This is a genomic window from Staphylococcus sp. HMSC65H10 (assembly GCF_001839185.1).
GTDB lineage: Bacteria > Bacillota > Bacilli > Staphylococcales > Staphylococcaceae > Staphylococcus > Staphylococcus simulans.
The window spans coordinates 1-53,958 of the sequence record NZ_KV840328.1 but is presented as its reverse complement, the minus strand read 5'-3'; the positions used below and the strand labels follow the sequence as shown (position 1 = coordinate 53,958).

At 35.5% G+C, this 53,958-nt stretch carries 45 protein-coding genes and 2 riboswitches; of the genes, 16 read left to right on the top strand and 29 right to left on the bottom strand.

Annotated features, from left to right (window positions below):
• Positions 1-199: 199 nt before the first annotated feature.
• The 9 genes from lysA to HMPREF3270_RS04535 all read right to left on the bottom strand — a co-directional run bounded on the left by lysA (position 200) and on the right by HMPREF3270_RS04535 (position 10,571).
• Positions 200-1,468 carry a diaminopimelate decarboxylase gene (gene lysA / locus HMPREF3270_RS04575; RefSeq protein WP_070848967.1) on the bottom strand — a complete coding sequence of 423 codons (1,269 nt, stop codon included), beginning with the start codon at positions 1,466-1,468 and terminating at the stop codon, positions 200-202.
• Between the two features lies 1 nt (position 1,469).
• A complete protein-coding gene (locus HMPREF3270_RS04570; RefSeq protein ID WP_070848965.1) occupies positions 1,470-2,546 on the bottom strand; it encodes an alanine racemase in 1,077 nt (358 codons plus the stop codon).
• A complete protein-coding gene (locus tag HMPREF3270_RS04565) occupies positions 2,543-3,706 on the bottom strand; it encodes a M20 metallopeptidase family protein (RefSeq protein WP_060804279.1) in 1,164 nt (387 codons plus the stop codon). Before HMPREF3270_RS04565 ends, HMPREF3270_RS04570 begins: the two co-directional genes overlap by 4 nt.
• A 119-nt stretch (positions 3,707-3,825) precedes the next feature.
• Positions 3,826-4,545, bottom strand: a complete 720-nt coding sequence (gene dapD / locus HMPREF3270_RS04560) for a 2,3,4,5-tetrahydropyridine-2,6-dicarboxylate N-acetyltransferase (RefSeq protein ID WP_002480910.1) — start codon at positions 4,543-4,545, stop codon at positions 3,826-3,828.
• Between the two features lie 24 nt (positions 4,546-4,569).
• Positions 4,570-5,295, bottom strand: a complete 726-nt coding sequence (dapB, locus tag HMPREF3270_RS04555; RefSeq protein ID WP_070848963.1) for a 4-hydroxy-tetrahydrodipicolinate reductase — start codon at positions 5,293-5,295, stop codon at positions 4,570-4,572.
• Positions 5,295-6,179, bottom strand: a complete 885-nt coding sequence (dapA, locus tag HMPREF3270_RS04550) for a 4-hydroxy-tetrahydrodipicolinate synthase (protein WP_070848961.1) — start codon at positions 6,177-6,179, stop codon at positions 5,295-5,297. The genes dapB and dapA overlap by 1 nt, the downstream gene beginning before the upstream one ends.
• Before the next feature lies 1 nt (position 6,180).
• On the bottom strand, positions 6,181-7,170 hold the full coding sequence (locus HMPREF3270_RS04545) for an aspartate-semialdehyde dehydrogenase (RefSeq protein WP_023015223.1): 990 nt from the start codon (positions 7,168-7,170) through the stop codon (positions 6,181-6,183).
• Positions 7,171-7,249: 79 nt separating this feature from the next.
• On the bottom strand, positions 7,250-8,452 hold the full coding sequence (locus HMPREF3270_RS04540) for an aspartate kinase (protein WP_002480906.1): 1,203 nt from the start codon (positions 8,450-8,452) through the stop codon (positions 7,250-7,252).
• Positions 8,453-8,539: 87 nt separating this feature from the next.
• Positions 8,540-8,716, bottom strand: a riboswitch (Lysine riboswitch).
• Positions 8,717-8,969: 253 nt separating this feature from the next.
• Positions 8,970-10,571, bottom strand: a complete 1,602-nt coding sequence (locus tag HMPREF3270_RS04535) for an ABC-F family ATP-binding cassette domain-containing protein (protein WP_002480905.1) — start codon at positions 10,569-10,571, stop codon at positions 8,970-8,972.
• Between the two features lie 185 nt (positions 10,572-10,756).
• On the opposite strand from HMPREF3270_RS04535, the gene cvfB reads away from it, so the two are divergent.
• The 6 genes from cvfB (at position 10,757) to phoU (ending at position 16,662) form a co-directional block, all read left to right on the top strand.
• Entirely contained in the window at positions 10,757-11,668 is a 912-nt protein-coding gene (gene cvfB / locus HMPREF3270_RS04530; protein ID WP_023015224.1) for an RNA-binding virulence regulatory protein CvfB, read from the top strand.
• A 420-nt stretch (positions 11,669-12,088) separates the two neighbouring features.
• Positions 12,089-13,033, top strand: coding sequence for a phosphate ABC transporter substrate-binding protein PstS family protein (locus HMPREF3270_RS04525; protein WP_002480903.1), 945 nt, complete (start codon positions 12,089-12,091; stop codon positions 13,031-13,033).
• Between the two features lie 176 nt (positions 13,034-13,209).
• Positions 13,210-14,136, top strand: a complete 927-nt coding sequence (gene pstC, locus HMPREF3270_RS04520) for a phosphate ABC transporter permease subunit PstC (RefSeq protein ID WP_002480902.1) — start codon at positions 13,210-13,212, stop codon at positions 14,134-14,136.
• Position 14,137: 1 nt separating this feature from the next.
• Positions 14,138-15,070 (top strand): phosphate ABC transporter permease PstA, encoded by a 933-nt coding sequence (gene pstA / locus HMPREF3270_RS04515; RefSeq protein WP_070848668.1) that lies wholly within the window; start codon positions 14,138-14,140, stop codon positions 15,068-15,070.
• 51 nt (positions 15,071-15,121) lie between these two features.
• A complete protein-coding gene (gene pstB / locus HMPREF3270_RS04510) occupies positions 15,122-16,015 on the top strand; it encodes a phosphate ABC transporter ATP-binding protein PstB (RefSeq protein WP_070626743.1) in 894 nt (297 codons plus the stop codon).
• The gene (gene phoU, locus HMPREF3270_RS04505; protein ID WP_002480899.1) at positions 16,015-16,662 is read left to right on the top strand and encodes a phosphate signaling complex protein PhoU; all 648 of its coding nucleotides are present in this window, start codon (positions 16,015-16,017) and stop codon (positions 16,660-16,662) included. The genes pstB and phoU overlap by 1 nt, the downstream gene beginning before the upstream one ends.
• 92 nt (positions 16,663-16,754) lie before the next feature.
• Here phoU and pepF read toward each other — a convergent pair whose 3' ends face one another.
• Positions 16,755-18,566 carry an oligoendopeptidase F gene (gene pepF / locus HMPREF3270_RS04500; protein ID WP_002480898.1) on the bottom strand — a complete coding sequence of 604 codons (1,812 nt, stop codon included), beginning with the start codon at positions 18,564-18,566 and terminating at the stop codon, positions 16,755-16,757.
• A 169-nt stretch (positions 18,567-18,735) separates the two neighbouring features.
• Here pepF and HMPREF3270_RS04495 point away from each other — a divergent pair, with 169 nt between their 5' ends.
• From HMPREF3270_RS04495 to HMPREF3270_RS04465, 7 genes are all read left to right on the top strand, one after another.
• Positions 18,736-19,083, top strand: a complete 348-nt coding sequence (locus tag HMPREF3270_RS04495; RefSeq protein ID WP_002480897.1) for a hypothetical protein — start codon at positions 18,736-18,738, stop codon at positions 19,081-19,083.
• 203 nt (positions 19,084-19,286) lie between these two features.
• Positions 19,287-20,768, top strand: coding sequence for a nickel ABC transporter substrate-binding protein (nikA, locus tag HMPREF3270_RS04490; RefSeq protein WP_070848666.1), 1,482 nt, complete (start codon positions 19,287-19,289; stop codon positions 20,766-20,768).
• On the top strand, positions 20,768-21,751 hold the full coding sequence (gene nikB / locus HMPREF3270_RS04485) for a nickel ABC transporter permease (protein WP_371106798.1): 984 nt from the start codon (positions 20,768-20,770) through the stop codon (positions 21,749-21,751). The genes nikA and nikB overlap by 1 nt, the downstream gene beginning before the upstream one ends.
• A complete protein-coding gene (gene nikC / locus HMPREF3270_RS04480) occupies positions 21,748-22,566 on the top strand; it encodes a nickel transporter permease (protein WP_070848665.1) in 819 nt (272 codons plus the stop codon). Before nikB ends, nikC begins: the two co-directional genes overlap by 4 nt.
• On the top strand, positions 22,559-23,344 hold the full coding sequence (locus tag HMPREF3270_RS04475; RefSeq protein WP_070848664.1) for an ATP-binding cassette domain-containing protein: 786 nt from the start codon (positions 22,559-22,561) through the stop codon (positions 23,342-23,344). Before nikC ends, HMPREF3270_RS04475 begins: the two co-directional genes overlap by 8 nt.
• Entirely contained in the window at positions 23,337-24,032 is a 696-nt protein-coding gene (locus tag HMPREF3270_RS04470) for an ABC transporter ATP-binding protein (RefSeq protein ID WP_070848663.1), read from the top strand. Before HMPREF3270_RS04475 ends, HMPREF3270_RS04470 begins: the two co-directional genes overlap by 8 nt.
• A 1,573-nt stretch (positions 24,033-25,605) precedes the next feature.
• Positions 25,606-26,127: an HdeD family acid-resistance protein gene (locus tag HMPREF3270_RS04465; RefSeq protein WP_023015231.1), complete on the top strand. Its 522-nt coding sequence runs from the start codon at positions 25,606-25,608 to the stop codon at positions 26,125-26,127.
• An 83-nt stretch (positions 26,128-26,210) separates the two neighbouring features.
• Here HMPREF3270_RS04465 and HMPREF3270_RS04460 read toward each other — a convergent pair whose 3' ends face one another.
• The 10 genes from HMPREF3270_RS04460 to HMPREF3270_RS04415 form a co-directional block, all read right to left on the bottom strand.
• On the bottom strand, positions 26,211-27,470 hold the full coding sequence (locus HMPREF3270_RS04460) for an aminoacyltransferase (protein WP_002480890.1): 1,260 nt from the start codon (positions 27,468-27,470) through the stop codon (positions 26,211-26,213).
• Positions 27,471-27,496: 26 nt separating this feature from the next.
• Positions 27,497-28,753, bottom strand: a complete 1,257-nt coding sequence (locus HMPREF3270_RS04455; protein WP_023015233.1) for an aminoacyltransferase — start codon at positions 28,751-28,753, stop codon at positions 27,497-27,499.
• Positions 28,754-29,062: 309 nt separating this feature from the next.
• A complete protein-coding gene (trpA, locus tag HMPREF3270_RS04450; RefSeq protein ID WP_070848662.1) occupies positions 29,063-29,815 on the bottom strand; it encodes a tryptophan synthase subunit alpha in 753 nt (250 codons plus the stop codon).
• Positions 29,808-31,037 (bottom strand): tryptophan synthase subunit beta, encoded by a 1,230-nt coding sequence (trpB, locus tag HMPREF3270_RS04445; protein WP_023015235.1) that lies wholly within the window; start codon positions 31,035-31,037, stop codon positions 29,808-29,810. Before trpB ends, trpA begins: the two co-directional genes overlap by 8 nt.
• Positions 31,003-31,662, bottom strand: coding sequence for a phosphoribosylanthranilate isomerase (locus HMPREF3270_RS04440; RefSeq protein WP_070848661.1), 660 nt, complete (start codon positions 31,660-31,662; stop codon positions 31,003-31,005). Before HMPREF3270_RS04440 ends, trpB begins: the two co-directional genes overlap by 35 nt.
• A 1-nt stretch (position 31,663) precedes the next feature.
• On the bottom strand, positions 31,664-32,443 hold the full coding sequence (gene trpC, locus HMPREF3270_RS04435) for an indole-3-glycerol phosphate synthase TrpC (RefSeq protein WP_070848660.1): 780 nt from the start codon (positions 32,441-32,443) through the stop codon (positions 31,664-31,666).
• Positions 32,427-33,443 (bottom strand): anthranilate phosphoribosyltransferase, encoded by a 1,017-nt coding sequence (gene trpD / locus HMPREF3270_RS04430; RefSeq protein WP_070848659.1) that lies wholly within the window; start codon positions 33,441-33,443, stop codon positions 32,427-32,429. The genes trpC and trpD overlap by 17 nt, the downstream gene beginning before the upstream one ends.
• Positions 33,388-34,011, bottom strand: coding sequence for an anthranilate synthase component II (locus HMPREF3270_RS04425; protein ID WP_070848658.1), 624 nt, complete (start codon positions 34,009-34,011; stop codon positions 33,388-33,390). The genes trpD and HMPREF3270_RS04425 overlap by 56 nt, the downstream gene beginning before the upstream one ends.
• On the bottom strand, positions 34,008-35,417 hold the full coding sequence (locus HMPREF3270_RS04420; protein ID WP_070848657.1) for an anthranilate synthase component I: 1,410 nt from the start codon (positions 35,415-35,417) through the stop codon (positions 34,008-34,010). Before HMPREF3270_RS04420 ends, HMPREF3270_RS04425 begins: the two co-directional genes overlap by 4 nt.
• 543 nt (positions 35,418-35,960) lie before the next feature.
• On the bottom strand, positions 35,961-37,001 hold the full coding sequence (locus tag HMPREF3270_RS04415) for a M42 family metallopeptidase (RefSeq protein ID WP_070848656.1): 1,041 nt from the start codon (positions 36,999-37,001) through the stop codon (positions 35,961-35,963).
• Between the two features lie 138 nt (positions 37,002-37,139).
• On the opposite strand from HMPREF3270_RS04415, the gene HMPREF3270_RS04410 reads away from it, so the two are divergent.
• The gene (locus HMPREF3270_RS04410) at positions 37,140-38,234 is read left to right on the top strand and encodes a prephenate dehydrogenase (RefSeq protein WP_070848655.1); all 1,095 of its coding nucleotides are present in this window, start codon (positions 37,140-37,142) and stop codon (positions 38,232-38,234) included.
• Positions 38,235-38,286: 52 nt separating this feature from the next.
• On the opposite strand, the gene HMPREF3270_RS04405 is transcribed toward HMPREF3270_RS04410, so the two are convergent.
• Positions 38,287-39,549 carry a Y-family DNA polymerase gene (locus HMPREF3270_RS04405; protein WP_002480878.1) on the bottom strand — a complete coding sequence of 421 codons (1,263 nt, stop codon included), beginning with the start codon at positions 39,547-39,549 and terminating at the stop codon, positions 38,287-38,289.
• 159 nt (positions 39,550-39,708) lie between these two features.
• Here HMPREF3270_RS04405 and HMPREF3270_RS04400 point away from each other — a divergent pair, with 159 nt between their 5' ends.
• Positions 39,709-39,894 (top strand): 2-hydroxymuconate tautomerase, encoded by a 186-nt coding sequence (locus HMPREF3270_RS04400; protein WP_002480877.1) that lies wholly within the window; start codon positions 39,709-39,711, stop codon positions 39,892-39,894.
• Positions 39,895-40,178: 284 nt separating this feature from the next.
• Here HMPREF3270_RS04400 and HMPREF3270_RS04395 read toward each other — a convergent pair whose 3' ends face one another.
• A complete protein-coding gene (locus tag HMPREF3270_RS04395) occupies positions 40,179-41,195 on the bottom strand; it encodes an LCP family protein (RefSeq protein ID WP_002480876.1) in 1,017 nt (338 codons plus the stop codon).
• Positions 41,196-41,335: 140 nt separating this feature from the next.
• On the opposite strand from HMPREF3270_RS04395, the gene msrA reads away from it, so the two are divergent.
• Positions 41,336-41,854, top strand: coding sequence for a peptide-methionine (S)-S-oxide reductase MsrA (gene msrA / locus HMPREF3270_RS04390; RefSeq protein ID WP_002480875.1), 519 nt, complete (start codon positions 41,336-41,338; stop codon positions 41,852-41,854).
• A 65-nt stretch (positions 41,855-41,919) separates the two neighbouring features.
• On the opposite strand, the gene HMPREF3270_RS04385 is transcribed toward msrA, so the two are convergent.
• The 7 genes from HMPREF3270_RS04385 to glcT all read right to left on the bottom strand — a co-directional run bounded on the left by HMPREF3270_RS04385 (position 41,920) and on the right by glcT (position 53,743).
• A complete protein-coding gene (locus HMPREF3270_RS04385) occupies positions 41,920-42,834 on the bottom strand; it encodes a homoserine O-acetyltransferase/O-succinyltransferase family protein (RefSeq protein WP_070848654.1) in 915 nt (304 codons plus the stop codon).
• A 1-nt stretch (position 42,835) separates the two neighbouring features.
• A complete protein-coding gene (locus HMPREF3270_RS04380; protein ID WP_070848653.1) occupies positions 42,836-44,116 on the bottom strand; it encodes an O-acetylhomoserine aminocarboxypropyltransferase/cysteine synthase family protein in 1,281 nt (426 codons plus the stop codon).
• Between the two features lie 59 nt (positions 44,117-44,175).
• Positions 44,176-44,273, bottom strand: a riboswitch (SAM riboswitch).
• A gap of 197 nt (positions 44,274-44,470) precedes the next feature.
• Positions 44,471-46,996: a bifunctional lysylphosphatidylglycerol flippase/synthetase MprF gene (gene mprF / locus HMPREF3270_RS04375; protein ID WP_070848652.1), complete on the bottom strand. Its 2,526-nt coding sequence runs from the start codon at positions 46,994-46,996 to the stop codon at positions 44,471-44,473.
• Between the two features lie 144 nt (positions 46,997-47,140).
• A complete protein-coding gene (locus HMPREF3270_RS04370; protein WP_031262556.1) occupies positions 47,141-48,367 on the bottom strand; it encodes an AI-2E family transporter in 1,227 nt (408 codons plus the stop codon).
• Between the two features lie 163 nt (positions 48,368-48,530).
• A complete protein-coding gene (gene ptsG / locus HMPREF3270_RS04365) occupies positions 48,531-50,609 on the bottom strand; it encodes a glucose-specific PTS transporter subunit IIBC (protein ID WP_070848651.1) in 2,079 nt (692 codons plus the stop codon).
• Between the two features lie 121 nt (positions 50,610-50,730).
• Positions 50,731-52,755: a glucose-specific PTS transporter subunit IIBC gene (gene ptsG, locus HMPREF3270_RS04360; protein WP_023015247.1), complete on the bottom strand. Its 2,025-nt coding sequence runs from the start codon at positions 52,753-52,755 to the stop codon at positions 50,731-50,733.
• 127 nt (positions 52,756-52,882) lie between these two features.
• Positions 52,883-53,743, bottom strand: coding sequence for a glucose PTS transporter transcription antiterminator GlcT (gene glcT / locus HMPREF3270_RS04355; RefSeq protein ID WP_037556387.1), 861 nt, complete (start codon positions 53,741-53,743; stop codon positions 52,883-52,885).
• Positions 53,744-53,958 lie beyond the last annotated feature (215 nt).

Here is a 53,958-nt window from a genome sequence, read left to right as displayed (position 1 = left end):
GTTATCTCATCAACCGAATTTATTATAGAGCCTTCCTTTTTTGGCTTTATCCCCAATATAAAATAGAAGGGAAAATTAAGATAATGATACATTGTTGTTTCTTGGAAAAGAGTGATTTTTCTTCTGTTAATTTAGTAAATCTCGTATAATACAAAAAAACGAACTGATCTTATCTCAGTTCGTTTTTTACATTTATGATTTATTTTACTTTTGTATCATTAATAATTAATTGACGTAGTGATTCACGTTTGATAACTTCTCTTGCTTTACCATCTTTCACAAATAACACTGCAGGTTTCTGCATTTGGTTATAGTTAGATGACATAGAGTAGTGATATGCACCTGTTGATAATATCGCAAGGTAATCGCCACGATGAACAGATGAAGGTAATTTCACATCTCGCGCAATAATATCGCCAGACTCACATAATTTACCAGAGATAGTGACTGTATCGTCCGCTTCTTCATCACGATTAACTAATAAGGCATCATACTTCGCACCATATAATGCTGTACGGATGTGATCGCTCATACCACCATCAATAGATACATATTTGTTAATACCAGGAATTTCTTTAATTGTACCGACTTCATAAAGCGTTACACCAGCTTCTCCCACAATAGAACGTCCTGGTTCAATACCAATTGTTGGTAGTGGATAATCTGCTTCTTTCGCAATATCTTTTAAAGCATCTGTAATTTCTTTGATACCTGACTCGATAGGGAAGCTGACATCACCTTCAACATAACGGATACCGAAGCCGCCACCAATATTTAGTAAATCCACTTCTAAATTCAAATCTTTTAACCATTTAATCACAATTTTAGCTGTTTCAATCATTGCTTCTGTGCCTTCAATTTGAGAACCAATATGGAAATGGATACCTTTTAAGTTTAATTTATCGCTATTTTGAATTTTTTCAATCGCTTGATCTGCTAAACCATAGCGAATAGATAAACCAAATTTACTATCTTCTTGGCCCGTTTGAATAAATTCATGGGTATGTGCTTCTACACCAGGATTTACACGTAGTACAACATCAGCTGTTTCTGATGCATATCTATTAATTAATTCGATTTCATCTAAAGAATCAATCACGAAATAACCGATTTTACTTTCTAATGCATAACGAATTTCGTGTTTTGTTTTGTTATTACCATGGAAGTGGATGTTTGCTGGGTCGTAACCGGCTTCTAAAGCAGTATAAAGTTCACCTTCAGATACAACATCTAAGCTTAATCCTTCTTCTTGTACAAGCTTAACCATTTGTAGGCAAGTAAATGCTTTTGATGCATATGAAATATTATAATCAAGGCCGCTAGCTTCAAATGCTTCTTTATATCTGCGCATTTGATTACGGATTTGGTCCTCATCATAAACAATCAGTGGGGTACCGAAGCTTTGAGCAATCATTTCTAAACTTGTGCCACCCATTGTTAATTTACCATTTTTATATTCTACAACCATTTTATCGAATCTCCTTTATCAAAGAATCATGGTTTAGCGCACTTAATTGTTCAGAGTTAGCGCCGACACCTTTAAACGTATATTCATCAATACGCATATCTTCATTATATAGTATCACTTCATCTTGTGCAGTAACGGTTTCATCAACCGCAACGAACATATGACTCATCATCAAAGCTTTGATAGGGTAACGTTTACCATTAATAATGGCTTCGTGTTTAGCTCTGGTTCTTAAAATACCGTCACCGTAACCCATATCAACAACCGCAAGTTTTGTATGATCTTGTTCGACTTCATACGCAAAGCTATAGCCGCAATAGTCACCTTTATTTACATCTCTGACTTGAATCACATTACCTTTAACAGTAAGTGATTGACTGATAACGTCTTCTGATAAGCTGCTGTAAGGTCTTGATCCATATAAAGCAATACCGACACGTGCATGCGTGTGATGCGGTAAAAGTTGTTGTTCTTCTCGATAAAATGAAGCACTGTTTTGTGCATGAATTAAATCAAAATGATATCCCTCAGAAAGTAATGCATCGACAACGTCAACCCACGCTTGTTTTTCAATACCATATTCAGGAACATCAAATTCATCTGCGTAACCAAAATGTGTCCATAAACCACTGATAATCATCTTATCTTCATTTTGGTTATTCGCATGATCTTCAAGTACTTCTTTAATTTCTTGTATGGTTTTAAGCCCAGAACGATGAAGTAAGTTCTCAAATTCTAAGTGAACATGGATACCTTGTAACTCTTCTTTATATTGATAGTAATAAGTTAAAGAGGGCAGGGTCATGTGAATTTGATTATCTCTTACCGCATCAAAATCATAAACAGCGTTCATTAAAAAAATCGTCGCATTTGGTGCAATTTTTCTGACACGAATAGCTTCAGCAAGTGAAGTTGTGCTGAATGTATCAATGCCAGCTTCTAAAAAGGCTTCTACAGAAAATTCTAACCCATAGTTATAAGCATTGTTCTTCACAACGGCCATTAAATTTTGGTTATGACGTACTTTTTTCGCATTATCTATAAATTGTTGACGGTTTACCGACCAAATCGCTGTCATGAAGAAACCTCCTTGCCATATTGGAATAATAGATTTTCATAATAATCCGCAATACGGATTAATTGTGCTTCGTCGAAGTTAAGTTTCGGTGTATGCAAACCATGTACCCAGTCATTTGCTTCATTACGAATACCGACAAAAGCAAAGTAACTTGGCGCAATTTGGCTATAGAAACTGAAATCTTCACCAAATAAATAAGGTTTTTCTAATTCTACTACATTAAAGTCCGCATCTTTTAAAGCTTTAACGACACCATCATGTAAAGTAGGGTCATTATAAGTAGGTGGGTAACCTTCTTCAAACTTCACTTCGCAATTAACACCAAATAATAACTGTACACTTTGCGCAATTTTAGACATTTGGTCTTTTACTGCTTGTAGATCGTTTGTGTCATACGTACGAATTGTACCTTCTAAGTAACCTTGACTAGGGACTGTGTTAATCGCTTCACCAGCATTAAAACGACCAATATGAACTATATTTCTTTGTAAACCATTCAAATGATATTGTTGAATTTGACTCACTTGGTTTAATACATGGATTAAACCTTCACCACATGAGCGTCCTTGTTCTTTATTCGCAACGTGGCTAGATTGTCCTTTTAAGAAGAATCGATATTCTGTAGCACTCGCAGTAATTTCTTCATTCATAATTGTTACAGTGCCTTCATCATTAAACGGCATAACATGGATACCAAAAACCGCTTCGATTGGATGATGATCAAATGCACCAGCTTTGATCAAACGGTTAGCACCTGCGCCTGTTTCTTCAGCAGGTTGGAAAATAAACACTACATTTTGCGGTAATTCGCCTTTGTCAAATAAAGCTTTGCATCGTCTGACAAATAAGAGTAGGGCAGTTGTATGACCATCATGTCCACACGCATGCATCACATTTGCTTTTGAACTTTTAAAGTCGATGTCATTTTCTTCATCAATCGGTAAAGCATCAATATCAGCTCTAAACGCAATTGTATGATTACCGTTACCTTTTAAGTGTGCAACGACACCTGTTTCTAAAGGACGTTCATAAGGTACGCCGATAGATTCTAAAAAAGCAATGATATGATTCGTTGTTTCGTATTCTTCCAAACTTAGTTCTGGGTTTTGATGTAAATGGCGACGATGTTGTGTTACAAATTCTAATTCAGTTTGTGTCATAATATCCTTCCTTTTGTCTTACTTAATAATATGTATAAAAGGCGTATGTGAGGCTCTGCAAAACGCACACGATACGCCTTTTTTGATTTATTTAATAGTTGTTAACGTCTGGTTTTTGATTAGTCATTTAATTTACGTAAAGCAGATACGATTTCGCGTTTAGAATCTTCAACTTCAGAAGTTTGTTTGATTACTTTCGCTGGTGTACCTGCAACTACAGTACCGGCTGGAACGTCTTGTGTCACAATTGCACCTGCAGCAACAATTGCACCTTTACCAACACGAACACCTTCTAAGATAACTGCATTGGCACCGATTAATACATCATCTTCAATTACAACAGGGGATGCACTTGGTGGTTCGATAACACCTGCTAATACAGCACCTGCACCGACGTGTACATTTTTACCTGTTGTTGCACGACCACCTAATGTCGCACCCATGTCGATCATTGTACCTTCGCCGACTACCGCACCGATGTTGATTGTTGCGCCCATCATCACAACTGCACCATCTTCGATAATCGCTTGTTCACGAATGAATGAACCTGGTTCAATACGCGCGTTTGTATGACGTAAATCTTTTAGTGGAATCGCAGAGTTGCGACGATCCATTTCAATTTCTACATCTTCAATGTAGTTTTGATATTCGTCATAGAATTTATCCCAGTCATCTGCTTCACAGAAAATCACTTTAGAATCTTCTCCGCCGAATACTTTAAATGATTCAGGGAATTCTACGTTTTTGAACGCTCCGTTAATATAAACTTTTAGTGGTGTTGATTTTTTCGCATCACTAATATATTGAATAATCTCCTCAGCTGTTAAATCTTTTGCCATGGTAAAAACCTCTCCTTTGTTTAATTAATTATTTAAATTATCAAATGTATAATACCCATTTGGTTTAGAAACCAATCGCTCAGCGGCTGTAATTGCACCGTTCGCAAAGATATCTTTTGATTGTGCCCGATGTGTTAATTCAATCGTTTCATCGACACCAGCAAACAATACTTCATGTTCACCAACAATTGTACCGCCACGAACAGCACTAATTCCGATATCTTCAGGTTTTCTACGTTCAGTTGTTTGTGAGCGATCATAGACAGGGTTTACTTCTTTAATATCTTTGATAACATCTAACAATTTAATCAATGTACCACTTGGTGCATCTACTTTTTTATTATGATGTGCTTCGATTAATTCGATATCGTAACCTTGTAAAAGTGGTACGGCAACTTCTAATAATTTTGTCATGACATGGATACCATAACTCATATTTGCACTAAAGAAGACTGGCATGTCTTTACTTAATGCTTGTAGTTTTTCTTGAATTTTTTCTTTTTCACCCGTTGTAGCTACAACAACTGGTAATTTGAAATCTTGGTCTAATAACGGTAATAATAATTCCGGATTAGAGAAATCAATCGCTACTTCAGCATCTTTTGCTTCACTGATTTGTGAATAAGTAGGGTAGGGATAGTTATTTTCAGGATCTGGAACGATAACACCTACAATTTCATGTCCTTGCTCTTCAGCCAAACGTGCCACACGTTTGTTCATTGCACCATATCCGATTAACAAAATTTTCATTAAAGTTCACCTGCTTTATATTTGGCATATGCTTCTTCAAGTTGTTTACGGTCTGATTCTTCTAAAGTCACTAACGGTAAACGTACTTCGTAGTTACCGAATCCTTCAACAGCAGTAAGTGCTTTGATTGGGATAGGGTTAACATCTACTGATAACGCATTTAACAAACGGTTAATTGGTTCGAAATCTTTATCAATAGATTCGCCACGTTTTGCTTTTTCATAAAGTGCTTGGAAATCACCAGGAATCGCGTTTGCGACAACTGAAATTACACCATGGCCGCCTTCAGCGTAATAACGTACAACATTATCATCGTTACCGCTATATAATGAGAACTCAGATAAGTCTAAGCGTTCTTTTAACGCACGGTGATGTTCAAAATCATTAGTCGCATCTTTCAATGCTACAATATAAGGATTTTTCGCTAACTCAACCATTGTTTCTACATCAATTCTCATATTTGTTCTTGATGGTACATCATATAAAACAACAGGTAGTTCTACTGCATCTGCCACTGTAGTGAAGTGGGCGATTAAACCACGTTGGCTTGTTTTATTGTAGTAAGGTGTAATTAGCATAATTGCATCTGCACCTAATTCTTTAGCACGTAATGAAGCATCTAAAGATTTTTTAGTTGAGTTTGTACCTGTACCAGCAATAACAGTTGCTCTGCCATTCACTTGTTTAATAACTGCTTCTAATACTTTTTCTTTTTCACCTTCAGTTAAAGTAGGGTTCTCTGCAGTTGTACCATTTACAATAATCGCTTGGATATTATTGTCTAATAAATAATTAACATGTTTCTCTAATGCTTGATAATCGACTTCATTATTTGTGAATGGGGTCGTAAGAGCTACCCCAACTCCTTCAAATAAACGACTCATATTAAGAAACTCCTTTCATTGATAAAACTTGTTCTAAAATTTGGACTGTATTCAATGCTGCGCCTTTAAGTAAGTTATCTGATGTTACCCAAATATGGAATGTATTATCTAATGAATCGTCTTTACGGATACGACCGACAAAGACTTCATCTTTACCAGTAGAATAAACAGCCAATGGATATTCATTATTTTCTGGATTGTCTACTAAGACAACACGATCATCATTTTCAAATAGTTCTTGAATTTCTTTTACTGTCGCTGGTTTATCTAAAGTAACGTCCATTTCAACACTGTGGCTGTCTTGTACAGGGACACGCACACAAGTTGCTGTTACTTTTAAGTCTGGTAAGTTTAAAATTTTACGTGTCTCATCAATCATTTTTTGTTCTTCTTTTGTATAACCATTTTCTAAGAAGACATCAATGTGAGGTAACACGTTGTTATAAATAGGATGAGGATAAGTTTTTGGTTCTTCTCCTTTTTCTCCATTTAATAAATCTTCACGGCCAGCGTAACCTGAACCTGATACTGCTTGATATGTTGTATAAGCAACACGTTTTAAACCATATTTATCTTGTAATGGTTTTAAAGGTACCACTGATTGGATTGTTGAACAGTTAGGGTTTGCGATGATACCTCTTGTAAATTTAGGTTCATTGACTTCTGGTACGACTAAATCGATATCATCATGCATTCTCCATTGACTTGAGTTGTCGATAACAATGGCTCCCGCTTCTTCAAAAATAGGTGAGAAGTGTTCACTTGTAGCGCCCCCAGCACTCATCAATACATAATCAAAATGTTCGCTTGCAGCGTCTTCTGTTAGTTCTTGAACTGTATATGTTTTACCTTGAAACTCAATTTCTTTTCCTGCTGATCTTGCTGAAGAAAATAATACAAGCTCATCAAATGGAATATTTTTACGATCGATTGTCTCTAACATTTTGCTTCCTACTAAACCTGTTGCACCTGCGATTGCTAATTTTGTCATATTCAATTCACTCCATATTATTATTTAAGAAAGTCGTTAATTCTTTCTTGAGTTTCTGATTCTTGCTGCTTTCCAACTTTTAAATATCAAATGTTTCATAAAGTTGTTTGACTGCACGTTCTCCGTTATCAGCATCGATAACATAAGAGATACTGATTTCAGATGTCGTTGTTTGATAGAACGGAATACCTGCATTAATTAAACTGATGAAAGCTTTCGATGCGACACCTGACATATCTCTCATACCTGATCCAATCAAGGAAATCTTTGCGTAGGCATCATTTAAATTATAATCTAAAGCTTGATAACTTTCTGACAATTTATTAAAAATACCTTTGATTTGCGTCAAATCAGTATCTTTAATTGTAAATGAGAGCTGTAACCCTTCAAGGTTGACGATTTGAGAAATCATATCAACATTGACTTGTCCTTCTTCAAGTAAAGTAAATAAATCTGTTAAGAGTTTATTATCAGATAGGGGATAGCTGATAGTGACATGCATCATTTTGCTATCTAAAGCTACGCCCGTTACTGCTTTTTTCTCTAGTATTTCTGTTTGTGACATAATCCACGTTCCTTCCACATTTGATAATGTTCTTCCTAAATACAATGGAATGTTATAGTTATTTGCGAGTTCGACACTGCGTGTTTCTAAAACCCCAGCACCCAGTGCGCTCATTTCCATCATTTCTTCGTAAGAAACTACACTTAAACGTTTGGCATCTTTATAAATACGAGGGTCAGTCGCATAGACACCGTCAACGTCTGTATAAATTTCACATGGTGTTTGATTGGCTGCTGCTAATGCAACTGCTGTCGTATCCGAACCACCTCGGCCAAGCGTAGTCAATTCAAGTTCATCATTGATACCTTGGAACCCGGCTACAACAAGTACATCATGCGTTTCAAATGCTTTATCAAAAGTATCAGGGTTGATTTCTGCAATCCTGCTTTTGAGATGATGTCCAACTGTTTTAATTCCGGCTTGATATCCTGTCATGGCTCTTGCTTGAACGCCTATATCGTTTAGCACCATAGACAAGTAGGAAACAGTTTGCTGTTCACCAGTTGTTAATAAGAGGGCAAGCTCTTGTTGTTTTGGTTCGCTGGTCAGCGCAGCTACATTTTCCATTAATTGGTCAGTTGTTTTTCCCATTGCACTGACCACGACAATAAGTTGTTCGTCATTTTCAATTCTATTTTTCAGCATTTCAGCAATATTCCTAATTTTCGTAAAATCGCTGACAGACGAACCGCCGAATTTTAAAACACTTCTCTTCATTGCTTTACATATCCTCCTCGATAGTAGGGGAGAATCACATATATAAAAAGAGCAAGTCCGGAATGCGAACTTGCTCGTAAATTTATATACAAGTGATGCACTCCATTATTTGATAATAATGACAGACCCTTAGCTCTTAACCTGAAAGTCCAACAATCATAACTCTGCATTTATGATTATTTCGGCATCTCACCCTTTCCTTACCAACTGCAACAGACAGTAGGCGTGGCAAGTACTTATGATTGATGCGCCTCATCAAAAAAACTATTCAATTAATTAGTATGTATCACATTATACATAGTTACCATTGAGATGTAAACCAGAAATATATGATTTTTGGAAATTTACTGAAAAAAGCCTAAATTCCGAAAGTATTTACTAATTAAGTGTAATTTATACTTTGTTTTTTTCATCGTCTATTATCAATTTTTTAGCTATATACTCTATATAGACTGAACTGTAGGGATTAAACATAGAAAAAGAGGTTAGGATTTTTCACCTAACCTCTGCATAATTTCTAGCTTAATACACCAGTTTCTTTTAGGTACTCTTCGTAACTGATTTCTTTAGAAAGGGCACCTTGTGGGTTTAAGTCGATCACACGGTTTGCGATTGTGTTAATAAACTCAAAGTCATGTGATGTGAAGATGATTGAACCTTTGAATGATTTCAACCCATCGTTGACTGCAGTAATACTTTCTAAGTCTAAGTGGTTTGTTGGTTCATCCATTAAGAGAACATTCGCACTTGAAAGCATCATTTTACTTAACATGCAACGTACTTTCTCTCCACCTGAAAGGACACTTGCTTTCTTCTTCACTTCTTCACCGCTGAATAACATACGACCTAGGAAACCACGTAAGAATGTCTCAGTTTGTTCATCTTCAGGTGCATATTGTCTTAACCAGTCGACTAATGTCATATTCACACCATCGAAGAATTCTGAGTTATCTTTAGGGAAGTACGTACGTGAAGTTGTCACACCCCATTTAACTGTACCTTCATCTGGTTCCATTTCTCCAGCTAAAATTTTAAGTAATGTTGTTTTCGCAATTTCGCTATCTCCAACAAGTACAGCTTTATCGTTAGGGAACATTGTAAATGAAATGTTATCTAAAACTTTTTCACCATCAATTGTTTTTGATACGTTTTCTACAAATAATAAGTCATTACCGATTTCACGTTCTGGTGAAAACTTCACGAAAGGATAACGACGAGATGATGGTTGAATATCATCTAACTCGATTTTTTCCAATTGTTTCTTACGGCTTGTTGCTTGTTTAGATTTAGAAGCATTCGCAGAGAAACGTGCAATGAAGTCTTGTAATTCTTTAATTTTTTCTTCTTTTTTCTTGTTTTGTTCTTGCGCCATTTTTTGAGCAAGTTGACTTGATTGATACCAGAAGTCATAGTTTCCGACATACACTTTGATTTTACCGAAGTCTAAATCAGCAATATGTGTACATACGTTATTTAAGAAGTGACGGTCATGGGAAACTACAATAACTGTATTTTCAAAGTTGATTAAGAAATCTTCTAACCAGCTGATTGCAGGGATATCTAAACCGTTGGTAGGCTCATCAAGTAAAAGAACATCAGGTTCACCGAATAAACTTTGAGCTAATAATACTTTTACTTTTTGGTTGTTTTCTAATTCAGACATCTTTTTATCATGTAAATCAGCAGGGATGCCTAGACCTGATAATAATGTTGCTGCATCTGCTTCAGCATTCCAACCATTCATTTCTGCGAATTCGCCTTCTAATTCTGCAGCACGAATACCATCTTCATCACTGAAGTCTGGTTTCATATAGATTTCGTCTTTTTCTTTCATCACTTCATATAAACGCTCATGACCTTGAATCACAACATCTAATACGCGCTCGTCTTCATAAGCAAAGTGATCCTGTTTTAAAATCGCAAGTCTTTCGTTTTTACCCATTGAAACATGACCTGTTTGTGAATCTAATTCACCAGAAAGTATTTTTAAGAAAGTAGATTTACCTGCACCGTTTGCGCCAATCAAACCATAGCAATTACCTTCTGTAAATTTGATATTTACATCTTCAAACAATTTGCGATCGCCAAATCGCAAACTTACATCAGTAACTTGTAACATGAATTTCCTCCATTAATTGATATTTCTAACGCATGAATTATACCACACAAATACGTTTCTTTCGATATATGGCGGTTAAACAAACATAATTCACCTATATTATAGAAAGAATCAATAGAAGTTCTGTCTATAAAAATGATAACCGTGTTATAATATGCATAATACAGAAAGTGGAAGGAGTTATTATGGCTTTAAAAGATAACGATATTATCGGTACAATTGAATTTCTCAAAGTAGTCGGTTTGAATGGTTCAACATACCAATTAGCAGGCCCAAATGGCGAAGAAGTGAAACTCAATCAATCAGAAGTAAATGAAGAGGATGACCTGGAAATAGGTGAAGAATATAGTTTCTTTATTTACCCAAACCGTTCTGGCGAATTATTTGCGACTCAAAACATGCCAGACATCACAACAACCAAATATGACTATGTTAAAGTACTAAAAACAGATCGCGATGGTGCGAAAGTAGATGCAGGACTTCCTCGTGAAGTTTTAATCCCATGGGAAGATTTACCAAAAGTTAAATCATTATGGCCGCAAAACGGCGATGAAGTGCTTGCGACATTAAGAATCGATAGTGAGAGACAAATGTTTGCGCGTCTCGCTTCAGAAACGATCGTCAGTCAAATGTACACACCTGTACATGATGATTCACTTCAAAACAATATTATCGAAGCGCGTGCCTATCGTGTATTAAAGATTGGAAGTTTCTTACTATCTAAAGATGGTTATAAAATCTTTGTACATGAAAGTGAAAGAAAATCAGAACCTAGATTAGGGGAAGCAGTCAATGTAAGAATTATTGGTCATAATGAAAAAGGCGAGTTGAATGGTTCATTCTTACCATTGGCTCATGAACGTCTTGATGATGATGGCCAAGTGATTTTTGATTTACTTGTAGAATATGATGGAGAACTGCCGTTTTGGGATAAATCAAGTCCAGAAGCAATCAAAGAAGTGTTCAATATGAGTAAAGGGTCATTCAAACGTGCAATCGGTCATTTATATAAGAAGAAAATCATTAACATTGAAACAGGCAAAATCAGCTTAACCAAAAAAGGGGAAGCGATTGCTGAATCAGAAAACCAATCTTAATAATATGAAAAACATTGAAACTAGGGTGCACTGCATCCTAGTTTTTTCTATTTTTTGTAATCTCACTGTAAAATAAGCACCTAAAAGAGCGATTTTTACATTCAAAATCAAAGCCACGCAATTTATTTCTCCTTTTTTCAAATTTTTTTACAGAAATTTTCAATCTAATTTCCATTGAGCAATTATGAAGGTCATATTAACACAATATTAAAACGTTGATATGACGCGGTTTATTGTGCGTTTGTAAACTTTGTAAAGATTGTAAATTTAATCTGATTTCTCATTCACTGTATATTTACAATTCCTCTATTTGTAATTAACAATCCGTCTGTAATATAGGTGTTGAAAGTAATTACATACAGCTTGAGCAAACAAAAAAATCATAACGCTCAAATGTTTATTTTAGGAGGATTTCTTATCATGAAAAAATGGCAAGTTTTAGGAACTACAGTAATTGGTGCTTCATTATTATTAGGCGCATGTGGAAACAGCGGCGGCGGTAGCAGCGACAGCGGAGATAGCAAGGATAAAGAAGTCAAAGGCGAAGTTAAAGGTGACGGTTCTTCAACTGTAGGACCAATTATTGAAATTTTAAATGAGAAATTTGCTCAAAAATATCCGAACGTTACGGTTTCATCAGGTACTTCTGGTACAGGTGGCGGTTTTGAAAAATTCATCAATAACGAAACTGATTTCTCAAACGCTTCACGTCCAATCAAAGATGAAGAGAAAAAGAAATTAGAAGAAAAAGGCATCAAATACTCTGAATGGAAGATCGCTAAAGACGGTGTAACAATCGCAGTCAACAAAGACAACGATTTCGTTAAAGAGTTAACAGTTGATGAGTTGAAAAAAATCTACTCTGGTCAAGCTAAAACTTGGAAAGATGTTAACCCTAAATTCCCAGCTAAAGAAATCAAAGCATTCTCACCAGACCAATCACATGGTACTTACGATTTCTTCAGTGAAGAAGTTATGAACAAAGAAGATATCAAAGCTGAGAAAAACGCAGATACAAACGTTATCGTACAATCAGTTAAAAATAACAAAAACGGTGTAGGTTACTTTGGTTACAACTTCTACGAGCAAAACAAAGATTCATTAAAAGAAGTTAAAATCAAAGGTAAAGACGGTAAAGCAATCGAACCAACTAAGAAATCTATCCAAGATGGTTCTTACGCATTAAGCCGTGACTTATATGTATACACTAACGACAAAAAACTTAAAGACAATAAAGGTCTTAACACATTCATCAAATTTATCTTAGAAGATAAAGGTAAATCAGCAGAAAAAGCTGGCTATGTAGCATTACCTGAAAAAGACTACAAAGATCAACTTAAAAAACTAGAAGATTCAACTAAATAATCACAGCAGTACTCAAGTTAAACTTCCATTAGCAGTGAAACTTTCAACTTAAGTTTCGCATCTCATAAGCACTTGTCCACCCGAGCTGTGTCTCGGGTGCGCTTGTTTTAAGACTTATTCACACAATCAAATTGTTTAACACTTATTATTTTTCCAAGGGAAGGAAGAAGGGAATTATGAAATCTCAACACAACGTTAGAGAAATGATTGCTCATAACCAAAGAAACAAAAAAGGTGTCAGTGACAAACTTGTTCCTATTGTTTTAGCGGTTATCGCAGTGATATCGATTCTTACAACAATTGGTATCTTATTTACTCTATTAACAGAAACTATTACATTCTTCACACGTGTATCTATCGTAGAATTCTTGTTTACAAGAGAGTGGAACCCATTCTCTAGCGACCCGAAATACGGTATTTGGGCATTAATATTTGGTACGTTGAAAGTTACTGTCATTGCGACACTCTTTGCGGTACCTATCGGATTAGGCGCAGCGATTTATTTGAGCGAATATGCATCAGACAGAATGCGTAAAATTATTAAACCTGTACTTGAAATTTTAGCAGGGATCCCAACAATTGTGTTTGGTTTCTTCGCATTAACATTCGTAACACCAATGTTACGTAGTATCTTCCCTGAATTAGGAAGCTTCAACTCAATTTCACCAGGTTTAGTCGTAGGGGTTATGATCATCCCATTAATCACAAGTTTAAGTGAAGATGCGATGGCATCAGTACCGAACAAAATTCGTGAAGGTGCATTAGGATTAGGCGCAACAAAATTTGAAGTTGCGACAAAAGTTGTTTTACCAGCAGCCATTTCAGGGATTGTCGCTTCAATTGTTTTAGCAATCTCAAGAGCCATCGGTGAAACAATGATTGTATCTTTAGCAGCAGGTAGTACACCAGATGCAACATTTAATTTAACTGGTTCAATTCAGACTATGACAGGTTATATCGTACAAGTTGCAACAGGTGATGCAACATTCGGATCTGATACGTATTACAGTATTTACGCTGTAGGATTTACGCTTTTCCTTTTCACACTTGTAATGAATTTAATCTCTCAATGGATTGCAAAACGTTTCAGAGAGGAGTATTAAGATGGCGACTACAACAACTACAAACCAAAGTGGCAGCAGCAGAGCGCTGGTTAACCAACAACAAGTTGAAAAGAAATTATCATCTCGTTTAACTAAAAACAAAGTGTTGAAGTGGGTATTCTTCGCTTGTACTTTAATCGGACTTATTGTGCTAGCAGCATTATTAATCGATACATTAATCAAAGGGGTTCCTTATTTAAAACCATCATTCTTTACGAACTTCTCATCTTCAATGTCTTCAATGGCAGGGATTAAAGGTGCATTAGTTGGTACATTATGGTTAATGATTACAATCATTCCTATCTCAATCATTTTAGGTGTAGGTACAGCGATTTATCTTGAAGAATATGCGAAAGATAATGCATTCACAAGTTTCGTTAAAATCAGTATTTCAAACTTAGCTGGTGTACCTTCAGTTGTATTCGGTTTATTAGGACTTACGATTTTCGTTCGTGGTATGGGAATTGAATCTTTATCACTAGGTAAATCAGTCATTGCAGCCGCTTTAACAATGTCATTACTGATTTTGCCAGTAATCATTGTATCAAGCCAAGAAGCAATTCGTGCTGTACCTAAATCAGTACGAGAAGCAAGTTATGGATTAGGCGGCAACAAATGGCAAACAATTTACAAAATTGTTTTACCAGCTGCATTACCTGGTATCTTAACAGGATTCATCTTATCATTATCACGTGCATTAGGTGAAACAGCACCATTAATCTTAATCGGTATCCCAACAATCTTATTACGCTTACCAACTGGTATCTTCGATATGTTCCAAGCAATGCCGATTCAAATTTACAACTGGGCAAAAATGCCGCAAGAAGCATTCCAACATGTCGCATCAGCCGGCATCATCGTTTTACTTGTATTGTTACTAGCGATGAATGGTTTAGCGATATTCTTAAGAAATAAATTCAGTAAAAAATACTAATTGATAAATTGAAGCTCACGAATAATAATTGATCAAAGGAGTTTTGACAGAATGGAAAAAGTTCAAGACAGAAAACAAGGACAAGACAAGGCAAAGCTAAATGAAGAGTTACAAAGCCACGCGTCAGAACGTACAATTAAAGTAGAATCATACTCTAATGAATCGTCTAAAATTAAAACAGATACAAACAAAGAAATTGTTTACTCAACTCAAAATTTAGACTTATGGTACGGTGAAAACCACGCATTAAAAAATATTAACTTAGATATTTTAGAAAACAATGTCACAGCGATTATCGGACCTTCAGGTTGCGGTAAATCAACGTATATCAAAACATTAAACAGAATGGTAGAACTTGTACCAAGTGTTAAAACAGCAGGTAAAATTCTTTACCGCGGCAACGATATTTTCAGCAATAAACAATCTGTTGAAAAATTACGTACAAACGTAGGTATGGTGTTCCAACAACCGAACCCATTCCCAAAATCAATTTATGATAACATCACATATGGCCCAAAAATCCACGGCATCAAAGACAAGAAAGTCTTAGATGAAATCGTTGAAAAATCATTACGCGGCGCAGCAATCTGGGATGAATTAAAAGACAGATTAAACCAAAACGCATATGGTTTATCAGGTGGACAGCAACAGCGTGTATGTATCGCTAGATGTTTAGCAATCGAACCTGATGTAATCTTAATGGATGAACCTACATCAGCACTTGACCCGATTTCAACATTAAAAGTTGAAGAATTGGTTCAAGAATTAAAACAAAAATATTCTATCATCATGGTAACGCATAACATGCAACAGGCAGCACGTATTTCAGACAAAACAGCATTCTTCTTAAATGGTTACGTAAACGAGTACGATGATACTGATAAGCTCTTCTCTAATCCTTCTGACAAACAAACAGAAGACTACATTTCAGGACGTTTCGGTTAATGACTGTTATCCGTCAGCATTATGAAGAGCAACTAAAAGACTTAATCAAAGATTTACGTGCTTTGGGAATTAAAGTCTACTTCAGTATCGAAAAAGCGGTTCAATCTTTAAATAAAGAAGATCGAAATTTCGCTCGCCAAATCATTAAAGGTGATTTGGATATTAACCAATTAGAAGATGAAATCAATGAAAAAGTTGTGATGTTAATCACAAAACAACAACCGATTGCGACAGATTTACGTATGATGATTGCTGCATTAAAAATCGCATCAGAATTTGAACGAATCGGTGATAATGCCGCAAGCATTGCGAAAATCCGTAAACGTGTAAAAATCACTGATCATTACATTTTAACGCGTTTAAAAACAATGGGTGATTTAGGGTTGCTTATGCTGAAAGATTTAGATACAGCATTTAAAAATAAAGACGTAACTTTAATTCTTGAAATTATCGAACGAGATAAAGATATTGACGATTTATATAAAGACATCGTAAATACAACTTATTTAATCGATAATGATCCATTTGTGGCAGGGCAAGCCCATTTAGCCGCAAGACATTTAGAACGTATGGGAGACCATATCGCAAATATCGCTGAAAATATTTACTACTATATTACTGGCGAAGCTTACGAATCAATGGTCTAAAAATATAAAAACAGGGAGAACACTCAATGCGAGCGTTCTCCCTGTTTTATTTGTGTAACTCAACAATATATAAAGCTTGATATGAACTTTTCTTATGATTGTTGGTTAATTTCTTCTGTTAATTCTTCAAGTTCATCTACAAGACTGCTGATATAACTGATTGTCTCACGCAGTGGGGCATCTGTTGTAATATCAATACCTGCTGTTTTTGCTAAGTCTACAGGTGATAAACTGCCGCCAGCTTTCAAGGTATTCAACCAATCTTCTACTGCAGGTTGTCCTTCGTTTTTAATACGTTGTGACATCACTGTACCTATTGTTAAACCAGCAGAATACGTATAAGAATAGAGTCCCATATAGTAGTGTGGTTGACGCATCCAAGTCAACTCTGCTCCTTCAGAAATTTCAACTGCATCACCAAAGAAGTCTTGATAAACTTTGCGTGTAATATCGTTAAGTGTAGAGGCTGTTAATGTTTCACCTGCATCTACTAAGCGATAAACTTCTCTTTGATACGTTGCTTCTAATAAGTGGGTCACCATATTGTGATAGTATGTTCTTGAAATAATAGAACCGATTACCCAACGTTTAAATTTAGGGTCATTACTACTTTCAAAGAGATAGTTCGACATTAACATTTCATTGGTAGTAGATGGTGCTTCTACAAAGTACATAGACGCTTCTGATTCTAAGAAGTTTTGATGACTTTGTGCAAGATTGAAATGACCTGCATGTCCTAATTCATGTGCTAATACAAAGGCTTCATTCATTTTACCAGTCCATGAGATAAAGACATAGCTGTGAGAAGCATATGGACTTGCGCAATAAGCACCTGTTTCTTTACCTTTATTTTGCGCAAAATCAATCCAACGATCATCATAAGCAGCTTGTACCATGTTTAAGTAGTCATCGCCTAAAATACCTAATGCATTATAGATATAGTTTTTAGAATCTTCAATTGAGATTTCTGGATCATATGATGGATCAATAGAGACTTTCAAGTCTTCAAATTTCATATGGTCAAAACCATGTACTTTTTGAAGTAATTTCGCATATCGTTGCATGACAGGTGCTAATTCACTCATTATGACATCAATTTGACGGTCATACATTTCTCTTGTCACTTCTTGTTCTTCCAACAAGTAGTCAATGACTGAATCATAGCCTCTTAAATCCGCTTCAATCTTCTCTTGTTGTACATGCGTATTATAAATCGCAGCTGTCGTATGTTGATATTTACGTAAAGCTTCACTGAAATGTTTAAAGCTTTTTCGTCTGAATGTTGTATCAGGATTATCTTCATATTCATTTTCGAAAGTAGGGTAGTCTAATGGATATGTTTTACCATCTACTTCAAATGGCTCAAAATGAATATCCAACATTTTAGTGATACCGTACATATCATAAGCTGCACTGAATGTCGGTGATAAAGCTGCTAATGTTTTTTCCACCTCGAATGACAATTGGTGTGGTTTACGACGTTTCAATTGTTTTAAATAATGTGGATAAGGTGTATCAGCAATCAATTCGTCGATTTGCGCATCAGATAATGCGAGAATTTCTGACTCAACAAAAGCAAGTTGACTCGCAATTTTTCCGTATGATGTACTAAGTTTAGCACTCAATTTTTGACGGTTCGGATCAGTAGTATCTACACTGTGATACATTTCCGCGTAATTACCTAAACGATCAATTTGAACTAATAAATCTACAAATCGAGGTAATGCTGCTTTCACTTGTTCTACTGAATCTAAATGATTTTCAAACGTCTTATTGAACGCAAGTGTATCACTTAATACTTCTTCTAATGTTTGATAAAATGCTTCATCACTTTCAAATAAATCCGATAAGTCCCATTTCTCTTGCTTAGGAATATCTTTTCTTAATGGTAATCCTTGGCTCATATAGAATTCCTCCTGCAATCTTAATAATTGTTATGAGTAAATTATACATCAAGCGATTCATGAAAGCATCTAGCACAAGCTTTGATTTATTTCATGTTTTAATCACTTTACTGTACAATATGTATAAAGCAAACGATTAAATTCTCATAGAAATGAGAGGAGTAAGTATATGACGATTTTTGATATGCCGAATTATTTATGGATTACGATTGTAGCAGTATTAATCGTAACTGTCTTTTTCGGACTCGCTTTAAGTAAATGGGTAGCACCTGCAGTATTAACATTTGTAGTACTAGGCGTGCTTGCATTCTTCTTGCCAAACTTTTTTGATATCACCTATCAGCCATTATTAGGGTATGCTGCGTTTATGGCAATTATCAGTTTAATTGAAAGTTTCTTAGTCTGGTATTTCACACGCGACTTCAGACGTCGTCGTTTAGAAAAACGTCTTCAAAAAGAGCTGCATGAACATGAAGGCAGACGTTCACGCATACATGGTTTCCGCAGAAATAAATAAATATATTTATAACAAACAAGGCTGTTTTCTAAGCAGTCTTGTTTTATTTTGTTTATACTATAGCGCCAACGCACTCTTCTTTTAAAATGAATATTTACGTATTATAATTAAACAATAATGCCTATAGATAGAAAGGAAGTGAACAGCATCTCAAAAGATGATGTTTAAACTTACATAACATAACTTTAACTGAGATGTCTTTCATGAAACGATTACTTACATCACTTGCTGCAGGTGCAGTCATACTTGCTGGATGCAGTAATAGCGGAGGTTCCTCATCAGCTGATGATCAATTAAAAGTCGAACTCCCTCTAAAAACGACAACACTTGCACCGTATGATACAGATGTTCCTGTTACAATTGGAGCGGCTGAAACATTATTTAAAACAACAACGAAAGGTGAAATTAAACCACACCTCGTTAAATCATACGACCAACCATCTGATGATACATTAACTTTCACCTTAAAAGATGGCATTAAATTCCAAAATGGACATGCCTTAACAGGACAAGCTGTCAAAGATAGCTTAGAGCAAGGTTTGAAAAAAAGCGACCTGCTGAAAGCAACATTACCTATTGAATCTATTAAAGCTGAAGGCCAAAAAGTAACGATTAAGACTAAAGGTGCGTATCCAGAATTGATTTCTGAACTTGCGAGTCCTTTTACCGCTATTTATGATACAAAATCCAAAACAGATATCAAACAAACACCTGTCGGCACAGGCCCATATGCTATTAAAGATTTCAAACGAACACAACAAATCAATTTAAGTCAAAATAAAGATTATTGGCATGGTAAACCAGAATTAAAATCTATGAAAGTTACCTTTAATGAAGATGGCAGTTCAAGAACAGAACATGTACTCTCTGGCCGTACGGATGTCACTACTAATGTACCTGTAGATAAAATCAACAGCGTCAAAAAATCAGATAAAGCAAAACTAGAAAATACTTCAGGTTTCAGAACATCACTATTACTTTACAACCACACTAGTCCTAAAATGACTAAAAACGTGCGAGAAGCATTAGATGCTGTGATTAATCGCCAACAAATCAGTGATAAAGTCGCTGATCGTTATGCAGCACCAGCTAATGGTCCGTTCAATACAAAACTAGACTTTATTAAAGATAAAGCCATTCCGAAACAAGATATCTCTAAAGCCAAAGCACTAATGGAAAAAGCAGGCTATTCAGAGAAACATCCATTAAAATTGAATGTTTCATCTTATTCAGGCAGACCTGAACTGACTAAAATCTTACAAGTCATTCAATCTGATGCGAAAAAAGCACATATTCAAATTAAAATTCAAAACGTAGATGATATTGAAGGCTTCTTGAAAAACAAAAAAGATTGGGATGCCTCTATGTATAGTTTCGGTACGATTCCTAGAGGAGATACAGGTTACTTCTTTAATATGGCATATAAAAAAGATGGTGCAGTGAATAAGGGCGCTTATCATAATCACAAAGTAGATCAATTGATTGAACAATTGAATCATACTGTAGATAAAAATGAGCGTCATCACTTAACAAATGAAATATTAGAAGTATCAAAGCAAGATATTCCAAATAGTTATATCCTTTATAATGACCAAATCAATGCGATGAACCAAAAAGTCGAAAATGTTCAAACGACACCAGAAGGTATTTACCTGATTGATGAAAAGGTAGATAAACGAAAATGATAATTAAACACTTACTCTCTAGAATAGGACAAATGATCTTAGTATTATTTGTCCTTTCTACTATTACATTTATATTGATGAAACTTTCGCCTGGTGATCCAGTCAATAAAATGCTGCATTTAGATGTTGCAAATGTATCTCATGACAAAATTGAACAAGCCAGAGCACAATTAGGATTAAATCAACCGATAATTGTGCAGTGGTGGGAGTGGTTTACACATATGTTACGTTTGGACTTCGGCACGAGTATTCAAACACAAGAGCCAGTACTGAATGAACTATTATTCTTCACACCACCCACACTCACTATCGCATTTGGTACATTACTGATTACGTTGTTATTATCTTTAACACTTGGAACGTTAGCTGCTGTTTATTATCACACTTGGATTGATCGTACCATTCGTGTGTTAACTTCAGCTTTTGTTTCAATTCCTTCATTCTTTTTAGGAATGTTACTGATTTATTTCGTAGCACAAAAATTAGAGCTATTACCAGCAGCTGGTATTGATACGCCTGCTGGTTATATTTTGCCTATTATCGCGTTAAGTATCGGTTTAAGTGCGTATCACATTCGCTTAATGCGTTCGACTTTAATCGATTTATATCGAAGCAGGGAAGTGAAAGCGTCACGTGCACGTGGCATGTCAGAAAGTTATATTCTATTTAAAGACATCTTCAAACCTGCTTTGATACCCGTGATTTCTATTATCGGTATGTCTATTGGCGGTTTAATCGGAAGTACTGTTGTAATCGAGAATTTATTCGATATACCGGGTATCGGTTATTTCTTAGTTGAAAGCATTCGTTCGAGAGATTATCCTGTCGTTCAAGGCGCTGTATTAATGATAGGCGCCTTTGTGGTGATTGGAAATGCGATTGCGGATATCATTATCTTATTCTTAGACCCGACACAACGCTATAAACATTTGAAACCTAAATCTTTATGGTCACGCAGAAGAGAAGGGCGAGTGAAACAATGATGAAACTGACGAAACATAATATCATTTTTTATATTTTCGCTATCTATTTGCTTTTACTCATTCTTCTTCAATTTACAGTAACAAGTAACCAAGCATTAACGGTACATTTAAACGATGCATTACAAAATCCAAGCCTACAACACTGGCTTGGGACTGATGATTATGGCAGAGATTTATTTGCGCGACTCGTGATAGGTGCACGTTATACACTTGCGATTACACTGCTAACAATTGCTTTAATCGTAATAATAGGTGTACCGCTAGGTTTGATTGCGGGTTATCGCAAAGGTATCTTAGACACCATTATTATGAGAATCATTGATATTGGTTTAGGTATCCCTGACTTTGTCTTAATGATTGCATTTGCGAGTTTCTTTAAACCAAGTATTTGGAATTTAGTCATTGCCATTACAATCATTAACTGGATGACTTATACGAGAGTAACGCGTACGATTGTAAATACAGAGATGGACAAAAATTATATTAAACTAGCTCGTTATTTCCATGTGCCAGGCTATGTAATTATCTTTAAGCACTTATTACCGCAAGTGCTTCCTTCATTAATCGTCTTGATGATTGTAGATATTGGTAAAATCATCCTATATATTTCATCACTTTCATTCTTAGGGTTAGGCGCACAACCACCTTCACCAGAATGGGGTGCGATGTTAGCGGCTGGTAGAGATTTCTTTACTGAACATCCGATTATATTATTAGCACCTGCAACATTGATTTCCATTACTATTTTGCTCTTTAATTTGGCAGGGGATGCATTGCGAGACCGTATCTCAGAAAGAAGGGATATTCATGACTAAAACTTTGATGCAATTGAATAATTTGAATATCACCGATCAACAGCAACGTCCCTTAATACAGCATTTAAACTTGTCTATTATAGAAGGTAAAGTGAATGTATTAATCGGTGAAAGTGGTTCAGGCAAAAGCTTAACCGCAAGTGCATTAATCGGTCAAACGCCTAGAGAATTAAAAGTATCTTATGATCAATTCTATTTTGAGAACCAACCCATTCAATCTATTAAACCATTATTAGGTAAACAAATTGGGTATATCTCACAAGATTATGCGCATAGTTTTAATAATCACACCCGTCTTGGCAAACAATTAAGTGCCATATATCGTACGCATTATGCTGTTTCTAAACAAGAAGCATTAGAACATATTGAACACGCCTTGAATTGGGTGAATTTAGACAGCAATAATATTTTATCTAAATATCGTTTCATGTTATCAGGTGGACAGTTAGAACGATTGTATATTGCGAGTGTTTTAATGTTAGAACCTGATTTAATTATTGCGGATGAACCTGTCGCATCGTTAGATGTATTAAATGGCCAACGTATTATGAAGCTGATTAAGCACTTAGCTGAAGCTCACAATACAACTTTACTGTTAATCACACATAACTTAACACATGTGATTCAATATGCGGATGAAATTAATGTTATTAAAGATGGAACCATCATTGAAAGTGGACCTATATCGCAATTTAAAGAAGGTAATATTGCTGGATATACAAAGCACTTGTTAAATGCGAGAAGTCGCTTAATACGAAAGGAAGATACGCATGATTAAAATTAAACATCTCAGTTTTGCGTATGACAAAGCAGATATTCTTCATAACATTAATCTCAATATTCAAAAGGGCGAATTAGTAGGGATTATCGGTGAATCAGGCTCTGGTAAAACGACATTAATGAACTTGATTCTAGGTGAATTAACGCCTGTTCAAGGCACAATAGATATTAATTCGCCTCGTATCTTACCAATTTTTCAACAAGCGACACAGAGTTTTAATCCAAAGTTAACGATTAAAGCATCACTAAAAGAACCTTTAAAATACTATGCGAATGCTGAACACTCATTTGACCAAGTTGTATTACCTTTAATGTCACAATTAGACTTAGATAGCCAACTCTTAACGCGTTATCCAGATCAAGTCAGTGGGGGGCAATTACAACGATTTAATGTATTAAGAACGGTTATGTTGCAGCCTGATGTTTTAATTTGCGATGAAATCACATCAAGTTTAGATGTTGTTGCTGAACAAAAATTAGTCGAAAAGCTTAAAGCCATCCATAACCAACAACAAACAACAATGATCATTATTTCTCATGATATAGCAATGTTAAATCAAATTGTTGAACGAATGATTGTCATTCAAAACGGTCAAATTGTAGATGATTTTAGAACTGAACAATTATTTGATGAATCACGGCATCCATATACTAAAGAACTCATAGCTGCTTATAACGAAAATTAAATTACTCATATAGTATCCAGGTACAAAAAGGTATCTGGATACTATTTATGTAATATCTTAGATTATGTAAACTAGAGACAGATCAGCTGATTCAACTAATGACCAATCCTTAATCAAAGTTTTTACATACTTAAATCCATAACTTGCTATATGTACGAATTTACCTAAATTAAAATACGTAAAAACAGCTTTTTTGGATTAGAATTTGAGGAAGTTCAAACTAAAGCAAACAAAGACTCAAACACAAGTTACAAATCATGACCAAGCAACATAAACATAACAACAAAAGTATCAATACATACACAATAGAGTATAGGTAAAACCACTTCTTCTGCTCAATACATAACTTCCTATAATATATATTATGTAAACTAAAAGAACAAAAAGAATAGTTACATACAGCTACCTCGCTTTTATGGTCATATTTACCATATATTCAGTTTTGCTAACTTATATTATTTTCTGCATACAGTCATTAACTAACAAATCTATAATTCATTTTAAGCTGAACTGACTTATCTTAATTACCGTGGATCTTCATATTAATTTATTCAAACTACAAATCTAAGTTCAAATCACATATCTCATTATTATAAATCAGCTTAGTCATTTCTAATTGCTATTATGTAACGCCATTGGTATTTATCCATCATATCTAATTCTCATTGCAGCTCAGAGCGTCTCTCAGCATCTTATTTTATGATAAATACCTTATTTATGTTCACAATATCCATCTTTGACATTACTTAAATCAATCCAGTTTAAACATCGTTAATCATACCATTTTAATTATAACTACTTTGCGTCATCTGTATGATTATCCGTAATATTAATTCTCGATGCAATACAGAGGCTCTCTCAGCATTCAAATTTTCTAATAACTGCATTTATAATGCTTAAACACCAATATCTAAACATACTCAATCAATCCTTATATGCAATATTTTAAATACAATAACACTAATTAGTTTACATAACATAAATATATTTAATTCTATCTTTTACAGTCATTTAGCTTTCCAAACAACTAAACCTCTTAATTTTTAGCTATTTACCGCTAAATAACTGTATACATTAATCACTTGATGCTAAAATCGATGAATGTTTTAACACGCTGGATCAAAAAATTGATGATAAATTTAATGCATTAGTTATTAGATGGTAGAATTGTTAAACTTGATACAAAGTTTGACGATTTCCAAAAAAGCTCAAATACTCAGTTCAAATGGTTAATTACAACTATGCTCAGCATGAACCTAATAGTTCTTGGTGTATTGACTTACTTTATATAACGTTTTTTTATTTTGAGGCTTATTTTAAGTCACTTAATCCCCTGGTATTACTTATTTATAACTCCTCTCTTTCTTTATGTTTTTGTGCACATACGAGAACTTTCTTACCTTTTTAAGCAAAGAATATCCTATTTAACTTCACTTTAAATACCATTTAATTATACAATTTACTTCTTTTGTTGATTATCATCTTATTTTAACTATTTATGAATTTTTTAACATGTAATTTTTCGTTAAAGGGTATATACTAATGTATATAATTCATGAAAGAGGTGTTAAAATTGTCTACTAATCACATTAGATGGTCAAGTTTAATCATCGGTTTATTATTCGCATTGATTGGAATTTTAAGCGTGAGCTTCCCTGTCGAAAACTTAACAGTCATCACTTGGTTATTCGGGATTTTCTTCATATTTAATGGTATTGCTGAATTATTCTTCAGACGTTTAACAAAAGCTTTTGTAGGTATTGCTAGCGGCTGGTTAATGATACTTGGTATTCTTAATATTATTTTCGGTATTTTATTTATTGTTTTTACTAATGTAGGTCAAGTCGCAATTATTTATATGCTTGCATTTTGGTTTATCTTTTCATCTGCATTAGGTGTCTTTACTGTGACACCAGTAGAGCGTACAAATAAGGTATATCACTTTTTCTCATTACTCGTTAATATCATTGGTATTATCGCAGGTATCATTTTATTGTTCAATCCATTAATAGGTGCATTTTTAATCGCTTTCTTTGTTGGTTTCACTTTCCTTTTAATCGGTTTAAACTATGTCTTTGACGCATTTGCGCACTAATTAAATCACAAAAAACGTGCTTTCTTCAAAATTTGATGAGGAAAGCACGTTTTTTATTATGTTAGGTTGCTTCTTAAAAGCATTTATTTTTTTACTTTTTGACGGATGTTATTCAACGTATTGAAAATCCAATATTTCACTTTTTGAATTGGTTTATAGAAATCTCCGATTAATTCTTCAATTTGTACATTGAAGCCACGTTTGAAGCGGTACACACCGTAGTCTTCACTATCTTCAGTGAAATCACCTGATAAACCATAGAAATTATAACGATCATAACCATGTTCGAAGCAATAGTTAATCATGAACCAATGCATCATATAAGGTCCCATGTATTGATTATATTTCTCTGAAGAACCACCAGAGAAGTAGTTCACTTCATAGGCATTTGCGAAATAAACGCCTGCAGCTAAATCTAGAATTGAACCATCTGTTTGACGCAATTCGCTCGCTTTCAGCAATTCTTTTTGGTCATGTTCAATTTGTTTATCCAACTCTGAGATTTTCTTCAATTGTTTATCAGATTTATTTTCTTTCGCCATCATTTGATCACGACGGCCTTCTTTATCATTTAATGACTCTTGTAGCGATGTGATGTACTCATCTAAATCAATATAAGCTAATGGGATTAATACTTTATCACCATAGTGCTCAATGAAGTTTTTGAAGTACTCATCTGTTTTTGAAACGAAACCAGCACGTTCTTCAGTTTCACGGTATAACTTGAAGAATTTATCTAGTTCGTCTTCACCTAAGAAACGAACTTTTACCCCATAATTAATTGACTTATTGATATTACGTTTACGTTGGCTATCAAATTGTTTTTTAAGAGAGGCTGGTGTTTCGTCTTTAAGATCTAAGACACCCATCCAACGCACTTGGCTTGAAGTGTCGTATTTTGTTGTGAAGCCATGGTGATGATAACCGTGTGATTTAAATAAGTTCACAAGTGCATCATTTTGTTCACGACTTGGGAATGGGTTTACGTCTTTATCATAAATTTGGTAAATCCAATATGGATCTAATTTCACATATAAGCAATTATGCTGACGTAAGTATTTCTCTAACTCACGTAAATAAAACTCTACAAGACCTAAATCGCTATAGTCCATGACCGGACCACGGTTTGAATAATAAACATAACTTCCCATTGTAGGAATTTTAGAGAATAAACTTGCTGCAATCACACGGTTGTCGATGTCTTTAATCCCTAATAATACAACTTCAAAACCGTCTGCTTCTCTTGTGCCGATATTTTCTTTCGTTTGAAAATAATGGCTTTCTAGCGATGGATTCTGCACAAAATTGTCATATTCTTTAACTGTCAACTCTGTAAATTTCATTTCTTTATTTCCCTTCTACCTTATGTTTATCTATCTTTGATTTTCTTAAGCGTCGTATAAAGTTTATACATCGGCTTATTAATCGGTGCAATAAAGTCTCCAACATATTCAATTACATCTGCGTTAAATCCTTTTTTGAACTTCACAACGCCTGCATCCTCAGCGTCTTCAGTAAAGTGACCGCTGATACCATAGAAGTTATAACGATCGATACCATGGTTAATCGCATAGTTGATCATTTCCCATTGCACTGCATAACTTCCCGCAAAGTGACGGTATTCATTCGCAGTACCACCTGCATAATAAACAACTTCAAATGGATTAATAATAAAGAATCCAGCTGAAATCGGTAGTTCATTACCATGTTTTTGTTGTAAGTCGCGCGCTTCAGCAACTTTTTGATGATGTGCTTCTAATTGTTGTTCAAGGTTTTCTTTTTTGCGTGCAGCTTTTTGGTTCTCAGGATTCTTATTCAAGTCTTTCTCAGCTTTATTGATTTCTTTTTCTAAATTCTTTTGTTCAGCGTTCAATTCATTAATATACTCTTCAAAATCAATGTAAGCCATCGGTACTAAGACACGATCTTTATAGTGTTTTAGTCTGTGATAATAGAAGTCGTCTTCACGATCATCAAAGTCTTTCGCTTCTGCAGTATCTTCCATAAATTTACGGAAAATATGCATTTCATCTTCACCTAAGAAGCGGACTTTTACACCATTACGTTTTACTTTTTTCGTATTACGTTTACGTAGACTATCCATACCTTTTAAAACATCTTGTGGTGTTTTATCTTTTAAATCTAATACAGAATGGAAACGAATTTGAATAATCGGATCAAAGCCAGTTGTAAAGCCTTGATGGATATAACCCAGTTGTTCCATTTTATCAAATATCCAATCATGACCTGCATTTCCTGTAATCTCACCATCATGGTTACGGTATTGATATGGTAAATATGGATCTACTCTTAAGTATAATGCATTGTATTGTTTAACATATGCCTTTAATTCTCTAAAGAAGTAATGGACTAATTCTTTATTATCATAATCAATGACCGGCCCACGGTTTGAATAGAAATATTTAAAGAATTTCATTACTGGCACAGCTGTAAGTAAACATGCTGCAATGACATTGTCATCTTTGTCTTTCACCCCGACAAGATGTGTTTCTGTACCTTCTGCAACTTTCAACTCATAGTTGCCTACCATTTGTGTAAAATGGCTATACGGCATTTTATCTGTAAAATCTCCAAATTCAGCTGTAGTTAAATTGGTAAACTTCATAATTTCAATAACTCCTAATTCGTATTCTCTATCTTTTAATTTCTTATTGGTATCAATTTTCAATCTTCATTATTATACAATACCCAAAAGGAAAACTAAAATTGAAACCTTTCATTTCTGTTGTTTTATTATGTATGTTAAGCAAGAATTCAACTTCTTACAACTATTCTGGTTCGCCTTTAAGTAAGTACTTTGTGTAATAACCTTGCTTATCTATCATAACACGCACACGTGTCAAACCGTTATCAAAACCACTATATATAAAGCGAAAATCAGAGTCTGAGACAGACCCTGATTTAAAAAAACATTTTATGATTGTGCAGTTGTTTTATTTTCATCTAATGCTTTACGAATACTTTGTAAGTAACCTCTTGTTTTTGCTTCTTCGTCATTTGCGAAACGTTTGACGATTTCACTGCCAATGACTGCACCATCAGCGAAACGTGTCACTTCTGCGACTTGTTCTGGTGTTCTGATACCGAATCCTGCTACAACAGGTACATTTGCTTTTTCTTGAATGAATGCAATTTTTTGTTGTAATTCTGGGTGGAACGCTCCATTATCTCCAGTTGTCGCATTCATTGTTACAGTATAGATGAATCCTTCAGCATGTGCTGCGATGTGTTCAATACGTTCGTTTGAAGCGGTCATAGCAATTAATGAGATGATATTGACTTTGCGATCAGGGAAACGTGCTTTGAGTTGTTCTGCAAGTTCAAATGGTAAATCCGGAATAATTAAACCGTATACACCTGCTGCCTCACAGTCTTCTAGAAATGCTGCTTCTCCATAATGTAATATCACATTATAGTAAGTCATTAAGACATATTTAGACCCTTGTAATTCATCTTTATGTGCTTTAAGCTCATCTAAAATCACGCGTGCACTCATACCTTCTTTAATTGCCTTACTGCCTGCATCCATAATTGTTGGACCATCTGCGACAGGATCTGAAAATGGTAGGCCGATTTCAACAATATCTGCCCCTTCTTCTTGTAAGACTTTTAAATTATCAATGAATTTTTTGTTACCCATAATATAAGGAATAAATAGTTTACTCATGACCTTCACCTCGTTCTTGTGTATATTTACGAATTGTATCCATGTCTTTATCTCCTCGACCTGAAACAGTAACAACAATAATTTCATCTTTGCCCATTGTCGGTGCTAATTTTTCTACGTAACTTAAGGCATGTGCACTTTCAATTGCTGGAATAATGCCTTCTGCTTTCGTAAATCTAATTAAAGCTTCCATCGCTTCTTCATCTGATGCACTTGGGTATTCCGCACGACCAATATCATGGTAGTAACTATGCTCAGGTCCAATACCTGGATAATCTAGACCCGCTGAAATAGAGTGTGCTAAACCGATTTGACCGTTGTCATCTTGTAATAGATACATTTTCGTACCATGTAAGACACCAACAGAGCCTTTACCGATTGCTAAAGCATGTTTTTCTGTGTCTTCACCTTCACCTGCAGCTTCTACACCATACAATTTTACGTCTTTATCTTGTACAAAAGGATAGAACGTACCAATTGAGTTAGAACCGCCGCCTACACATGCAACTACTGCGTCAGGTAAACGACCTTCTTTTTCTAAAATTTGTGATTTAATTTCATTGCCGATGACACTTTGGAAATCACGAACCATTGTTGGGAACGGATCTGGTCCTAATGCTGAACCTAATAAATAGTGTGTATCGTCAACGTGGCTGACCCAATATTGTAACGCCTTGTTCACCGCATCCGATAATGTACCTTGACCATCTGTCACAGACACTACTTTGGCACCTAATAATTCCATTCTGAATACGTTCAATGCTTGACGTTGGATATCTTCTTCACCCATGAAAACCACAAGTTCCATATCAAAGAGTGCTGCCACGGTTGCACTGGCTACACCATGTTGGCCTGCACCTGTTTCAGCAACTAATTTACGTTTGCCCATACGTTTTGCTAACAAAGCTTGTCCTAAGGCGTTATTAATTTTATGAGCACCAGTATGATTTAAATCTTCGCGTTTTAAATAAATTTTTGCGCCGCCTAACTCTTCTGTATAGGATTTCGCATAAGTTAAAGGTGTTTCACGTCCTACATAATCTTTTAAATAGTAATCTAATTCTTGTTGGAATTCGGGATCATTTTTAGCTTCATCATAAGCCTGTCTTAATTCTTGAATCGCTGGCATTAATGTTTCTGGGACATAGCGTCCGCCATAATTACCAAAGAATCCAAGTTCATCTACTTCAGTTTGAATGGGTTGTGTTGTTTCGTTCGTCATTTTTATCTCTCTCCTTAATATAATTTGAAATTTGTTTCATTGCTTGTGGATCTTTTCGACCTTCTACTTCAATGCCACTTGCGATGTCGAATCCTGTTGTTTGAATATCGAGTTGTTCGAATTGTTGAATCTTCTCTAAATCCATACCGCCTGCCACTAAATACGGAACATCTGAGAGTTGTTTCAGTAATTGCCAATCAAATGATTGACCAGTGCCGCCATAATGGATGGAAGGTGTATCGATAATAAATAAATCTACTTCGTTTCGATAAGTTTCAATGGCTTCAACTAGTTCAGAACTTGCTGGAAGTGCTTTGTATATTTGAATGTCAGGATATTGTGAGTTGCACCATCGTAAGAGTGCAACATCTTCATGTCCGTGAAATTGAATCGTATCAATATTTGTTTCTTCTATAAGTTTTGCAACAATTTCCTTTGTTGGATTAACGACCACTACTACTTTATGAATCTTTTCAGGTACAAGTTTTGTTAATTGTGCAATGTCTTCTATACTTTGATGACGTTTACTTTTGGGATAGTGGATAAAGCCTATCGCATCTATATCATTCTCTATGGCTCGTGTAACATCGTCTACTGATTGAAACCCGCAATATTTTAAGAACATCTTACTGCTCCTTTTTTAACTGTAAGCTTGGTAAGAATTGGGATAAATCATCACACTTCATAAGTGATTCACCAACTAAGATGCCATCTATACCTGAACCCACAATTTTTTCGACGTCTTCTTGTATATGAATGCCACTTTCTGAAATATAATAATAACCATCTTTTTTATTCTCTAGTATTTCATTAGTATGTTCGACATTCGTCACAAAACGTGTTAAATCACGGTTGTTTACACCAATAATATCTGGCGCAAGTTGATAAGCTCTCACTAATTCTTGCTTACTGTGTACTTCTACTAACACATCTAAATCTAAAGACTTCGCATATTGATAAAGTTCATGCATTTGTTGATCATCTAAAATATTGACGATGAGTAAAATGATGGATGCACCTGCACGATATGCCACATCAATTTGAATCGGTTCTATCATAAAGTCTTTACATAATACAGGTAATGTCGTTTCTTGTGTAAGTTTATTTAAGCGTTCATAACTGCCGCCGAAATAATATTCATCAGTCAGAATAGAAATTGCTTGTGCACCGTAGGCTTCATAATCTTTAACTTGTTGTGTCAAATCTCGATCAGGTAATTTCTTAACTGAAGGACTTTTAGATTTGATTTCTGCGATGACTGATAAATGACTGCGTTCTTTTAAACGTTCACTTAATTTCTTTTTATATTTAACATTGGTTACTGGAAGTGTACGTAATAAACGATCATAGTACCCTTCTTCTAATAACGATTTCTTATATTCAACAATGTCATCCAATATAGTCATACACTTGCCCTCCTGTTTTTTTATATTGAGCAAAAGCTTTACCTTCATCGATTAATTGTTGTGCTAATGTCACACCTTCTTGAATCGAATCTGCTTTTTCCGCAACATATAATGCGATACCAGCATTTAATACCACGACATCACGTTTACTTGAATGATCTTTGCCAGTTAAAATATTTAAGGTAATTTCTAAGTTTTCTGCAGGTGTGCCGCCTTTTAATGTTTCATTACTTGCTGGTGTTAAGCCCACATCTTCAGCATTTAAATGATAAGACGTAATACCTGTTTCTTGGTTCACTTCATAAATAATGTTTTCTCCAGACAATGTCGCTTCGTCCATTCCGTTTGCGCCGTGTAACACGATGGCACGTTTTCGACCTAAGTCATAGAGTGTTTCAGCCATTGGTTTCACAAACGCTGGATTGTAAACCCCTACGACTTGATACTCTAATTTGTATGGATGAATCATAGGTCCTAAGATGTTAAAGATGGTTGGACCTTCTAACATTTTGCGAATCGGTTGGATATATTTCATGACCGGATACGTGTCTGTCGCATTTAAAAAGGCTAAACCTGTTTCTTGCATTCTTGTTTCAACATCAGCGACTTGCGAACTAGCGATTCCCATTTTATTGAGTAAGTCACTGCTGCCTGAAGCGGATGTGATACTGCGGTTGCCGTGTTTTAGTACGTTGACACCTGCTGCAGCGACGATGAAAGAAGCGGTTGTTGAAATATTGAAGCTATTTGATTTATCGCCACCTGTACCACATACACACATAGCACCAGGGTAAACCGGTTGTACAGGATACATCGTTTGAATCATTGCTGCTACTAAATAAGTGACTTCTGTTTGATTTAATGGGCGAGCAGTATAATCACGTAACAATTCTGCTTTTGTTTCATTATCAATATCCGGGTTTATTAACGTTTGGATAAATGTATTAATGTCTTGTTGCGTTAAGTTCGGTTGTGTTTGGATTTTTTGAATAAGTGTCATGGCTGCTAGCCCCTTTCTCAACGAGTTTAATAAAGTTATGAATAATCTCAGTTCCATGTTCAGTCGCAAAAGATTCTGGATGATACTGGATACCATAATGTGGTTTATCTTGATGTTCGAAAGATTGAATACAATCCGTTGTTTCTCCTGTAATAACTAATGATTCTGGGAATGTTTCTGGATCGCTGATGAGCGAATGGTAACGCATGATTTTAAATGCTTCAGGCAACCCTTCGTATAAGACTGTCGGTTTTAATTGGTGCATCGTATCAATCTTGCCATGTAAGACACTGGCACCTTGGATAACATGTCCTTTGTAGTAACATGTCAAAGCCTGTGCACCTAAGCAGATACCTAAAATCGGCAAGTCTTCAAAGTGTTTAATAATACGATTTAAGTCGTCTGTATCTTCAGGATGACCAGGTCCCGGTGAAATAATCAGCGCATCTGGCTGTAAGTCAAAGACTGTCGGATCATCAGGGTATTTCACCACGACATCTGTGTAAGCTGCTACGATATTCACTAAGTTATAAGTAAATGAGTCATAATTATCTACGATTAATATCATGGTGTAACCTCCAATAAGCTTTTCGCTTTAAGTTTCGTTTCTTCTAATTCTTTTTCAGGTATTGAATCATATACAACACCACATCCTGCCTCTACATCTACATACGTCTCATCAATTAACATCGTACGAATCGCTAAAGCGAAATCTAAATCGTGATTGCAGTTGATATAACCGACACCACCGCTGTAAACGCCACGTTTATACGGATGTGCTTCATAGATACGTTCAATTGCTCTGAGTTTTGGTGCACCCGATACCGTGCCTGTTGGTAATAAGCTTGCGATAATGTCCATAGGTGACATTTTTTCATTTAGCTGCCCAGTTACGACACTAACGATATGCATCACATGTTCATATTTTTCAATTTCCATTAAGCGTTCAATTTTAGATGTGCCTGTCTTACTGACACGATGAATATCATTTCTTCCTAAATCTACTAACATACGATGTTCACTTAACTCTTTTTCATCACTTAACAATTGCTGTGCATTAGCTTCGTCTTCTTCAGGTGTTTGTCCCCTTTTGATTGTTCCGGCAATTGGATTAGTAACAACTTCATTACCTTTAACTTTGACGAAACTTTCAGGTGAACTTCCGACGATAATCGGTTCATCGATATTTAAGTAATACATATATGGACTTGGATTTTGACGTTTCAACTTACGATACAGTTGATAAGATAAGTCATGTAATTTATCGCCGAACTCATGTTTATAACGATAAATTCTTGAAGGGACAACTTGGAACATATCTCCCTCAGTAATTAACTGTTTAAATTTCGAAATATTTTGAATAAATTGATTATCCCGAATATTCGGAATAATATCTTTTTGACTTGGCACAAAAGAAGTATCCGGCTGATACAATTTAACATTTTGTAAAGCATCTATTTGTTGGTTTACTCTTTTTTCAATGGCCTCAGGCGGTTCATTTGAGAATAAGTTTGTAGATATCACATACAAGTATTCTTTATAATGATCAAATACATATACATTTTCAATCATATATAAATGAACATCAGTTTGATTTGGTTTATCAGCTACTTGTCTTTTCTTTAGTACTGGAAATTCATGTCTGACTAAATCAAAACTACATGAGCCGATAAATCCTGAAATAAATGGTAGATCTTTTAATAAGTCCTCTTCAATCTCTGCGTAATAACTTTGAACATATTCTTTAAGTCTTTGATAAGGTTGTTTCGTCTCTGTGATTGTTTGTTCTGGTGTTTTTATTGTAAGTTCATCTTCAGTCAATATCACCTCACCGTATATATCAAAGGCAACGACTGAATAACGACCTTTAGTTTTATTTTGACTTGCACTTTCTAAAATAATTTTTCGCTCTGCTAATTGTGCTAATGCTTCAGGGGTAATATCAGCATTTAATCTCTTGTATACTACATCCATTATGTTAATTCTCCTCCCATAATAAAAAGCGTCCTTGTTTGTTGTAACAAGGACGCTTTTGGCGCGGTACCACCTTTATTAGCCATCAGTTTGATGACCCACTCATACTTGATTGAATTGTCAGCTTCCAACAAAACCCAATTCATTAGGCAGCGAGGTTAGTTTGCATCAACCACTAACTTTCTGAATTTACTCTAACTGCTTAACTACTTCATTTTATCTCTTCACTGTATTTCTCTTTTTCTTTTTAACTCAATATAAAAACACCACAATAACGCTCTTCCGATAAGGACGCGTTACCGTGGTGCCACCTTAGTTCAACATTTTCATGTTCTTATTCACTATTTAAATTGTTGATCTTGCACATTAAAAGCCCAATTCACATTATATGTCGTACTGATTTACATCAACCATCAGTTTTCTGTGTGCTACAAATCATATAAGCTACGTTTACTTCTAACGTCGTTTGCAATGTACTTTGAATAATACACGCTCTTTTTTGGGTTGTCAACACATAAATTCAAAAATTCTAACTATTTCGAATTAATCTTCAACCATTTCTGAATAAAGATAGACTTTAAGTAAACGTTGTGTCGCTTTGATTGAATCAAGATGCGTACGCTCTAACGCATGTGAAGATTCGATACCCGCACCAAATAAACCGTGTTTTATATCTGCTCCTGCGCGTAACGCAGCTGAAGCGTCTGAGCCATAGTAAGGATAAATATCAACTTTGTATGGAATATTATTTTCTTTCGCCAATTGTGTAAGATGTTGGCGTAATTTTTTATGATATGGTCCTGATGCATCTTTAGCACAAATCGACACTGTATATTCGTCTGACATTTGACCATCACCTAACGCACCCATATCAAATGCAATGTATTCATTCACTTTACCTGGAATTGACGCATTCGCACCATAACCGATTTCTTCATTATTTGAAATAAAGAAGTGTGTCGTATAAGGCAATGTTTTATCATTGTTGCTATAGTCTTCTAAGAAATCCATAATCATCGCAACACTTGCCTTGTCATCTAAATGACGAGATTTAATAAAATCATTCTCTGTAATGATTGTTCTAGGATCTAAACTTACAAAGTCCCCTACTTCAATACCTAATTGGCGTGTATCTTCTTCATCATGTGTTACCGCATCAATTCTGATTTCCATATGTTCTTTATCTCGTGGAATATTATGGTTGTCTTTATAAACATGAACTGAAGTTTCATGTAAACAAATCGTGCCTGTATAGTTTTTACCTGAATCTGTATGAATCGTACAGTATTCACCTTCAATTGCGTTGAACGCATAACCGCCAATCAACTCAATACCTAAGCGACCATCTTCTTTAATTTCTTTGACCATTGCGCCTAAAGTATCTACATGTGCAGTAATACAACGATGATCTACATCATTTTCACCTTTAACTGTAATCATCAATGCACCTTTATTTGTCACATAAGTCGGATACCCTAAATCCTCCGCAAAAGATTGCACATACTCTATAGCTTGATAAGCATCACCTGATGGGCTTGGAATTTCGGTTAATGTTTTAATAGTTTCAAAAATATTTTTTGACATAAAAGACCCCTCCTTACTCTTATTGTACCGATTAATTTTCCAAATAGAAATTGAAATAGATAAGTGAAAGACCTTGCACCATTTGAAAATATACACTATAATATCGCTATTCTGAAAATTTAGACAGAGGTGAGTCTTTTGACTAAAAATATTTTATTTGTTGGTTTAGGTTTAATCGGAGGCAGTTTAGCTACCAATTTCAAGTACTTTCATGATGATGTCAATATCATCGCCTATGATTCTAATCCAAGTCAACTTGATAAAGCCCTATCTATTGGGATTATTGATGAAAAAGTATTAGATTATGAAGCAGCAGTAGCAAAAGCAGACATTATCATTTATGCAACACCTGTCCAACAAACCGTTCAATATCTAAAGACTCTTACAAATTTGTCTACAAAACCTGGGTTGATCATTACAGATACTGGAAGCACTAAAGGGACAATTCAAGCCTTTGAAAAACAATTACTAGCAGAGAACATTCACTTGATCGGAGGACATCCAATGGCCGGCAGCCACAAATCAGGCATCTTAAACGCTAAAAAGAATTTATTCGAAAATGCTTACTACATGCTGGTGCATTCAGAAAAAGACAACGATGCAGCTTCAGAAGAAATTAAACAGTTACTCCAAGCCACACGCGCAAAAGTCATTGCTACATCACCTGAAGAACATGATTTTGTGACGAGTATTGTCAGTCATATTCCTCATATCGCTGCAGCATCTTTAGTCAATTTAAGTTTAAATCATGATCAAGATTCCCCGTTAATTAAACAGTTAGCAGCTGGTGGTTTCCGAGATATCACACGTATTGCCAGCAGCAGTCCTGAAATGTGGAGCGATATTATGCATGAGAATAAAGCATATATCTTATCTGGTATCGAAGAATGGCAAACACAACTCGCCCTACTCGCTTCACAAATCAAAAATGACGATAACGAAGGTATTTATCAATTTTTCGAGCAAGCACGTGAGTACCGTAATCAGTTACCAGCGAAAAAACCAGGTGCTGTGTCTAGTTCTTACGAATTATACGTCGACATCCCTGACGAACCTGGTATGATCAGCAAAGTAACATCTATACTAAGTTTACATAATATTTCTATAAGTAACATTAATATTGTGGAAGTCAGAGAAGATATCTATGGTGCATTACGCATCAGTTTCAAAACACCTGAAGATCGTGAACATGGCATTAAAGCCTTAAATGAATTCGATACTTACAGTCTATAAATCATTAAAAGCTCCCTTCAAAGCATACATCAAGCTTTATAGGGAGCTTTCTTTACATTTTATGGCCTGCCATAAGACCTAAGCGTCCGTATTTCGTACCAGCATCTGTATAAGATATGGCTTTTGAAACAATACCTTTACCATATTTTTCTTGTAGTTGATCAATTGCTTTCGCTAAAGCTTCACTTCGTTTTCTTTCATACTCATCTACAAACAGATTTAATTGTTGGATACCTTCAGGCACAAATTGTGTTAATGAAACACTGAGCGTGCGATAAAGCAGCTCTTTTTCGCATAATTGATTTGCCCACTTTTCTACGCCTTTCCAAATCTCTTTTTCCAAATTTGTCGGTTCGTCTAATGTGAACTGTTTATGCACGCCTCCACCATCTTTATAACCAAAAGAAAAATGAATAGTACGTGCACGCATTTTACGTAATCTAACGCGCATTGCTACATCTTCAATTAACTCTTGCATGACGACTTTCGCATCTTCATACGTATAGTCGTGCATTAATATCTGACTCTTACAAATCGATGGATTGGTAATTTTATGTTTCTCCCGTATTTTACTTTGATCAATCCCATGTGCATGCAGATGTAAATCAATCCCTTTAATTCCAAAATCTCGTTTTAAGTATTGATAAGGATAATGTGCTAAATCACCAATCGTAAATATCCCACGCTTATTCAATTTCTTTTCGGTACGTGTATTGATCCCCCAAAACTTATGCAACGGTTGGATATTCCATAACTTCTCTGGCACATTTTGATAGCGCCATTCCGCAATGCGATTATCATTATGTTTTGCTTCAATATCCATCGCAAGTTTACTCAGCAACATATTTGAACCGATACCGATTGTACAGTATATCTGTGTCTGTTCATAAATTTCTTTCATCAATTTGATACAAAATGAATGGACGGTACTACTGAAGCGATGATAACTGTCTGTCACATCCATAAAAAATTCATCAATACTATACTGATGCAAATCTTCAGGTGGTACATACTGCAAAGCAATTTTAGAAATCATAATCGAAACGTCCAGATATTTACGCATACTGGGATTAATAATATAAATATCATTGCGGTGCGGAATTTCAAACAATCTTGAACCTGTGGTTATACCGATGGCTTTTAATGGCGGTGTTGCTGCTAATACAACAGAACCTTGTCGTTTTGTATCAGCGACCACCGCAAGCTTTGTCTTTAAAGGATCTAAACCTTTTGAGATACACGATACACTCGCAAAGAAGCTTTTTTGGTCAATACATAAAATATCTCTATCCTCTAATAAATGGTAATCATACATTGTAACACCCCCGCTTCTGATACTTTTAGTATATACGAACATTTGTTCTTATTCAATACTAAAGAGAACAAATGTTCTGTTTTAAAAATTATTATATTCCTAATCTCTTCGATACATTAGTGGTATAATAAACTTACATCAAACAAGGGAGGCGTTCTCATGCCATTAGTAAACATTAAATTAATCGAAGGTCGTACAGACGAACAATTAAAAGCATTAGTGAAAGAAGTAACAGATGCTGTAGAAAAAACTACAAATGCTGATCGCAACGCTATCAGTGTAGTATTAGAAGAAATGAAACCAACACATTACGGTGTCGGCGGCGTTAGAAAATCAGACCAATAATAAAAAAGGTGAGCAGCAGTTAATCATTAACACTAACCGCTTCTCACCTTTCTTATTTTACCTCTCTATCTCCTCTTTCACCTTTACCTCTCATCTATTTCTATCCTCTTTACTACTTACCTCTCCTTCACCTTAACTTCCTTCATTTCACATCTCTATCCACTCTACACACATATACAGACTACCCACACCACTTTAAACGTAAAAAACAGCCGACATCTATATGCCGACTGCTTTCTACTCAATCCATATATTCCATCAATATGAACCAAAGTACTGCGCTGTTAATTTTGTCCTTCTTTTTTCTTGTTGCTGTTATCATTGCTGTTGTCATTTAAAAATTCTTCAATTGCCTTTTTATTCGCAGGCTTATCTACTTCTAACGCACTGCCGCTTTCAGGTGTTTGAATATCTTGATAAGTCCCTTTCATCGGAACCGTTAATGTCTTCACGTCTTTATCACCGCGGATACCGAAGTTCATACCCGTTTGAATTAACGCAGAGTCTGGAATATCTGTATTCAGATAACCACGTAAAATACCTGCGACTTTAGGTAATTTGAAAATCGCACCTGGTTTTGTCATTTCTTGTTTTAACGCTTGAATCACTTGTTGTTGTCGTCTGACACGACCAAAGTCACCTTCAGGGTCATGACGAAAACGTGCATAACCTAATAACTCTTTACCATTTAAATTATGATGCCCTTTTTTCAGTGAGACACCAATTAATTCTGACATATCTTTCTCTACATCAATCGGAACACCATCAGGAGCTAACTCATCGACCATTTTCTCGAAACCTTCGAAATCCACGACCGCATAGTATTCAGGGTTAATACCATAGTTTTCAACCAAAGCTTTTCTTAAAAGCTCAGCACCGCCTAATGAATAGGCTGCATTAATTTTATAGTCTCTATAACCTGGAATTTTTGCGTATGTATCACGCATCACAGAGACCACTTTCATTTTTTTATGAATATAGTCATATTGTGCTACCATGATAGAGTCTGTTCTAGATTTACCGCCATCTGATTTGTCTGCCCCTAAGAGTAAAATAGAAATCTTACCGTCGTTTTTAACAGGACCGTTAAACTTCTCTACTTTCATATTTGAATTATGTTTTTTCGCATAATTAATACCGCTTCTATACCCAGACACCGCATATACAACCATAATAATAAATACAATTAAGATACCTAAAATCACAAACGGAAGTTTGCGCATGCGTTTCTTGGTGCGTTTCGGAAGCGGTTGTTCGCCACTGCTTCGTTTATAATTGTCATTATTCGTTTCATTTGTCATTTTAACCAACCTTATACTTCAAAATTAACAGCCTATGTAATATAATTAATACATACTAAAGTTATATAATTTTCTTTTAAAAATCAAGTATTTTCTAAGCAAATGGTACTAAGGTCCCATAAAAAGAAAGGATAGATTGAATGAATATCAATACAGCTTATTTTGCCGGGGGATGCTTTTGGTGCATGACTAAACCTTTCGATACCTTTGATGGTGTTGAAAAAGTTACATCCGGCTACATGGGAGGCACTGTTGATCATCCCACGTATGAACAAGTTAAAACAGGTCAAACCGGTCATTTAGAAACCGTTAAAATAGAGTACGACGTTGCCTTAATTTCATACAATAAATTACTTGAGATTTTCTTTTCAGTCATCGATCCTACCGACGCTGAAGGTCAATATCAAGATCGAGGCTCACAGTACCGTACAGCTATATTCTATACTAATGAAGACCAACAAGAAACCGCTGAACAATATATCGAGTCATTAAAATCAACTATCAACAAAGATAAAGCTGTTGCGACGAAGGTTTTACCTGTTGCGACATTTTATGAAGCAGAAACATATCATCAAGACTTCTATAAAAAGAATCCAGAACGTTATCAAGAAGAACAAGCACAACGTGAAGCCATCAAACAACAACGAAAAGACTCATAAGCTGATTATCATATAAAAATGCGCAAGCTCATCATAATGATTGATGACAGACTTGCGCATTTTTTCTATGCTTTATTTTGTTTTAGAATTGATTCTGCTGTTTGGTCTGCATTTGACCAACGCGATGCATACATCATATCCGTCCAGTTTTGGAATAATTGTTGCGCATAAGAAATCCAATGGGCTGGCAACAAGTCTAGAGAATCTCCTCTGAAGTAGTTTTTAGGTTTAACTGCAGTTTCTTTTGACTTATCACTATCACGTTTAAATTCATTTAACAACGTATCATTCTCATATTCAAAATGACCGCCGATAAATAAATCTGTTTGATTGCGATTAGAGATAAAGTCTATACCCGTATAGGGACTATACGTAATCACATTTAAGTCTTCTTCTTCCATGACTTCTCCTGGATCCATATAAGAACCTCTAGATTGCGGAATAATGTATTCTGGTATTTCAGATAACGCAGGATGTGCTTGTAAAATATGATAGCGATAAATTCCAGTGAGTTTCTTTTTAAACATTCGCTTATGAATACCGTAGCGATAATTCAAAGCAAATTGCGCACCCCAGCAAATAAACAAACGTTGTTTCACATGTGTATTCGACCAATCAAAAATCTTTCTTAATTCCTCGATGTAATAGACTTCAGAGAAATCAAGATGTTCTACAGGAGCCCCTGTCATAATCATGCCATCGTAATGGCGATGTTTGACAGCTTCAAACGTTTTATAATACTGTTCTGCATGATTATAAGAAGCAGACTGCGATTTGTGAGTAACCGGATAGATGAAGTCAACATTAATTGCGTAGCTCGTCAAGCCAAGCAGTCTCAGCAACTGTCTTTCAGCATCTTGTTTCACCGGCATCAAATTAACAATCAATAAATTCAAACCTTCAGGTATACGCTTCTCTTTAAATTCGATTTGCTCTGTTTTTAGTACAGGCAGAATCGGAACGCTATCAATAAACAACATCTTAAATCGCGTCTAATCCTTTTTCTAAGTCAGCGATAATATCATCAATATGTTCAAGACCGATAGACACACGGATTGTTTCAGGTGTAATACCTGCTTTCAATTGATCTTCTTCATTTAATTGTGCGTGTGTTGTAGAAGCCGGATGAATCACTAATGATTTCGCATCGCCGACGTTCGCAAGTAAAGAGAAGAGTTCTAAAGATTCGATAAATTTAATGCCTGCGTCATAACCGCCTTTGACACCGAAAGTGAAAATAGAGCTTGCACCTTTAGGTAAATATTTTTCTTTTAAATCATAGCATTCGCTTGATGGTAAGCCTGCATATTTAACCCATTCAACTTTGTCATGGTTTTCTAAGAATTTCGCAACTTTTTCTGCGTTTTCAACATGACGTTCAACACGTAATGATAATGTTTCTAAACCTTGTAGTAATAAGAAAGCATTAAATGGAGAAAGTGCTGCACCTGTATCACGTAATAATGTTGTTCTGACTTTGAACGCTAAAGCAGCTGGTCCGAACGCTTCAGTGAACACTAAATCATGATAAGATGGATCAGGTTCTGTTAAGCTTGGGAATTTATCGTTTTGTGTCCAATCGAAGTTACCGCCATCAACGACAACACCACCCATTGAAGTACCATGACCACCAATAAATTTAGTCGCTGAATGTACCACAATGTTCGCACCGTATTTGATTGGTTGGATTAAGTATGGAGAAGCAAATGTATTATCAACAATTAATGGAATACCCGCTTCATGTGCAATTTCTGCTAATTTTTCGATATCTTCAACATTACCTTCAGGGTTACCGATTGTTTCGATATAAAGTGCTTTTGTATTCTCTTTAATCGCATTTTTAACTTCATCAAAGTTTTTGCTGTCTACGATTGAAACATCAATACCGAATTTAGGTAACGTATGTGCAAATAATGTATGTGTACCACCGTATAACGTAGAGCTTGCGACAATGTGATCACCTGCATCTGCAACAGTTTGAATCGCATATGTGATTGCAGCCATACCTGAAGCTACCGCAACCCCAGCGACACCGCCTTCAAGTTCTGCTACACGTGTTTCAAACACTGCTACTGTCGGGTTTGTTAAACGTGAGTAAATATTACCTAATTCTTTTAAGCCGAATAAGTTCGCCGCATGTTGTGTATCATCAAATGTGAAAGATGTTGTTTGATAAATCGGTACTGCTCTCGAATGCGATGCTTCATCTACCTCTTGTCCTGCGTGTAATTGTAACGTTTCGAATTTAAAATCATTTGTCATGTTCATTTCCTCCTTAAATGTAAAAAACGAGCCTACCTGAAAAAGATAGACTCGCTACGGGCTTATCTTTCAGGTCTTCACCTGCTGGAATTAGCACCTAACTTAAATAGGTTGCCTGGTATCGTAGGGCCAGTCCCTCCACCATTCTTGATAAGTTTTTTTATTAATTTATTCAGAGTATAGACTGAAATTCAGACAATGTCAATAGACTTTTCTTAGTTTTCTGAATTTTGGATTAAAATAAAATATTTGGATAACAAAGTTTACATACGTTTAATCGTAAACCATTAAAAAAGACCGAGACCTTTTTTGGCCTCGATCTTTATATGCACCTTGCATTATAAAACGGTTCAACTAATGTTTAGAGCGAATCACTAACAATACTTTAATCATACTTTGCCATAAAGAACTATGTCTTGAGTAAACTAAATATCGTGGTTCCCACTCTGGTTTGAATTTATCTTTATAACGTCTTAAACCGCTGAAGCGATATAACGTATTAAAGTTATCAAAGATTTTACCTGCGACACGTTCATTCCAATATGAGTATTCATTTTGACCGACATTGGATAAGGTCGCCATACCCATGTTAAATGCTTTGTAGCCTTTTTCTTGGCTCCATAACAACATATGCAGATAGAGCGCATCCATCAACGGTAAATCTACATCTGGCAACCAACGAATTAAATCTACTGAAATGGAATCATTGTAATACGTCGGCATTAAACTGCAGAATGCGATGACACGGCCATTTTCTTCTTTTAGAATTCCAATCGGTGCTTTAGATAAATAATCATGTGTGAAACGGCCGACTGAGAAATGCATTTCATTTTTACCGTCTAACCATTGATCACTAATATCTTCTAACTCTTTAAGGAATTCATCTGTATATGGCGGTTCTATAATCTCAAAATGGACATTTTGATCTTCTAGTTTATTTAACGTTGCTCTGAATCCTCTGCGTTTTTTACCAGAAGTTGTAAATGTTGTTAAATCAATGACCGCTTCTTCACCCAATTTAAAGAACTGGTTACCAAAATCATGATATAGCGGCATATGACGATTTGTCGCTTGATAGAAAATCACTTCATAACCCAAATCTCTAGCATAATGGTACAACGATTCAAACAAATCATTAAATCGTTTAGGGTTACCAATCGGATCACCTAATACCACAATACAATTAAGTTTAAAGCGATACATCACAAACGCTTCTTTCGATTCATCCATATACACAGTTTTATCTCCACTATGAAGCAAATGGCTTAAATAGTTGCCGCCGAATTTTTCGATAATCGCTTCACACTGTTCGATATCATTGGCTGGATAATCTTTACGATACGCATTTTCAAATAACCAGACAATAAACGTCACGATAATAATAACCACCAGAATGGTCAACCATAAGTAATAACGTAACATTGAGTTATCTACTTCAATACGATAAGCATCTACCGCATCTAATACAAAGACAATCATATAGTGATTCAGTGTCAACATAACAATACTAATAATCAGCATTGAAACTATATGGCGTAAACGAATCGGACGTTTTAAGACTTGTGCTTTCATAAAGGCATAAATCAATAAACCAAATACCACAAGCAACCACGTAATTAATAAAAATGAGGTATTCGTATACACTGTAATCACAAAGATCAACACGATAGAAACCATCGCAAATAATATGGCTCTGCGGCTTTGTTTAAAGATACCGCGAACGTTCAACATCAGAATTAAACAAGCACTCGTATGAATCGTCACCACAATATAATAAAACATATGGTTCGGATCATATAAGCCTTCATAAATAATACTGACGTTATTTAAGATAAAGACTAAACTCGTAAACATGACCAGTACTGCTAAAGAAAGCGATGGAATTTTAGAAGTGATAGATTTTTGATATGAAAATAAAAATGAAGTCACTTCTTTTGCTGGTGTATAGTACTTCGATTGTTCAATATAACGTTTAGCTGAAGTACCGAACTCAAACATTGATAAGATTAACGCAATAATCATTGGAATGATATAATACGCAAAACGATATAACATCAACGCTAAGACAATTTTTTCTTCTGGTAAATTCAAGTGCTTCAAGCCGACTAAAATCACGACATCAAATGCCCCGAAACCACCAGGAATAAAACTGATTAACCCGGCAATCGCCGCAATAATAAAGATACCGACAAATGATGTGAATGACACATCTAAGTTGACAATTCGTAATGCAAAATAGAGTACAAAACTTGCGGCTAACCATTCCACACCTGACACTAGTGTTAAATAGACACCTGTAAAACGACGAGACGGTTCTACTGGTTTTTTAATTGTGATAAAGATAAATACAGGCAAGAAACATGCGACCACATAGAGTAAAACATGTACTACTGGATAATCATTCAGTAAATGTTTCGCATTAAAGACATGGGTCACGACTAGAATCGACAGCATGCTTAAACCAGTCAACATCGATAATAAAACCAATGAAATATAATGCAATAACGTTTTCGTATCTTTCACGTAAGGTTTATAGACTGATAGACGTGCACCCGCACCGATAAAGCCTCCAAATCCGATAATAGAATTCAACGCATTGATAATATAGCTGACACGTAATACTTTAAATAAAGACATTTTCAATTTTAAAGTCCGTACCATCGTCACATCATACAGGCTTAATAATAATATAGATAAGCCACCAGCAACTAACAGACTCGTTAATTCAACACGATTCAATTTTTCAAACAGTACAAATAATTTTTTAAAGTTCATGGTTGAGAGTTCTTTGTATAAAGTCGTCACAACTAAGATAAAAAGAACAGTCGCAAACACAATTTTCGCACCGGTGATTAATCGACCTTTTAATTGTTTTGACATTGTTTCCCTCAATTCCTCACACCATTTCAAGCAATTCATGAAATGATTTATAATATACCAAAATGTTACCACATAACTATATGTCAAAGCACCAAAAAAATAAGACATGACACCTAACAAAAGTGTCATGCCTTATACGTTACTTTACTTCAATTGATTATTCGGATTATCTGCCCACTCATCATCAGCAACTTCATAAGGTCCTGAATCTTGACCATAATAACGGTTATAACGACGTTTATACATACCGAATAAGTGTGTGACTAACACTTTAATGACCGCATAACCAGGAATTGCGAGAATGACACCCACAATACCAAGTAAATTACCTGCACATAATAATACAAAGATAATTGTCAAAGGATGAATCTTTAATGTTTTACCCATAACGTTAGGTGAAATAAAGTGACCTTCAATAAATTGAACTGCTGTCCACACAACAATTAATTTTACTAACATAATCGGTGATGTAATCAACGCCATAATAATAGCTGGAGAAATTGCGATGGTTGGTCCTAAATAAGGAACCACACTAGTGACTGCCGCAATACTCGCTAAAACTAAGCTGTAATCTAAACCGATAATCGAATAACCGATAAAGAGTAAGATACCGATACAAAATGATACAATGATTTGACCTTGGATATATGAACCTACTTGTAAGCTCATGCTTTCAATTACTTCATGCACATCTTGACGATATTTCGGTGGCATCACTTTTGTTAAACCTGCTTTGAAGCGATGACCATCTTTTAAGAAGAAGAAGAGTACGAATGGTGTTGTGACGATAACCACACCAATATTCACAACCGCTTCAGCGATTGACATAATCTTCGTTCCGAAACCATCAAAGAAATCTGAAACCATTGTCGGTACTTTCTTCGCTATTTTATCAAGCTGATCTTGAATTTGCGTATAGAAATCAGACATACCCGCAAAATGCGACCAGCTGGTTACTTGATCAACCATTTCATTAAATTTATCTACATAACGTGGGAAGTTATGCGCGAACGTTTTGATTTGATCGCTGATGACTGGAATTAGTAAATTAACCACTAACGCAATCACCGCTGCAGCGAAACAAAACAGAATAATAATCCCCCATAGTCTTGGGATATTATAACGCTCCATAAATTGAATAACTGGATTTAACAAGTAGAATAAGATCAAACCTAAAATAACCGGCGCTGCAATCGTATTGAATATGATCACAAACGGGTGGAATATGTACGATACTTTATCAAATATAAATATTGTTAATCCAATCATAATCAACATCAGAAGACCGAACATCAAGTTCTTACCTCCGATAAATCTCATAAACCGTGTTTCACTCAGCGAAAAACGCTTCGGTTTATCATTATTTTCCATGTACTTCACCATTCCTTGCTATTGATTAATCATATTTTATCGCTATTTTGTAAAAAAAGAAACTTTTTATTTATCATTCCCTCCAACGCTACTCTTTACCCCTAACCCTAAAAATAAAAACTGATGCCTAAAAGAATTTAGACACCAGTTTGTGTTTGTTTTACTATGGTTTGACTATAGCGATTTTATCCCCATGTGTCACTTCACCTTCATGAACCAACTCTATTTCTGGTTGTTCTTGATTTGTGACGATAATCGGTGTGATAGTACTATCCGCATGTTTCTCAATATAATCTAAATCTACTTTCATCAACGGTTGGCCCAGTACAATTTTATCCCCTGCTTCAACTAAAATATCAAAGCCTTGGCCTTCCAATTTAACGGTTTCTAAGCCGAAATGAATTAATAATTCTACGCCGTCTTTAGATTCTAAACCCAGTGCATGTTTGGTCAGGAAGATCATCTTCACTGTACCATCAAATGGTGCGTAGACTTCACCTTTAGATGGTTGAATCGCAAAACCATCTCCCATCATTTTGCCAGAGAATACTTGGTCAGGTACCTCTGAAAGTGGAACGACTTTACCTGTAATCGGCGCATAAATTACTGCACCGCCCTCAGCTACAACTTCTGCTGTTTCTGTATCTCCATCTTCTGTTACTGTCGTTTCTAACGGAGACGTAATCTTGCCATCCATAATCTGTTGCATATCATGTTTGATTTGATCTGACTTCGGTCCGAAAATCGCCTGCATATTATTGCCGACTTCAAGGACACCTGATGCTCCTAAATCTTTTAATTCTTGAACATCTACTTGAGACTTATCATTCACTTCTACACGTAAGCGTGTAATACATGCATCTAAATGTTTAATGTTGTTTTTACCACCCATCGCATCTAATACTTTAAATGGTAATTCACTCACTGACACGTTCGTTTGTGTCACTTCTTGATCTTCTCGACCTGGTGTTTTCAAGTTCATTTTCTTAATTAAGAATGTGAATAAGAAGTAGTATACAACTGCATAACAAATACCGACTGGAATCACTAATAACGCATTGGAACGATCCCATGATAATAAGCCATATAAAATATAATCAATAAAACCGCCTGAGAAGGTCATACCGATTTTAACGCCTAATAAATGCATAATTAAGAATGAAGAACCTGCTAAAATAACATGTGCAACATAAAGAATCGGCGCTACAAATAAGAATGAGAATTCTAATGGTTCTGTAATCCCTGTTAAAAAGGCTGTAAGCCCTGCTGATAACATTAAACCTGCGACTACTTTTTTACGTTCTGGTTTCGCTTGACGATAAATCGCGAACGCTGCTGCTGGCAAACCGAACATCATAAATGGATATTTACCTGTGGTAAAAGCCCCTGCCGTAAACGGTACACCATCTTGGTATTGTGCCATCCAAATACGTTGGTCACCACGAATTAAGTTACCCGCTTCATTTGTATAATGTCCGAACTCAAACCAAAATGGTGCATAGAAGATATGATGTAAACCAAATGGAATAAGTGAACGTTCAATAATCCCGAAAATAAATGTCGTTAAAGCTAAGTTTTTACCTAATAAGAAATTAGATAAGTTATTTAAGCCGTCTTGAACAGGTGGCCATACAAAACTTAAAACAATCCCTGTCACGATTGCGACTAATGATGTAATAATCGGTACAAATCGCTTCCCAGCAAAGAATCCTAAAAATTGAGGAAGTTGAATGTTGTAGAAGCGGTTATAACATATTGCTGCTAAAGCCCCGATAATAATCCCGCCGAATACACCTGTTTGTAAGGTCGGTATGCCTAATATCAAAGCATGTGCCGGGTCTTTTGCTGATTGTCCTAACGTTTTAGCCCCTTCAGCATAAGAATAAATATCATCAATTGTAATACCTACGACTTTACCCATGGTCGCATTCATAATTAAATAACCGACTAGTGCCGCAATACCAGCAACACCATCACCGCCTGCTAAACCAAGTGCTGTCCCCATCGCAAAGAGTAATGGCAAGTTATCAAAGATAACCTGACCAGATACTTCCATAATCTGACTGACCATCTGAATATAATGATTTTCCATCCAAGGTGCGTAGTGTAAGATTTGTTCGTTGTGCATCGCATTACCGAACGCCAGTAAGATCCCGGCTGCCGGTAAAATCGCCACTGGCAACATTAAGGCTTTACCAATACGTTGTAATTGTCCAAAAAAGAATTTGAATAACTGTTTCATAGATAACCTCCTTGTATAAAAAAAGCACGAACTAGAAACCTCCTAGAGTTTCATAGCTCGTGCTCAATGTGCATGACGCATCGATTAAAGTGTCTAAGGTGTTGTTTCTGTGTAGCTGTTTCTATTTAATTAAGACTGCTTTATCACCATGGTTAACATGGCCATGTTGTAACACTTCTAATGTGCGATCATTTAAATTTGTAACGACGATTGGTGTAATCGTACTTTCAGCATGTTCTTTAATGTAATCTAAGTCGACTTTCATTAAAGGTTGGCCTAAAACGAAGTTATCGTTTTCTTTAACTAAGATGTCGAAACCTTGACCTTCAAGTTTAACAGTTTCTAAACCGAAGTGAATCAATAATTCCACGCCATCTTCTGATTCAATACCAATCGCATGTTTTGTTGGGAAGACCATTTTCACAGTACCGTCGAATGGTGCATAAACATCACCATTATCTGGTTTGATTGCGATACCGTCTCCCATCATTTTTTCAGAGAATACTTTATCTGGTACTTCTGTAATATCTACTAATTCACCTGTAATCGGTGCATAAATCACTGCGTCACCTGTTTGCGCTACTTTCGTTGTTGCATCACCTTCATCAATCACTGTAGTTTCTTCAGGAGATGTGATTTTACCATCCATAATCTGTTGCATATTATGTTTGATTTGATCTGATTTCGGACCAAAGATCGCTTGCATGTTGTTACCGACTTCAAGCACACCTGAAGCACCTAAATCTTTCAAACCTTGTACATCTACTTTTGCTTTATCATTTACTTCTACACGTAGACGTGTAATACATGCATCTAAGTGTTTGATGTTAGATTCGCCACCCATCGCGTCTAACACTTTGAATGGCAATTCATTTGTTGAAACTGTAGATGTCTGCATCTCTTTGTCTTCACGACCTGGTGTTTTGTAGTTCATTTTTTGGATGACGAAGCGGAAGATAACATAGTAAATAACCGCATAAATCAATCCAACTGGAATAACTAACCACCATTGTGTCTTATTCGGCAAGATACCGAGTAAGAAGAAGTCGATAAATCCACCAGAGAATGTGTAACCTAAGTGCACATCTAATAAGTAAAGAATTAAGAATGATAAACCATCTAATACTGCATGAATGAAGAATAATAATGGTGCTACGAATAAGAATGAGAATTCTAAAGGTTCAGTGATACCTGTTAAGAATGATGTCAAAGCACCAGATAACATTAAACCAGCAACCACTTTTTTATTTTCTTTTTTCGCTGTTTGATAAATCGCAAGTGCTGCTGCTGGTAAACCGAACATCATAACTGGGAATTCACCTTGCATGAATTTACCTGCAGTTAAAGGTACGTTATCACGAATTTGTTCGATAAAGATACGTTGGTCACCATGAATGATTTGACCCGCTAAGTTTTTGTATGAACCGAATTCAAACCAGAACGGTGCATGGAAAATATGGTGTAAACCAAACGGAATCAATAGACGTTTAATGAAACCGAATAAGAATACAGCTAATCCTGTATTTGATGCTAATAAACCTTCACTGAATGCGTTTAAGCCGCCTTGGATAAATGGCCAAACAATCGCCATTGGAAACGCTAAAATAAATGATAACGTCGCCATCATAATTGGTACGAAACGTTTCCCTGCGAAGAATCCTAAATAACTTGGCAGCGAGATGTTATAGAACTTGTTATAACACCAGGCCGCTAAAGCCCCAATAATGATACCGCCAAACACACCCGTTTGCAGTGTCGGGATACCTAATACTGTCGCAAAACCTTTTGCAGCATCTGCTGCTTTTTCAGGTGTTACATTTAAGAACATTCCCATTGTTTTGTTTAATACGATAAAACCGACGAATGCTGCGATAGCTGCAACACCATCTCCGCCAGCCAACCCGATTGCGACACCTAATGCGAAGATAATGGCCAAGTTATCAAAGATAATCCCACCGGCACCTTCCATCATTTTCGCAACGTTTTGAACACCTTCTACTTTAATAAAAGGCAGTAAACTTTGAAGCGCATCGCCCTGAAAGGCGTTCCCTAATGCTAAAAGTAAACCCGCTGCCGGTAAGATCGCAACAGGAAGCATTAACGCTTTACCAATACGTTGCAATTGACCGAAAAACTTTTTCCACATAAAAGTTTCCTCCTAAATTTATAAAGTTGTAAACATCACCTAGCGACATAGCAGCAAAGAAAAAAGGCATGAGTAATAAAAGCTGGAAGTACGACCAACTTTCATGACTCATGCCTAATCGAATTAGTTACACGTTATGATTTTGATTTTTATTCGCAAAATGATAAATATGCAACGTCAGATACGAGAGTTCCGCTTCATAGACAGGAACTTCAAGATGCTGCTGCATCATTTTAATGATTTTAACAGCTATATTATAGCACACGGGATAATGCGCTTTCAACATGTTTCCGAAATCTTCATTGACTTGAATAGTTTCACCTTTTTGCAAGCGTCTGATTAAGAATTGGATATGGCGGATAAAGCGTTGATAGATAATCGAACTTGTATCAATTGTATAACCTAAATCATGTTCCATAATTTGAACACTTTTATTGATAATCTCATTCGTCAATCTTACTTCGCTTAAAGTTAAATCATCTTTACTGCTTGCGATATGTAACGCGATAAAGCCGATTTCATCATCTGGAAAATCAATATCTAACAAGCCGTTTAAATGCTCTATCACTTGAACCGCAATTTGATATGATTCAGGGTATAGCTGTTTCGTTTCAATTAAGAATGGATTTTTAATAAATTGCTGCTGTTTGATACGTTTATACGCAAACAAGATATGATCCGTTAACGCGACGACTAAATCATTATCATCAACTGAGCGATCCGCTTTCGTGATGATATCAATCGCTTCAATAATTGATTGTAAAACATCATCATCAGCCATCTCTACTAATGCTTTATAATGTTCTTGTTCAGATTTATGTTCTAATTTATAAACTTTATCAATCATTGCTTTGTCAGATAAGCGCATCCCTTTTTTCTTATTAAAACCGATACCTTTTCCGATAAGAACGACTTCGTGCTGTTGTGTTTCATCTTTACAGATGATGACGTTATTATTTAATGCTTTCTCTATCACGTAGCTGCTCATGAAGATCACCTTTTCTCCTCAATACTCTATCCTATTCATTATAGCCCATTTCACTATTGATAGCGCTGAATTAGAAATTATTTTACCATATCCTTGTACATACTTGGACTATTTTTTATTATTTCATGTTTTTCTTCTCTAGAAATACAATAATTTGTCATTTTTTATACTTCTAAAAAAATGGCTCTATACTATTTAGGACTGGTGATAATCAC

Excerpts from the sequence above, each read along its gene's own strand:
- HMPREF3270_RS04495 (WP_002480897.1), top strand. The coding sequence starts at position 18,736 with ATGACGATTTTTGATATGCCGAATTATTTATGGATTACGATTGTAGCA.
- glcT (WP_037556387.1), bottom strand. The coding sequence starts at position 53,743 with ATGAGCAGCTACGTGATAGAGAAAGCATTAAATAATAACGTCATCATC.
- HMPREF3270_RS04400 (WP_002480877.1), top strand. The coding sequence starts at position 39,709 with ATGCCATTAGTAAACATTAAATTAATCGAAGGTCGTACAGACGAACAA.
- HMPREF3270_RS04570 (WP_070848965.1), bottom strand. The coding sequence starts at position 2,546 with ATGACAGCGATTTGGTCGGTAAACCGTCAACAATTTATAGATAATGCG.
- ptsG (WP_070848651.1), bottom strand. The coding sequence starts at position 50,609 with ATGAAACAGTTATTCAAATTCTTTTTTGGACAATTACAACGTATTGGT.
- HMPREF3270_RS04545 (WP_023015223.1), bottom strand. The coding sequence starts at position 7,170 with ATGACAAAATTAGCAATCGCAGGTGCAACAGGTTTAGTAGGAAGCAAA.
- trpA (WP_070848662.1), bottom strand. The coding sequence starts at position 29,815 with ATGAGTAAACTATTTATTCCTTATATTATGGGTAACAAAAAATTCATT.
- trpD (WP_070848659.1), bottom strand. The coding sequence starts at position 33,443 with ATGACACTTATTCAAAAAATCCAAACACAACCGAACTTAACGCAACAA.
- HMPREF3270_RS04380 (WP_070848653.1), bottom strand. The coding sequence starts at position 44,116 with ATGACAAATGATTTTAAATTCGAAACGTTACAATTACACGCAGGACAA.
- pepF (WP_002480898.1), bottom strand. The coding sequence starts at position 18,566 with ATGAGCCAAGGATTACCATTAAGAAAAGATATTCCTAAGCAAGAGAAA.
- HMPREF3270_RS04540 (WP_002480906.1), bottom strand. The coding sequence starts at position 8,452 with ATGAAGAGAAGTGTTTTAAAATTCGGCGGTTCGTCTGTCAGCGATTTT.
- HMPREF3270_RS04425 (WP_070848658.1), bottom strand. The coding sequence starts at position 34,011 with ATGATATTAATCGTAGATAATTATGACTCATTTACTTATAACTTAGTG.
- pstC (WP_002480902.1), top strand. The coding sequence starts at position 13,210 with ATGAAATCTCAACACAACGTTAGAGAAATGATTGCTCATAACCAAAGA.
- msrA (WP_002480875.1), top strand. The coding sequence starts at position 41,336 with ATGAATATCAATACAGCTTATTTTGCCGGGGGATGCTTTTGGTGCATG.
- HMPREF3270_RS04405 (WP_002480878.1), bottom strand. The coding sequence starts at position 39,549 with ATGTATGATTACCATTTATTAGAGGATAGAGATATTTTATGTATTGAC.
- HMPREF3270_RS04455 (WP_023015233.1), bottom strand. The coding sequence starts at position 28,753 with ATGAAGTTTACCAATTTAACTACAGCTGAATTTGGAGATTTTACAGAT.
- trpB (WP_023015235.1), bottom strand. The coding sequence starts at position 31,037 with ATGACGAACGAAACAACACAACCCATTCAAACTGAAGTAGATGAACTT.
- trpC (WP_070848660.1), bottom strand. The coding sequence starts at position 32,443 with ATGACTATATTGGATGACATTGTTGAATATAAGAAATCGTTATTAGAA.
- ptsG (WP_023015247.1), bottom strand. The coding sequence starts at position 52,755 with ATGTGGAAAAAGTTTTTCGGTCAATTGCAACGTATTGGTAAAGCGTTA.
- dapD (WP_002480910.1), bottom strand. The coding sequence starts at position 4,545 with ATGGCAAAAGATTTAACAGCTGAGGAGATTATTCAATATATTAGTGAT.
- cvfB (WP_023015224.1), top strand. The coding sequence starts at position 10,757 with ATGGCTTTAAAAGATAACGATATTATCGGTACAATTGAATTTCTCAAA.
- pstA (WP_070848668.1), top strand. The coding sequence starts at position 14,138 with ATGGCGACTACAACAACTACAAACCAAAGTGGCAGCAGCAGAGCGCTG.
- HMPREF3270_RS04535 (WP_002480905.1), bottom strand. The coding sequence starts at position 10,571 with ATGTTACAAGTTACTGATGTAAGTTTGCGATTTGGCGATCGCAAATTG.
- HMPREF3270_RS04525 (WP_002480903.1), top strand. The coding sequence starts at position 12,089 with ATGAAAAAATGGCAAGTTTTAGGAACTACAGTAATTGGTGCTTCATTA.
- phoU (WP_002480899.1), top strand. The coding sequence starts at position 16,015 with ATGACTGTTATCCGTCAGCATTATGAAGAGCAACTAAAAGACTTAATC.
- HMPREF3270_RS04460 (WP_002480890.1), bottom strand. The coding sequence starts at position 27,470 with ATGAAATTTACAGAGTTGACAGTTAAAGAATATGACAATTTTGTGCAG.
- mprF (WP_070848652.1), bottom strand. The coding sequence starts at position 46,996 with ATGTCAAAACAATTAAAAGGTCGATTAATCACCGGTGCGAAAATTGTG.
- dapA (WP_070848961.1), bottom strand. The coding sequence starts at position 6,179 with ATGAGTCGTTTATTTGAAGGAGTTGGGGTAGCTCTTACGACCCCATTC.
- HMPREF3270_RS04475 (WP_070848664.1), top strand. The coding sequence starts at position 22,559 with ATGACTAAAACTTTGATGCAATTGAATAATTTGAATATCACCGATCAA.
- HMPREF3270_RS04565 (WP_060804279.1), bottom strand. The coding sequence starts at position 3,706 with ATGACACAAACTGAATTAGAATTTGTAACACAACATCGTCGCCATTTA.
- HMPREF3270_RS04385 (WP_070848654.1), bottom strand. The coding sequence starts at position 42,834 with ATGTTGTTTATTGATAGCGTTCCGATTCTGCCTGTACTAAAAACAGAG.
- pstB (WP_070626743.1), top strand. The coding sequence starts at position 15,122 with ATGGAAAAAGTTCAAGACAGAAAACAAGGACAAGACAAGGCAAAGCTA.
- lysA (WP_070848967.1), bottom strand. The coding sequence starts at position 1,468 with ATGGTTGTAGAATATAAAAATGGTAAATTAACAATGGGTGGCACAAGT.
- nikA (WP_070848666.1), top strand. The coding sequence starts at position 19,287 with ATGAAACGATTACTTACATCACTTGCTGCAGGTGCAGTCATACTTGCT.
- HMPREF3270_RS04395 (WP_002480876.1), bottom strand. The coding sequence starts at position 41,195 with ATGACAAATGAAACGAATAATGACAATTATAAACGAAGCAGTGGCGAA.
- HMPREF3270_RS04470 (WP_070848663.1), top strand. The coding sequence starts at position 23,337 with ATGATTAAAATTAAACATCTCAGTTTTGCGTATGACAAAGCAGATATT.
- HMPREF3270_RS04440 (WP_070848661.1), bottom strand. The coding sequence starts at position 31,662 with ATGTTCTTAAAATATTGCGGGTTTCAATCAGTAGACGATGTTACACGA.
- HMPREF3270_RS04415 (WP_070848656.1), bottom strand. The coding sequence starts at position 37,001 with ATGTCAAAAAATATTTTTGAAACTATTAAAACATTAACCGAAATTCCA.
- dapB (WP_070848963.1), bottom strand. The coding sequence starts at position 5,295 with ATGAAAATTTTGTTAATCGGATATGGTGCAATGAACAAACGTGTGGCA.
- nikC (WP_070848665.1), top strand. The coding sequence starts at position 21,748 with ATGATGAAACTGACGAAACATAATATCATTTTTTATATTTTCGCTATC.
- HMPREF3270_RS04420 (WP_070848657.1), bottom strand. The coding sequence starts at position 35,417 with ATGGATGTAGTATACAAGAGATTAAATGCTGATATTACCCCTGAAGCA.
- HMPREF3270_RS04370 (WP_031262556.1), bottom strand. The coding sequence starts at position 48,367 with ATGGAAAATAATGATAAACCGAAGCGTTTTTCGCTGAGTGAAACACGG.